Here is a 57,671-nt window from a genome sequence, read left to right as displayed (position 1 = left end):
AAATTTTTATAAATATATCATAGCTTATTACTCAGTTAAAAACAATAGTATTGCTCGTGTAAAGTCTATAATAATGAATTTTGACAACAAGTATTATTGTATTAATTAGCAAAACGGATACGCTAAAAGTGCGTACCCGTTTTATATACTCTATATACTGTAAGTTTTTAGTCTGGTTTAGGTAGTGTGATGATAAATGTTGTTCCTTGACCGACTTTACTTTTAACATCGATATGTCCGCCGTGTTCATCTATAATCATTCGGCAGATGAATAGACCTAATCCTGTGCCCTGTTTACCTCTTTTTCGTGAAGCATCTACTTTATAAAAGCGATCAAAGACTTGTTGAAGATGCTCAGGAGCAATACCAGAACCTGTATCGGTGATATAAAGTATTTGCTCAGATGGTGTCTCGTCAAAATGTATTGTAATTGCATCACCAGGTTCAGTATAACGTGATGCATTATCAATTAAGTTAGTTAATACTTGTTCCATTCTATCGGAATCATATTGCCATAGTTGTTGATGGGTATCAGGATTCAAGTGGATATTTAGTCCTAAATCCTTAGCTTGCTTTTGATATTTTAGTTGCATTTTATCTAATAATGGTGCAATAGGTTGTATTATTTTTTCAACAGTCAATCCTTCTGCATCCATCCGTGCTACATTTAAAAGCTCGTTCACTAATCGATTTAATCGTTTCGTTTCATCTAAAACGATAGAAAGTGATTCATGAATTTCGTCTGGTTCTGTTACGACACCGTCAACAATAGATTCGGTATAACCTTGTAGTAAGGAAATCGGAGTGCGCAACTCATGTGATACATTGGCAATAAAATCTTTCTTCATTTGATCCATATTATGTTCATTGGTCATGTCACGTATAATGGCTACGATACCACTACGGCCATCTGGTTGTATTTGATCAATATAACTTGTGATTATAACGAAATAACGTGTATTTATTTCATAAACTTCAAATTGTGTTTTCTTATTTTTAAATGTAAGTTCATTTTGTGAATCTAACTTGTCCAATGCATGGTGATCTAACATTTGTAATGTTGTATTAGCCACTTTATTCGAAATAATAATCTCTTTTTTATCATTAAATCCAAGTACACCCTCAACCATAGAATTGATTAAACTATCACGTATATTTTTAGAGGAAGATAACGCATCAATATGTTGTTGAATTTCAGAGCTCATTGTATTAAAGGCACGTGACAATTCACCAATTTCATCTCGGGAATTAACAGGTACAACTTGTGCATAGTCTCCTTTTGATACTTTCAGAACTTGTGTTCGCAAATTTCGTAAAGGCTTTGTTATACGAGATGATAAGAAGAAAGCAAAAACTGTTGTAATTGCTAAGAAAATAATAGCGATAATCAAAATTATAACGGTAATTACATTATTGGTATCTTCAATTGTTTTTAAGTCTTGATAGATAAATACGCCACTATAATTATTAGTTTCTCCATTATTTGCGGCTACGGCTTTGGTGGGGTAACCAATAAGTACATATGTACGTTCGGTACCATCAATATTTACAGTGACATGTTCCGATATTTGTTTGCCTTTATCAAATACGCGATTATAATCTTTATTTCTCTTGATTTCATTGAACATTTGATTTTTCGTCTTATCACTGTTTTCATTATCCATATGTTTATGATTCATAATAATTAGCCCAACCGGTCCCTCAATGAGTTGGCGGCTATGTTCAATTGCAGTATCACGATTGTTAGAACTTTCAACAAGTTGGCTGATACGTTTGGCATCTTTAAGTAATGATTCTTCAGTTTCTTGCGTAAAATAGGACTGGATAAACGTTATAAGTGCTGCACTTAATAAAATTAAAACTGTAGTTACTATAAATATAATAGTTAACCACAGTTTTATAACGACGCTATTGAGCTGGTTCATGATTTGATTTGACCTCAAATTTATAACCTACTCCCCATACAGTTTGTATCATATGAGCAGCATCTTCTGATACACGATTTAACTTTTCTCTTAAACGTTTTACATGTGTGTCTACGGTACGCAAGTCTCCATAGAATTCATAATGCCATACTTCTTTTAATAAATGTTCACGGTCAAAGACTTTGTTAGGTGTTTTAGCTAAAAAGATTAACAACTCATATTCTTTTGGCGTTAAATTTACCTGACTACCATCAGCCAATACTCTATGTGCATCATTATCAATAACTAAGTGATCAAACTCAATTAAATCTCTTGCATGTGGCTCACTTTGTTCCGTTGTTGCAACTTGTGTACGTCGTAATAAAGCTTTGATACGGAGCACAACTTCACGAGGAGAAAATGGTTTCACAATATAATCATCTGCACCAGATTCAAACCCTTCTACTCGATTGGTCTCTTCACCTTTAGCTGTTAACATAATAATTGGTGTTTCTTTATGTTCTCGTAGTTTAGAAGCGACAGTGATACCATCCATCTCTGGTAACATTAAATCTAATAAGATGCAGGCATAATCATGTTCCATCGCCATCTTAAAAGCTTCATTGCCGTCACTGGCTTCGTGTATTTCAAAAGATTCTCTTTCAAGATATAACTTTAATAATCTTCTGATACGATCTTCGTCATCTACAATTAGTATTTCGTTTGACATACGTGTATACCTCCCACACTACTAGCTTTCTAACTCATCCACATTATATCATAGGTTTAGCTTGAAAAGTGTTGATGAGATAAAAGTTTGTGAAAAAATTATCATACGTACAAATTATTCTGGATATGATTAGTTACCATGCTCAGCTAATTGACGAATCACCTTGACTTCATGAGGTGTTAATACGCGACCTTCACCAGCATTTAGTCCTTTTAAGTTTAGTGGTCCGAATTCAATACGTTGTAATTTCGTAACTTGATGGCCGAAATGTTCAAACATACGACGGACTTGACGATTGCGACCTTCTGTAATTGTTATTTCTACTAGTGTAGTGTTTTTATCTTTATCTTGATTTTTAACTTTTACAGTTGCTGGTTGGGTCATCCCATCTTCTAACTGGATACCACGCTCTAATCCTTTGACCTCTTCACGCATTAAATAGCCTTTTAATTTAACTACGTATTTTTTCTTAATTTTATAACGTGGATGCGTCATAAGATTTGTAAACTCACCATCATTCGTTAGTAGCAACAAACCTGAAGTATCATAGTCTAATCGACCTACTGGATAAATTCTTGTTTTAATTTGTTTGAAATAATCAGTGACAACTTTACGACCTCTGTCATCAGAAACACTAGTAATGACTTGGGCTGGCTTATAAAAAAGAATATATAATTTATCTTCTTGTTCAAGTTTAATGCCTTCAACTTCAATCGTATCAGAAGGTTTAACTTTAGTACCTAGTTCTGTTTCAACTGTTCCATTCACTTTCACCTTACCTTCAGTAATCAATGTTTCGGCTTTTCTGCGTGAAGTGTAGCCACTATTAGCAATACGTTTTTGTAATCTTTCTGTCTCGTTATTCATTATTATCTCCTTTTTGGTTAACTAAATTACTGAAAAATGCTTCTATTTCTTCCTCTTCTTCATCCGTAGTTGGTAATTCATCTAAATGTTCTATTCCAAATACATTTAAAAATAATTCTGTTGTATATAATTGATGACTTCTTGAATCCGCTTCATCTTTGGCTTCAACTAATCCACGTGCGATGAGTGTTTTGACAGCGCCATCTGAATTAATACCTCTAATCATTTCAATATCGCTACGTGATAATGGTTGATTATAGGCAATTATCGATAATGATTCCATAGCGGCTTGTGATAATTTCATTTTTGATTTTTGTTCAATTAGTTTCTCAATATAATCTGCTGCATCTTTTTTGGTAGTCAGAACGTAGGTTTGACCATAATGTTGAATTAATAAACCTTCTGATTCATATTCATCAATTAATTTAGTTAGTGCGGCTTTATCGATTTCTAAAATTTCTAGTAATTGTTTTTCTTCTAATCCTTCATCACCGGCTGTGTATAGCAGTGCTTCTAAGATTCCTTTATCTTGCAACGCCATAGTTTACCCCTCTTAAAATATTAATATCATCGAAACTTTGCGGTTGTTCAATATTGACAATGCCAGATTTTGACATTTCCAAAATCGCTAGAAAATGTGTAACAACCATCTCAATCGGCTCAGTAAAATTAAATAAGCTAAAGAAATTAAATGATTCATGCTTCTTCAAACGATCTGTAACTTGTGTCGTTGCTTGTTGAATCGTAAAAGTTTCTTTACGAATTTCAACAGTTTTAGGTGTTTGAAACTCGACACGATTTTTAACTTTTTGATAAGCAATGATTAGTTCAGTTAAATCAATAGTATTGTTAGAATCCCAAGTTTCCGTTGTTTCTAAATGCGTTAAATCTGTTGGATGTTTCGAAAAATAGTATGCGCGTTCAGCTTTACGTTCATTTAAAATTTCTGTATATGCTTTGTAGTTTTGATATTCGATTAAACGACCTACTAAATCATCACGTGGATCATCTTCTATAGTATCGGCTTCATCTGTTTGAGGTAATAGCATTTTACTTTTTATCATCAGTAACTCTGATGCCATTACTAAATATTCACTTGCAACATTTATCTCCAATTGATTCATTGTATGTATATATTGCATATATTGTTCAGTGAGTGCTTTCATAGGAATATCATATATATCGATTTCAATTTTTTGTATCAGATGTAATAATAAATCTAAAGGACCATTAAAGGCATCTAATTTTACTTCATACATTTTATCAACCTCATATCGCAAGTTAAGTGCGTAATTCACTAAAGTATTATAGCATGTTTAACGTAAACATTTAAATTTGGAGAGAATTTTTTATGGAAAAAGCATTACAGGATTTTTATTATCAATTTCATACTAAGCAACATTATTTTTTATGCCATGATATTTTAGAAGAGTCATGGAAATCAAACACCTCATTTAGCAAAGATGATGCAGTCGTTAGCTTAATTCTTATGGCTACTGGTTGCTATCACTTTCGCAGAGGAAATCATCGTGGTGCAATAAAGTCTTTTAACAAAGCACTGAAAGTCATTGAATTACATGATAATTTCACAACTTTAGGTATGGATATCGCGGCCTATAAAAGCATGCTTAAAACATTAATCGAGCATGTCGATAATGGAAAGCCCTTTGCCCCGATACAATTACCTTTAACAGATACAATGATAGACAGTATTTTGAGTGAATATCCAAATTTTAAAATGACTACAGATATGGTGACAGAGAGTTATATAGTAAATCACCATTTGGAAAGAGATCGTTCGGAAGTTAATGAAGCTCGACAAGCTGCATTACAACAAAAACATCAGCATCGCTTATAGTTAAAGTTTGATTTAACATACTAAAAAACACAGGCAAGTTATTCAACGAATAAACGAGTCTGTGTTTATGCACGTGGATGAAATTCATTATACATTTTTCTAATTTGCGACTTAGAGACATGTGTATATAATTGTGTAGTCGAAATATCTGAATGACCTAACATTTCCTGTACGGCACGTAAGTCTGCTCCATTTTCCAATAAATGCGTTGCAAAGGAATGTCTCAATGTGTGAGGTGTCAAAGTCTTATTAATATTCGCTTTGATACCGTTCTGTTTAATCATCTTCCAAATTGCTTGCCTTGATAATGGCTTACCATGCATATTCAAAAATAAAGCATTTGTAACCGTTTGTTTTAGTAATTGTGGTCGAACGGTCTCTATATATGTACTTAAATAATCTATGACTGTATCACCAAGAGGCACGATACGTTCTTTATTTCCCTTACCAAATACTTTAACAAAGCCCATAATCAAATTGACATCTTCCATTTCAATTTGTATAAGTTCAGAAACGCGCATACCAGTAGCATAAAGCAATTCAAGCATTGTTCGATCTCTATAGCCGTTATTTTTCGATAAGTCTGGTGTTTCTAATAAAGCTATCACTTCATTAACTTCTAACACATCGGGTAACTTACGATCATATTTAGGTGTTTCAATTAATACCGTAGGGTCTTTCGCAGCATATTTTTCTCTTAAAGCAAATTGATGAAAACTGCGTACAGTAGAAATAAAACGTGCAAGTGATTTAGCCGACGCACCTAGATCATGTAAATGGCCAAGACATAATTGGATAGATGCACGGTCAATAAAATCAATATGACTAATTTTTTGTGTTTCTAAATATTCATGGTATTTCTTTAAATCTCTACGATAAGCACCAATCGTATTTTTACTTAAACCCTTTTCCAATTGGATGAATTTTAAATATTCTTCAATTATTGTTTCCAAGATATCACCTCAAATTTATGCAGTTTTAAGCATTGAATCAGTTTATTTACCTTGGGCTTGGCAATCAGAACATACACCATGGAATGTTAAACGGTGATCTGAAATTCTAAAGTTGAAATCACTTTCTACGCGTTCTTCAACTTGTGGTAGTAAATCCTCTTCGATTTCTTCCACTTTGCCGCATTCCATACAAACAAGATGATGGTGAAAATGCTTGGCCCCTTCTTTTCTTAAATCAAAGCGAGCAACACCATCACCGAAATTTATTTTATCAACAACTTTTAATTCTGATAATAGTTCTAATGTTCTATATACTGTAGCTAATCCAATTTCAGGCGCTCTATCTTTTACTTTTAAATAGACATCTTCAGCGCTAAGATGGTCTTTCTCATTTTCAATTAATACACGTAGCGTAGCTTCACGCTGTGGTGTTAGTTTATATGAAGATTGTTGTAATTGTTGCTTCACGCGATTTAAACGTTCTTCCACGGAAGCCTCACTCCCCTACTAATAATTATAATCATTTTAATTTACACAATGATTTATATATAAAATACCAATAATTGATAAAATACGCAAGTGCATGCGTTCCTTATTTATAATCATTATAATTAAGGAGTAAATGTTGTAAAGCGATGATTGTTTTTGCATCTTCTAATTCATGATTACGAATCATAGTCTCAATTTCACTTAGAGAATAAAGAGAAACTTCTAAGAATTCATCATCATCTAATTGCATTTGTCCTTCTTTTAAATCTTTCGCTAAATAAATAGTTATTTTCTCATTTGAAAATCCAGGAGATCCATACATTTCTGTAATCAATTCTAAGTTTTCAGCAATATAACCTGTTTCTTCTTCTAATTCACGTTTCGCTGCTGATTCACGGGCTTCACCTTTCTCTAATTTTCCTGCTGGAATTTCAAGTAATGGTTTTTCTGCTGGTTTACGAAATTGTTTAACGAGGATTACTTTTTGTTCTGGTGTCAGCGCACATACTGCAACAGCGCCATTATGATATACGAGTTCGCGTTTAGATGTTTTGCCATCGGGTAACTCTACATCATGTACTTCTAAATCAATGATAGCGCCTTGATAAATGGATGATTTATGTATTGTTTTTTCATATAAGTTCATAATAATCACGTTCCTTTAATTTGATTTAAGTTATTGTTAAGATAAATACGTTAGTATATAGGGTGTAATAGATGCGTTGATAGTAATTAAATTGTAAGAAACGCTATCATATTTTTATCTGTTCCCTACTAAATTAAGTGTATCGGAAGGAGAAAAGACATGCAAAAAAATGTTTTAAGAAGCGGAATTGAACTTTCAGAATTAGGATTGGGCTGTATGAGTTTAGGTACAGACCAACAACATGCACAACCAATTATAGAGCGTGCAATCGAACACGGTATCACTTATTTTGATACAGCAGATATTTATGATAAAGGTGTAAATGAAAGTATTGTTGGCCAATCATTAAAAAAATATCAAAATCGTGACGAAATCGTTATTGGTACTAAAGTGGGCAATCATTTAGCAGATGATGGTTCTACATTTTGGGATCCTTCTAAAAAATATATTAAAGAAGCGGTTAAAGGTTCATTACAACGTTTAGGTTTAGACCATTTAGACTTATACCAACTACATGGTGGTACAATTGATGATCCTTTAGATGAAACAATTAGTGCATTTGACGAATTGAAGCAAGAAGGTCTTGTACGTGCATATGGAATTTCATCTATACGTCCTAACGTTATAGATTATTATTTAAAACATAGTGATATTGAAACATTGATGTCACAGTTCAATATTATTGATAATAGACCGGAAATGTTGCTTGACGATGTACACGCTAAGAAAGTAAAAATGTTGGCGCGTGGTCCAGTGTTTAAAGGATTGTTGACGTCACAAAGTAATCAAGCGTTGGATAATAAATTTTCAGAAGGAATATTTGATTATAATTATCAAACACTTGGCGAAACAATTGCATCAATTAAAGAAATCGAAAATAATCTAACTGCACTTACATTTAATTATTTAACATCACATGATGCTTTAGGTGCAATTATCGTTGGTGCGAGCGATGTGTCACAATTAGATGAAAATGTTAAAAATTATGAACTTTCTAAATCAATTAGTTTAGAAAAGTTAAAATCTGCAAGAGAACGTGTTAAAGATCTACAATATACTCAACATTTAAATTAAATATAATTAAGCGTGTTTATTGAATGACATAAGGATACAGCCACTATGTACCCTAGTCTATTCAGTAGACACGCTTTTTGTGTTGTTGTGCTGAATATTAAAAATTTAAGCTTTATTCTTAAATAAAAATGTGAAATGTCTTTCAATAAATCGAGGAGAAATTTGATAAATACGTAATAATATATGCATCCATTTAGGCGCATTAATTTCAGTTTTACCAGTAATCATGGCATCAATGATTTGTGTTGCTAAATGATTAGGGTCTAGCATTAAATGTTTATATTTTTTGGCGAATGACAACGTTGGATCAGCTTTTTCATGAAATGGTGTCGCTATTGGACCAGTATTTACAGTTAATACATGATAATTTGGACGTTCGATGCGTAAAGCGTTTAAAACTTGATTAAAAGCAGCCTTGCTTGCGCCATAATGGGCAGCATATGCTTGAGTTAAAAACGCCGATTGACTACCGATTCCTACAATTTTAGGTTTCTGTGTTAAATATGGCTGTAGGATATTCAGTAACAAATTAAAGTTAATAATATTTAAGGCATAGGTTTCGAGCATTTCAGCATTAGTATGTTGATCAATGGCTTTGAAATAACCTAACCCAGCACTATAAATGATGCCATCTATAGTTTGACCTTGGAACGTGTCTTTGAGATTTAGTATTTGAGATTGAGATTGTAAATCGCATGATATGATTGTTAATTGTGTTTTGCCAAATTTTTGTTGAAGTGATGCTAATTTCTTTGGATTTCGTACAAGTACTGTGACGTGTACTTGTTTGTCTAATAGTAATGTTAGTATGGATTTCCCTAGTCCACTAGTTGCACCTGTTAGGATGTAATGTTTTCCTATCATTCGTAATCCCTACCCTTCAATTGATTATCTATAGTATAAATGAAGCAAGTATCTGATGCCATATCGAGCGAGTAACATACTAAGATTTATTAAGTATATGATGAAACTATGTTACTATAGTTACAGATTAAGAAACATAAAAACTAAGAGGAAGTGAAATGTTCACATGAAGTTAGTATTTTATGGTGCTGGAAACATGGCACATGCAATATTTACCGGAATTATAAACTCAAATATCATGGATTCGAACGACATTTATTTAACGAACCGTTCAAATGAAACAGCGCTTAAAGCATATGCTGATGAGTTAGGGGTTAATTATAGTTACGATGATGAAGCATTGCTTAAAGGTGCGGACTATGTATTTTTAGGTACGAAACCATATGATTTTGAATCATTAGCTGAGAGAATCAAACCATATGTATCGGATAATAATAAATTTATCTCAATCATGGCGGGATTACCGATTAGCTATATTAGAGAAAAATTAAAAGCGGATAATCCTATTGCACGTATTATGCCTAATACAAATGCCCACGTAGGTCATTCAGTTACAGGAATAAGCTTTTCAAGTAACTTTGGACCGAAGTCTAAAGATGAAGTTGACGACTTGATCAATGCTTTTGGTTCTGCAATAGAAGTATCGGAAGACAACTTACATCAAGTGACTGCCATCACTGGAAGCGGCCCAGCATTTTTATATCATGTATTTGAACAATATGTGACTGCGGGTACACGTTTAGGTTTGGAAAAAGCACAGGTAGAAGAATCAATACGTAATTTAATTATTGGTACGAGTAAAATGATTGAACGTTCAGAATTAAGCATGGAGCAATTGAGAAAGAATATAACGTCTAAAGGTGGAACGACACAAGCTGGACTTAATGCGTTATCAAAACATGATTTAGAAAGTGTATTTGAAGATTGCCTGAGAGCAGCGGTTAATCGAAGTGTAGAACTATCTAGTCAAGATGATGACTAATAGATAAATTAATAAGCTGAAATCTACTTTATTGTGTATTTAGTAGATTTCAGCTTTTTTTAATTTAAAACGACCACGTATCAAAATCTTTAACAAATTTGAATGGTGGCGTAGTAGTCTGTGATTTTAACTGTTTACTAATCTCTTCTATTTCTTCTAAAGTATAACGGTTACTCATGTGCGTGATTAAACTATATTCTACTTCAGCAGTTTCAATTAGTTCGAATACATCTTCTATATGACTGTGATGGTAATTATTTGCTAACGACTTATCGCCTTCAATATAAGTACTTTCGTGAACCATGACGGTTGCGTGTTGTGCAATCTTCAGTTCGTTTGCGCAAGGCATCGTATCACCAAATATTGCTACAATTGGACCTTTGACCGCTTCACCCTTGAAATCTTTAGAATTATAAATAATCCCGTTATATTCAAAGGTTTCATTATTTTTGACGTCTTGATATTTTGGACCAGGTTCTAAACCGATTTGTCTTAGTGCAGAAACATCAATTTTTCCAGAAGTATACGGTGCTTCTACTCTGTATCCAAAAGATGGTATGCCGTGATTTAACATGTGTGCTTCTACACTAAAGCCATTATTTTGATATGATAAGTGATCTTCTATTTCTATATATGTAATTGGATAGTTTAATCTTGATTCAGATAAACGTAGTACGGTTTCTATAAATGCTTTAATACCTTTTGGACCAACTACGGTTAAAGGTTTGCCTTCTCCACCTTGAAACGAGCGACTCGTTAGCAAACCAGGCAAACCAAATATGTGATCACCGTGCATATGCGTTATAAAGATATGATCTACTTTACCCAATTTTATAGAGTGATGTAATATTTGGTGTTGTGTACCTTCTCCAACATCAAAGAGCCAAATGCTATTTGAGTACGGCTCAAGGTTCAATGCGATTGCTTGCGTGTTTCGTTCTTTGGTTGGTAGACCAGCACTCGTACCAAAAAATGTGATTTCCATGCATATGCCTCCTCTTCTTGTACACATTTTATCATAGAAAAGAATAAAAAATATATTAAAATTTGATGCTTTCAAGCAAAAATGTATGAACTATGTGTATGATTGTTCTATAATAATATAGAGATTTATAAAAAGAATTGAGGTTTTGATCTTGAATACTAAAAACAAAGACATTCCATGCTTAATAACAATTTTTGGAGCAACAGGTGATTTAAGTCACAGAAAATTATTCCCATCATTATTCCATTTATATCAACAAGAAAACTTAAACGAACAAGTTGCGATTATTGGTATTGGAAGAAGAGATTTAACGAATGATGATTTTCGTAATCAAGTGAAATCATCAATTCAAGAACATGTTAAAGATACAAAGCATCTTGATAAATTTATGACACATGTCTTCTATCATAAACATGATGTTAGTGACGAAGCGAGCTATCAATCTCTCTTAGAAGTGAGTAACCAGCTAGATACTGAGTTTAAACTCCAAGGTAATCGATTATTCTACTTGGCTATGGCGCCAAAATTCTTTGGTGTAATTTCAGATTATCTAAAATCTTCTGGCTTAACAGATACAACTGGTTTCAAACGCTTAGTTATTGAAAAACCATTTGGTTCAGATTTAGAATCTGCTGAAAGCTTAAATGAGCAATTACGTCGATCATTTAAAGAAGAAGAAATTTATCGTATCGATCATTATTTAGGTAAGGACATGGTCCAAAACATAGAAGTGTTACGCTTTGCTAACGCGATGTTTGAGCCATTATGGAATAATAAATATATTTCTAATATTCAAGTTACATCTTCAGAAGTATTAGGTGTTGAAGATAGAGGTGGCTATTATGAGTCAAGTGGCGCATTGAAAGACATGGTACAAAATCACATGTTACAAATGGTTGCCCTACTTGCAATGGAGGCACCGATTAGTTTGAACAGTGAAGATATTAGAGCTGAAAAAGTTAAAGCACTAAAATCTTTACGTAAATTAGAGCCTGAAGAAGTAAGTCAGAACTTTGTGCGTGGTCAGTATGATGAAGGTATCATCAACGGCCAACAAGTTCCTAAATATCGAGATGAAGATCGTGTAGCAGAAGATTCAACGACGCCGACCTTTGTTGCTGGTAAATTGACTATTGATAACTTTAGATGGGCTGGTGTTCCGTTCTATATTAGAACAGGTAAACGTATGAAGAGCAAAACTATTCAAGTTGTAGTTGAATTTAAAGAAGTTCCAATGAATTTATATTACCAAACGGATAAAAAATTAGATTCAAATTTACTTGTCATCAACATACAACCAAATGAAGGTGTTTCATTACATTTGAATGCTAAGAAAAATGTACAGGGTATTGAAACTGAACCAGTACAACTCTCTTATGCGATGAGTGCTCAAGATAAGATGAATACTGTTGATGCTTATGAAAACCTATTGTTTGACTGTTTAAATGGTGATGCTACAAACTTCACACATTGGGAAGAATTAAAATCTACTTGGAAATTTGTAGATGCAATTCAAGATGAATGGAATCAAAGTGAACCTGAGTTCCCTAACTATGAATCTGGTTCCAATGGCCCACTCGAAAGTGATTTATTATTAAGTCGAGATGGTTTCCATTGGTGGGATGATATTCACTAAATAAATGAATTGTATATATAAGTAGAGTCTAGGATATATAAATCTTAGACTCTATGACAATGAGATAGTAGATAACTGAATTGAAAATATAAAGTCTCACTGCTTAATTCATTAAGTTAGTGAGACTTTTGCATGTACTTCAGCTCAGGTAATTTTCTCAATTCAACCTTGCCGGGGTGAGACAATGAAACCTTTTTAGAAAAATTAGGTTTCTGTCTCGCTCTCTTTTTTATTTGTATGATTTTTGTGTTATTATTTTATCTATTGAACACATTTTAAAAGTACAACGTATCTTCTTTACATTTTACCCTATTTAATATTTTAAAGATGTAACCTAGCGCAAAATGATGTAGAATATACTTAATTAGTTATCGAACTAAAATATTAGTTGCTTGTATTCATTATCGCAATGATGGAATGATATGTTGAACAACTTTAAATATACCTTTATGCGTAAGTGATAATTTAAATTATTAAGTAATTGTATATTTTAGTGGTTTAAATTAAAAAAATGAGTATTTAGTGAATTGAAAATTAGGAGTGGAAGTTTTGGACGTTATCAAGCAAATACAACAGGCAATCGTATATATTGAAGATCATTTGCTAGAGCCTTTTCATTTGCAAGCACTTAGTGATTACGTTGGTCTTTCACCTTACCATTTAGATCAATCATTTAAAATGATTGTTGGTCAATCCCCTACTGAATATGCGCGATCACGCAAAATGACACTAGCAGCAAAAGAAATTATTAGTGGATCAAGTCGTTTAGTAGATGTTGCTAAAAAGTATAATTATAATGATGCAAATGCATTTGCAAATGACTTTAGCGACTTTCATGGAGTCTCACCAATACAAGTGAATACCAAACGTGAGGATTTAAAGATGCAGCCTCGCCTTTATATCAAATTAACGACGACCGAAAAGCCGCCGAATCAGTATCGTTTAGAGGATACTGAGGGTATTTCTTTGGTAGGTTATGCAAAATTTGTCGATGCTGATCATTTAGAAAATCCATTTAAAGTGCCAGATTTTCTCGAAGATTTAATCATAGATGGAAAAATAAAAGAACTGCAACGCTATAATGATATTAGTCCACATGAACTATTTGTCGTAAATTGTCCACTAGATGAAGGTGTAGAAATCTTTGTCGGGGTTCCGAGCGAACGGTATCCAGCGCATTTGGAAAGTCGTTTCCTACCAGAAAGACAATATGCAAAATTTAATTTGCAAGGTGAATTAGATTATGTGGTTAACGAGGCTTGGTATTATATTGAAACAAGCTTGCAGATGACATTACCATATGAACACAATAGTCTTTATGTCGAGGTTTATCCATTTGATATTTCATTTGATGATCCATTTACAAAAGTACAGTTGTGGATGCCAGTCGACCAAGAACAATATTTAGATTTTTAAATTAAACACCACGAGTTACATTTGACATTACTGTTCAAATAGTGACTCGTGGTGTTTTTATTTATTATATGATTAAAAAACTATAGTTTTACAACATACGCTTCGAATGGACGCAAAATTGAAAGTTCATTATCTTTATTTTGTGATTGATAGTTATGAAGTAATATATTTTCTGGGTGTATATTACTTGTATCGATATTTAACGTTGCTGTTTGAGCTGTTAAATTACTTACAATAAGAACTTGTTGATTATTGTAAGTTCTAGTGTATGCGAAGATTTGTGCATTATCTTCATCTACTAAATCGAAAGTACCATAGGTGAAAATATCATCAGATTTTTTTAAATCAATCATTTTTTTATAATAATTTAGAATAGAAGTCGGGTCATTTTCTTGGTTAGCTACATTAATTGTATTATAATTTGGATTTACTGGGAACCACGGTTCATGATCAGAGAAACCAGCATTTTTTTCATTATTCCATTGCATAGGTGTGCGCGAATTATCTCTATTTTCCATTTTATGCTTTTCTAATAAAGCAGATACGTCTCCATTTTGTGATTTCACAATATTATATTCATTCACAACAGCTACATCATTGAATGTTTCAACACTTTCAAATGGATAATTCGTCATACCAATTTCTTGCCCTTGGTATATAAATGGTGTCCCCTGTTGTAAAAAATAAACAGTTGCATGACTAGTAGCTGATTCGTACCAATATTGTTCATCATCACCCCACGTTGATACACGTCTAGGTTGATCATGATTTTCTATAAATAAAGCATTCCAACCAACATTTTCTAATTTTTTCTGCCAGCGATTTAACACATTTTTATATGATAAGACATCGAATTTTACATCGCCAGTATTCCATAGACCAAGATGTTCAAATTGGAAAATCATATTAAATTTTCCATTCTTTTCTCCTACCCAGTCTTCCGCATTGTCGGGATTTACACCATTTGCTTCGCCAACTGTCATAATGTCATAGTGTTTTAGCGACTCATCTTTCATTTCTTGCAACCAATTTTGAATACCAGGTTGATTCATATCAACATCAAATGCGGGAGCATAACTTTTTCCTTCAGGTACAGGTAAATCACCGGCGTCAAATGATTTTTTGATATGTGTTATGGCATCAACTCTGAATCCATCGATGCCTTTTTCAAACCACCAATTCATCATTTTAAAAATAGCAGTTCTAACTTCATCATTTTCCCAATTTAAATCTGGTTGCTTTTTGCTAAATAAATGGAAATAATATTCCTGTGTATGTTCGTCATATTCCCATGTAGATCCATTGAAGATACTTTCCCAATTGTTTGGTTCAGATCCGTCAGCTTTAGGCTGTTCCCAAATATACCAATCACGTTTTGGATTATCTTTGCTAGATTTTGATTCTATAAACCAAGGATGTTCGTCGGATGTATGATTGACCACTAAATCAAGAATAAGTTTCATGCCACGTTCGTGTACACTATCTAGCAATTGATTGAAATCTTCCATTGTTCCAAATTCATCCATGATATCAGTATAGTCACTGATATCATAGCCATTATCATCGTTTGGTGATTTATACATAGGGCTTAGCCATATCACATCTATACCGAGAGACTTTAGGTAATCTAACTTTTCTATTACACCTTGTAAATCACCTATACCATCATTATTTGAATCATTGAAACTTCTTGGATAAACTTGATATGCTACTGCTTCTTTCCACCATTGTTTATGCATAATATTGCCTCCTTATAATTGTTGAGTTGAACTACGTGTAATAATATCTGTTTGAATAATATGATTAAATTGTGTAACTTGTTCTTTATTTATTAACTGTAGTAATGCTTTCCCTGCTGTTTCGCCAAGCGATTGTGGATGTATGTCTACAGTTGTTTGTGGCGGTGAGGCAAATGCATTGATATAAGAATCATTGAATGTTGCAGTTTGTATATCCATTGGAATATTTAATGCTAATTCATACAAGGCACTAAGTACTATATGATTGATCATAGTATCAGAAGTTAAAATAACAGAGGGCAATTTGTGTTGAAATTGTAATTTTTTAAGGTGTGCCAAAATATCAGCTTGATTCATTTCAAAATGAATAACCTGTGGCTCTAAGTGTGCGTCGTACAGAGCATCTATGTGCCCTTTCACACGGTCCTTGACTACTTCATAATTCCCCGTTTCTGCAATAAACATAAAATCAGTGTGGCCAAGATCAATTAAATAGTGTGTCAAATTAGCTGAAGCTTCAATATTATTATTATCTACAGATATAGTCTTTTGGGCATGAATAGGTTTACCAATTACAACATATGGAATCGACTGCTTTTCTAAAATCTTGATGACGTCATCATTTTCTTTTGAATAAAGCAATATAAAACCATCAACAGCATGATAAAAAATCATCTCTTTTACTTCTTCAATGATGTCACTTGGATCTGTTGCTGTAGTAGCAATAGTAGCGTAACTTTTTGTCTTACAAACATGAAAAATTCCGGAAAGTACATCGATAATAAATGGATTTTGTAGTGTTGTGAAATGACCATCTTTATGAATGATACCAATAGTATTGGATTTTTGAGTAACCAAAGTGCGTGCTGCTTTGTTTGGTTGATAGTCCAGTTCAGCCATGATCTTTCGGATTTTACTTTGTGTATGACTACTAATTCGAGAATTCCCACTGATTACACGTGACACAGTGGATGGTGATACATTTGCTAATTTTGCAATATCTTTAATTGTTGTCAATATGATAACTCCCTAAAACATGTTAATAAAGCGATTACTTTAACTAATATCAATGATATCGAATAAAAATTTTAAAGTCAAAAGATTTGTGCAATCGTTTGCGCAAAGAAGTATATAAAAAAAGATTCCAAGGTACATAAGCATATGCACTGGAATCTTCTTTTTGTTTTACTTTTAAAATATTAATCTTCAATCCATTGAGTATGGAATACGCCATCACGATCTTTACGTTCATAAGTATGAGCACCAAAGTAATCGCGTTGTGCTTGAATTAAATTGGCAGGAAGATTTTCTGAACGATAACTATCATAGTAATTTATACTTGCTGAGAATCCTGGTGTAGGTACACCATTTTGTACACCTGTTGCTACAACATCACGTAACGCATCTTGATAATTAGTTACGATATCCTTGAAGTATGGATCTAATAAAAGATTTTGGAGTTCTTTATCATTGTCATACGCTTCTTTAATTTTTTGTAAGAATTGCGCACGGATGATACAGCCTTCACGCCAAATCATTGCAAGTTCACCTAATTTTAAGTTCCATTCGTTGTCTTCACTTGCTTTTCTCATTTGAGCAAAACCTTGTGCATATGAACAAATTTTACTCATATAAAGTGCTTTGCGAATTTTTTCTAGAAATTCATCTTTATTACCTTCAAATTTAGCATTAGGGCCGTTCAATTGTTTAGATGCATTTACACGCTCTTCTTTGATTGAAGAAATGAAACGGGCAAATACAGATTCTGTGATAATTGTTAATGGAATACCTAATTCTAAAGCATTAATTGATGTCCATTTTCCAGTACCTTTTTGACCAGCAGTATCTAAGATTTTTTCTACTAATGCATCATCAGTATCTTCATCTAGTTTAGTAAAGATATCTCCTGTGATTTCAATAAGGTAACTTGATAATTCTCCTGCATTCCAATCTTTGAATGTTTGAGAAATTTCTTCGTGTGACATACCTAATAAATCTTTCATCATTGCATAACTTTCAGCAATTAATTGCATGTCAGCGTATTCGATACCATTATGAACCATTTTTACATAATGTCCTGCACCATTTGGACCGATATAAGCAACGCAAGCAGCACCATCGTCAGCTTTTGCAGAAATAGATTCTAGGATATGGCTTACTTTGTCAAATGCTTCTTTTTGACCACCAGGCATTAGAGATGGTCCAGTTAAGGCACCTACTTCACCGCCAGATACACCCATACCGATAAAGTTTACACCACTTTCGGCAAGAGCTTTGTTACGTCTGATTGTATCTTGATAATTTGTGTTACCACCGTCGATTAAAATATCGTCATTATCTAATAATGGTAATAAGCTATCAATTGTTGCATCCGTTGCAGGTCCTGCTTTAACCATTAACAAGATTTTGCGGGGTTTTTCAAGAGAATTAACAAATTCCTCTATAGAGTACGTCGGATGTATGTTCTTTCCTTTAGACTCTTCAACCATTTCGTCAGTTTTCGCAGATGAACGGTTAAAAACGGAAACGCTATATCCACGTGATTCAATATTCCAAGCAAGGTTTTTACCCATTACGGCTAAACCTACTACACCAATTTGTTGTGTCATTTAACTAACCTCTCTTATATAAAGTTTTCTAGTATATTGTATCACAAAGACGTAATAATATTCACTTAATCAGTTTTCAGATTGCTGAGTAATTATTTCAACAATTTTAATAAGTTGTTCAGCTAATTTATTTAACGATTCAATTGGCATACGTTCTTCAGTTGTATGAATATTTTCATATCCTACTCCAAGGATGACTGTTGGAATACCTAATTGATTAATTATATTACCGTCAGAACCACCGCCGGCCATAACAGTATTGGGTTTTAACCCTAATGCGACTGCACTTGCTTTTGCAATTTTTGTAACAGGTGCATCATCTGGAATCTTGAAACCAGGGTAACTTTTAATAATTTCAACAGAAGCTGTACAACCATATTTACTTGCTGTTTGTTCAAACACTGATTTCATATGTTCAACCTGAGCTTTAATACTGTCATCAGAATGTGATCGTGCTTCAGCTAATAATGTGACCTCATCTGCAACAATATTGGTTGCAGATCCGCCTTCAAAGCGACCGATATTTGCAGTTGTATATTGATCAATTTGACCTAACTTCATTTCACTCACTGCTTTCGCAGCAATGTTAATCGCACTAACACCTTTATTTGGCGTACTTGCATGAGCTTTTTTACCATAAATTGTTGCATTGACTTTCATTTGTGTTGGTGCGTGAGTAACCGTAGTACCAACATCGACACTTGCATCAATGGCATAACCAAATTGTGCATCTAATAAATTAGAATCCAAAGCTTTTGCACCTTCAAGTCCGATTTCTTCTCCGACTGTAATAACAAATTGAATTTGTCCATGTGGCACATTTTGCTCATTTAATGTGTGTATCAATTCAAATATAGATGCTAAACCTGCTTTATCGTCTGCACCTAAAATTGTTGTTCCATCTGAATATATATAACCATCATTGTTGATTTGTGGTTTAACATCAATGCCAGGTACTACAGTATCCATGTGGCTCGTAAAATATATTTTATCGACATTCTCATAATTTGCAGAAGCAGGTAATGTACATACTAAATTATTTGCACCTAATCCCTCTTGTTCACTAGCAAAATCTTCTTCAACAATTAATCCTAAATTTTGAAATTGCTGTTTAAGATGTGCTTGAATGTTTTGTTCATTGCCACTTTCTGAATTAATTTGAACTAATTCCAAAAATGTATTTATAAGCCGTTGTTTATTAATCATTTTTATGTCTCCATTCTAATTAGTAACGTTATGACAAGTGTAACGAAATACGGGACTTAGTAAAAATAATATGACTCTATGCTTTTATTATTCATATGCTATAATAATGCTATAAATATATTTTATGAATGAATGTCATGAGTAAAATAATATAGAAACAATTGTAAAATTTGGAGGAGTTATTTTGAATAATAATAAAGTATTACGAGTGATTATTGTAGTAATGTTAGTAGCAGTTGTACTTGCTTTGATTTTAACTAGCATCGTACCATTAGTGAACTAAACCTGAGATTAAATATACAGTATAATAATTAAAGTTATAGATTAAAAAAATGAAAAGGTCACAGCCATAATTTATTATGGTTGTGACCTTTTCATTTATTTGCAAGTTTAAGATGAAGCAATTACGTCAAATTGTAATTGTATTATTCACTATGCAATCTTAATGAACCAAATTGTGATTTTACAACTAAATACGCTTCTAATTCATTTAACAATTGCAATAAGCTTGCACGAGTTCGAAATGAAGCATGCGAAGTTGGTAAATCAAGTTGATTGAGCTCCAGTCTGATTTCATATAATGCGTGTAATCTCAATGCAGTATAATCGTTACTATTCACATTCGTAGCAACTTCTGCAAGTAAGTTTGATATTTTTGATAATAAATCATCTTTAGTTTCTATGTTTTCAATTATTAAAGCCATTCTTTGCAATAATTCTAATTGTTCCTCACGCATATCAAAATAGTGATAATAAGAGTTTTCATTTCTAACAAAGTGATTTTTAACATCTCTGAAAGCAATAGATTTAGCTTTATTTATTGTGAGTTTTAGTTTTTTAAATGAAATATCAATTTCAGGGTTAGGTGTTTGGCACATTTTGCTAAATGTTTCGAAAATGAATGTGAATTGTTGCTCAATTTGTTGTTTATAGTGCTTTAAGTTACTGTCTAAACTAGGCATAATCATATTCATTAAAAAGGCAATACCTAGTCCCACAATTAATAAGAGTATTTCATTAATAAATAAGTCAATATCAATTGTCTTTGCATTAAATACATGTAACAAGATAACACAGCTTGTTACAACACCTTCTTGTACTTTAAAAACAACAGTTAAAGGAATGAAAAACAATACAATTAGACCTAAGACAATTGCATTCTGACCAAGTAAATTAAAAGCTATAGAACCGAGTATGAGAATCATAAGACATGATACAAAACGAGATACAATTGCTTGTAGTGAATGTACTTTAGTGTGTTTGATACATAAAACCACTAAAATGGCACTTGATGCAAAATTATCGAGTCCAATTAATTTTGCAATAATAATAGCAAGTGCCATTCCAACTGCAGTCTTAATTGTTCTAAATCCTATTTTATATGGATTTAACTGCGTCATTTTTCAAAACCTCTATTACTCGTCACAGTATTTGTCGAAGAGATCTTGTAATTGAGTGATCACATTCATTACATCATGACCTTCAATTTGATGTCTCTCAATCATTTCTGTAATTTTGCCATCTTTGATTAAAGCAAATGATGGACTTGATGGTGCATACCCTTCAAAATACGTTCTTGCTTGTTGTGTTGCCTCTTTGTCTTGTCCTGCAAATACAGTTACAAGTCGGCTTGGTAATTTATCATAGTGCAATGCATGTGTTGCTGCTGGTCTTGCAATACCACCTGCGCATCCACAAACAGAATTTACCATTACGAGTGTAGTTCCATCTTGTTTTAATACATTATCTACTTCATTTGCAGTAGTTAATTGTTCATAGCCTGCTTCTTCTATTTCATTTCGTGCTTGATTAACTACATCTGTCATATATAAATCAAAATTTAAGTCCATAATAAACTTCACCCTTCATAACTAATTAATACTTTTATTCTACTAATATATAGTCAATACTTCAACAGCTCTGATTACAGAAGTAGTAACTTTTATTGATTGTGTGATTATTTTTAGACAATTAATAAAAATGATAATTCTCTAATGTAGAACATAGTAATGATAATCAACAATTCGATATTAGAAGACTTGAACACACAGCACATGTCGAATACATGTAAGGTGGTTGCCAACTGTTATCCGATTTATGATTCAATGTTACTAATCAAACAATATTAAAAGTCGAAACACTATATGTTCCGACCTTTAATAAAAAATGATTCAATTTAGTATATGCTTGTATGTTCAATTGAATATTGTTCGATGCGTGTTTTTACGAAATTCATAAAACGACCTGCTTGCAAACCGTCTAAAATACGGTGGTCTATCGATATACAAAGGTTGACCATATTACGAATCGCAATCATATCATCAATGACAACTGGCTTTTTGACGACTGATTCAATTTGTAAAATACCAGCTTGCGGATGATTAATGATTCCCATTGATGATACAGAACCGAAAGTCCCAGTATTATTAACTGTGAATGTACCACCTTGCATATCTTCAGTACGTAATTTTTTATTACGTGCTTTATGCGCAAGTTCATTAATTTCACGAGCGATACCCTTAATAGATTTTTCATCAGCATTTTTAATTACAGGTACATAAAGTTTGTCTTCATCAGCTACAGCAATAGAGATATTTACATCTTTATGCATCACTATTTCAGAATCTTGCCAACTACTATTGAGTAATGGATAAGCTTTTAACCCTTCGGCAACGGCTTTAACAAAGAATGCGAAGAAAGTTAAATTATAACCTTCACTTTCTTTAAAGCTTTGTTTGTGATAATTACGTGTTTTTACCAAGTTAGTAGCATCAGCTTCAACCATCATCCATGCATGAGGAATTTCATTGACACTATTCACCATATTTTGCGCAATTTGCTTACGCACACCATTTACTGGAATGGCTGATCCTGGCGAAGGTTCATTATAAGTGACTTGTTTAGATACTTTAGGTGTATCTTTAGGCGCTACAATCGTAGATGGCGTTTTATTTGTACCTTCTTTAATTACCTTTTCGATATCTTTTTTAGTAACACGACCTTCGAAACCAGTTCCGGTAACTTGTGACAAGTCAATTTGGTGTTCAGATGCTAACTTAAACACAACAGGTGAATAGCGACCATTATTTTTAGGTGTATCATTTGTTGTTTTAGGTTGTTCAGAAATCGTTGCTTGTGACTGTTCAACTTGTTCTGTATCATTCTGCTCATTGCTTTCAGAATGCGATGATTCGGTTGTTTCTAGTGAAGCATCATCCGCTTCGAGTATACAGATCACCTCATCTATAGCAACTGTAGTACCTTCTTCAACAATAATTTCACGTATAGTACCTGCGTATGATGATGGCACCTCTGCTGTTACTTTATCTGTAATGACTTCACATAGTGGGTCGTATTCTTCAACTTTATCTCCTACTGAGACAAGCCATTGTTCGATTGTTCCTTCGTGTACACTTTCACCCAGTTTAGGCATTTTGATTTCCATTTTACTGCCTCCTTAAAATTCTGCGAGTTCACGCATTTTAATTTTTATCTTATCTGGATTGATCATAAATTCATCTTCAAGTGTCGGTGCAAATGGCATAGATGGAACATCAGGTCCAGCTAATCTCATAATAGGTGCATCTAAATCAAATAAACAATTTTCAGCTATAATGGCAGCCACTTCTGATATAACACTACCTTCTAAATTGTCTTCAGTGACTAATAAGACTTTACCAGTTAATTTCGCTCTTTCAATGATTGTTTCTTTATCAAGCGGATAGACAGTTCGTAAATCAACTACTTCTACATTTATACCATCTTCAGATAACATATCCGCTGCTTGGATACAGTAATTCACACAAAGTCCGTATGTAAACACAGTTATGTCATCACCTTCACGTTTTACATCTGCTTTGTCAATTGGCACTGTGTAATACTCTTCTGGAACTTCTTCTTTAAGTAAACGATATGCTTTTTTATGTTCGAAATATAAAATCGGGTCATTAGATTCTATTGATGCAAGTAACAATCCTTTAGCATCATAAGGTGTCGATGGAATAACAATTCTTAATCCAGGTGTTGAAGCGAATATAGATTCAACACTTTGAGAGTGATAAAGGGCACCATGAATACCGCCACCAAACGGTGAACGAATTGTAATAGGACAATGCCAATCATTATTAGAACGATATCTCATCTTCGCTGCTTCGCTCATGATTTGATTTGTAGCAGGTAAAATATACTCAGCAAATTGAATCTCAGCCACAGGTCGTTTACCAAGCATTGCAGCTCCAATACTCGTACCGACAATATTAGATTCAGCTAAAGGTGTATCTAAGACACGTGCCTCACCATACTTTTGTTGTAAACCTAAAGTAACGCCAAACACGCCACCTTTTTTACCAACATCTTCGCCTAATACGAATACATCATCATCTTTCGCCATGGCTTGGTCTAGCCCTTGTTTAATTGCATCTAAATAGCTTAATTTAGGCATTGTTTAAGCTCCCTTCTTCATAAACGTGTGTATATGTTTCTTCTGGTGATGGATAAGGTGCTTTTTCAGCTTCTTTAGTGGCTTGATTCACAAGTTCTTTATGTTCATTTTCAATTTCTTCTAACCATTGCTTATCAATGATGCCTTCTTCAAGGAGAAATGTTTTGAATTTAAGATTACAGTCTAAAGATTTTAATGCATCACGTTCATCTTGAGTACGATACTTATCATCATCATCTGAAGAATGTGCTGTCATTCTAGTACACATTGCTTCAATGAGTGTTGCGCCTTCTCCATTTAACGCGCGTTCTCTCGCTTCTTTCATTACTTTATACATTGCGATTGGATCATTACCATCAACATGTTCGCCGTGCATTCCATAACCAATAGCACGATCTGATAATTTTTCTGCACCATATTGCAATTCATTTGGTACTGAAATTGCGTATTTATTATTTTCTATTACACAGATAAAAGGAAGATCATGTACACCAGCAAAGTTAAGGCCTTCATGGAAATCACCTTGGTTCGAACTACCTTCGCCTACGGTTGCCATTGCAATATTTGGTTTTTTATCCATTTTTAATGCAAGTGCAGCGCCGACCGCATGCAAAATTTGAGTGCCTACAGGTGAGCTTTGTGATAATATCCCTTTTTCACGTTTACTAAAATGAGATGGCATTTGTTTTCCGCCAGAATTAATGTCATCGCGCTTACCGAAAGCTGCTAACATAGAATCTAATGGTGTCATGCCCATGTATGTTACAAATGCTAAATCTCTATAATAAGGTGATGAAATATCGCCTTCCGCCATAGCATAAGCCATACCTATTTGTGTTGCTTCTTGTCCCTGACAGCTAATGACAAACGGAATTTTACCTGCACGGTTTAGTAGCCACATACGCTCATCTATTTTACGGCCTAAATCCATCCACTTGTACATTGTTTTTAAGTCAGACGCTTCTAGTCCAACTGATTTATAATCAAACATCTTATTTCCTCCTTAATTAAACGTGAATCGCTCGATTTTCAACTTTTAAGCCCAATTCCATCAATACTTCGGATAACGATGGGTGTGCGTGTGTTGTTAATCCAAGTTCTAAACTTGAACCATTCATAAATTGTAGTAGAGATACTTCATTGATTAATTCTGTGACATGGGGGCCTATCATATTGAATCCGAGTATCTCATCATTATCTTGATCGATGACGACTTCACAAAAGCCATTTTGGTTTGTAACGTTTTCAATTACAGCTTTACCAATAGCTTTAAATGGTACTTTAAATGTTTTCGCATTTTTGTTTTCAGCTTTTGCTTGTTCTTGATTTTGTCCAATACTGGCAACTTCAGGATGTGTATATACACACTTAGGCATTTTTAAATAATCAACAGGTAAAGGCGATTGGTCAAACATGTGCTCAATTGCATTGATGCCTTCTTTTGAGCCAACATGTGCAAGCTGTAATTGACCAATACAATCACCAGCTGCGTATATGTGCTTATCATCGGTTTGTTGATATTCATTTACAATAATATGATTTGATGATGTGCATTTAATTTTTGTGTTGTTTAGACCAATATCATCAGTATTTGGTTTTCGACCTATTGCTATTAAAGCTTTATCAAATTGTAATTGCTCATCATTTAACGCAATGGTTATTTTATCATTTTCAATAGTGATTTGGTCTTCTGAAAGTTGTGTGTTCTCATGAAATTTTGTACCACGTTGTGTCAATTCTTTTTTTAATTGTGTAGCAATTGATTTACTTTCAGTTGGTAAAATACGTGGACCTGCTTCTACAACCGTTACTTCTACTCCTAAATCTGTCATTAAAGATGCAAATTCTAAACCAATAACACCGCCACCTATGATAACTAAAGACTGTGGCAATTGCTCTAATTTCAATATATCATCACTAGAAAGTACAACTTCATGATCAAATGGTAAGAATGGGAGTGACATTGGTTTTGAGCCAGTAGCGATAAGTACATTATTATTTGGAATAAGCTCTGATTCACCATTTTCAAACTCCACAGAAATTGTGCCACTTTGAGGTGAGAATATGGACGGCCCTAAAATGCGTCCGGTACCATTATATACGTCTATTTTATTGTGTTCCATGAGATGAGAAACACCACTGTACATTTGATTAACAATGTCATTTTTGCGCTCTTGAATGCGTGAAAAATTTAATTTAAAAGCATCTATATCTACACCGTAATCTTTCGCATTCAATACAGTACGCGTGACTTCAGCAGATTTTAATAAAGCTTTGGTAGGTATACAACCTTTATGTAAACACGTTCCTCCTAAGAGTGATTTTTCAACAAGTGCTACTTTCTTACCTAATTGTGATGCTCTAATTGCAGATACATAACCTGCAGTTCCGCCACCTAAAATTACTAAATCATATTTTTCTTCTGCCATGTTTTTGCTCCTAACTATAAGCCTTAGCCAATTCATTTCCATTTAATACTGCGATCGTTCTAAGGGCCAATGCATCCATTTCTTTTTCTCCGGGGTATACAGTTACAGGTGCAATCCAATCCACGTATGATTGAATGTGCTCATTAATAAACTTATTATGACTTAAACCACCAGTTAATAATATTTGATTGATTTTCCCTTGTAAAATAGTGGCTCTTTCGCCAATTGCTTTTGCAACTTGATACGCAAGTCCATCTATTGCTAATTTCACTTTAGAATTTGTATGATACATTGTTGATAATTGTTGAATGTCATTTGTGTTAAACATGCTAATGAAACCACCTTCTTTGCTCAAAAAGTGATTCATTTCTGTTGGTGTAAAGTTGTGTTTATATCCAAATTGGTATAGCTGATCATTTGGAATTGAGCCAGCACGTTCAGGACTATATGGCCCTTCGCCAAGCAAACCATCATTAACATCGACAACATTCCCTTTTTTATGCGCACCAACCGTAATACCGCCACCCATGTGAGCGACGATGACATTGATATCCGAATAACGTTTGTTAATAGAATTCGCATACATACGAGCTACTGCTTTTTGGTTTAACGCATGAAATACACTGCGACGTTCAATGCCTTCGATTCCAGTTAATTTTGCTATTGGAATCAATTCATCGACAACGACAGGATCTACTGTAAACACAGGGATTCCATATAACTTCGCAATTTCATATCCAATAATACCACTCAGATTGGAAGCATGTACACCGTATTTGCAAATTTTGAGTTCTTCATACATTTTGTCGTTAACATTATATACGCCACCAAGTATGGGTTTGAGTAGCCCTCCTCTGCATGCTATGGCATCTATTTGGTCAAACTGCATGTTCATTGCATGATTAATAAAATACTCAATCTCTTTTTTTCGTGGTGTTTTTTGATCAACTAATGACAACGATGTGACTTCAAGGGGATGTCTTATTGTTTCACTTTTCACACATAAACTGTCGTCATATATTGCGATTTTTGATGATGTACTACCAAGGTTCAATACTAATATTCGAGCCATTACGACACCTTCTTTTTACCATAAATATTTATCTAGCGTATGACTAATCAAGATAAATGTTTTATGATTTTTAAAATAATTAAGAAACTAAGTATCTATACATAATGATAAGTAACCCTAAGCTTCAATATTTTAATAAACAATTTATAATATCCTATTTCATTTTACATCAACTAACTGGATTATAAAATTAATAACCTATTCTGCCTAAAAGGTTGTCATTGAAATATGCTTTTAGATATTAATTTAAAACCTTTAATCCAAGAAGTAATGAGTCGAGTTTATTCTGTTTTGAATCAGCTCTAGAGGTTAACACTATTGGAAATTTAGCCCCTAATACTAAGCTAGCCACACTCGCATCACCAAAATATGTGAATGATTTATACAATGCGTTTCCAACATCGATATGTGGGACTAGCAATCCATCGACATCTCCAGCAACTGATGATTTTATATTTTTCTTTATAACGCTTTCCATACTAATTGCATTATCAAAAGCAAATGGTCCATCCACATATAAAAAGTCAGAACCTTGACGACTAATACTATTTTTCAATTTTTCGGCATCTAGTGACGACTGTATTTTACGTGTTGGGTGTTCGACAGATGATAGGATACCCAATTTAAATTGTTCGTAACCTAACGATTGCGCAAAGTTAGCAAGGTTAAAGATAATTTGTTTCTTTTCTTCTATAGTTGGATTAATATTTAACGCAACATCGCTTAGCATGAGCGTTTTATGATATTTAGGGATATTAAAACAAGCAACATGATTTAAGAATCCATGTTTATCTATAAATGTTTTGTTACTTAATACAAATGACAATAAAGTCGATGACATCATGTTGCCTTTCATGAGTAAATTAACTTTACCTGTTGCTAAATCTTTTGAACATAGCTGAAATAATTCGTGTTCTGAATTGCTTAAAACGATGTGAATTCTATTTAACAATTGAGCATCTATATCAAATGATCTAATTATTTCTGTTGGATCTTCTGTATCATATAAATAGATTTCAATATTCGTAATTTTAAGTGCTGCAATAACCACGGATAACATTTTTTCGTCGTTGGCAAATAATATCGCGACACTACCATTTAAAGAATTTGAAGGTTTAATTAAATGTTGATATTGCACTAAAAATCAACACCTTTCTTATATAATTCATCCCAAATTGAATTGCTATATAGCATTTTTAGTTTGCTATTTATGTCCGTTGATTTTGCTCAATCATTTCTTTGGCGTTCTGACGTGAAAGTTCGGTAACGCTCGCTCCAGAAATCATGCGTGCAATCTCATCAACACGTTCGTCTCCTGAAAGTTCTTGAACATGCGTTGTAGTGCGGTCATCTGTTGAATTTTTGCTAATAAATAAATGATGATCGCTCATTGTTGCAACTTGTGGTAAATGAGAAATGCAAATCACTTGAATGTAGGTTGCTAAATCTTTCATTTTTTCAGCCATTTTTTGAGCAGCCTGACCAGATACACCAGAGTCTACTTCGTCAAAAAGTATGGCTGTTTGTCCTCTTGTTTTAACAAAGATTGTTTTGAGTGCTAACATTATTCGTGATAATTCTCCACCCGAAGCAATTTTGTTTAGGCTTTTGAGTGGTTCCCCTTTATTAGGACTAATTAAAAATTCTACAAATTCAATACCTTCTCGATTTGGGGCTTCTAATGGTTTAAAAGAAATTTCAAGATTAGCATCTTTCATTTGCAAGTTTTGAATTTCTTCAACGATATGGTTTCGTAATTTTTGAGCCACATTCCGTCGTTCTTTAGATAGTTTTGTACCAAGTTGCATGACTTTTTCATATAAATCATCAATTTCTTGCCTTAATTGAGAAGTGCTTTCCTCATAATTTTCAATTTTGTCTATTTCGTTCGCCAATTTACTTTGATAGACGATGAGCTCATTTATATCTTTACCATACTTGCGCTTAAGATCATTGAGTAAATTCATTCTTGATTCGAGTTCATTCAAATACTGTTCGTCAAATTCTGTATTTGTCAATTCATCATATAATTGATGTTTTGCATCTTCTAATGTGTAATAAAATTGGTCGACTTCTTCTTTTAATGTTTCATATTTTTCTGGCAAAATATGACTGATTGCTTGTAGTTGATTGCTTAATTCATACAATCTGTCTGTTATCGCATGTTCATCTGTTAATGTTAAATGTGCGTTGTTCAGCGCTAAACTGAGGTTTTCTGAGTTTTGTATTCGTTTAATATCCGATTCAAGTTGTTTAACTTCGCCTTCAACTAAGTTCGCCTCTTGCAATTCTTCATATTGGAATTTAAGTAAATCAAGTCGCTGTAGCAAAGCTTGATCTGCAGATTCTAAATCTTCCAATTCTCTTCGTTTAGATTTGTATTGATCATATGTAGAGACATAATCATTGAGTAAATTTCTATACGTATCTTCAGCATAATTATCAAGTAATTGCAGGTGGTATTTTTGTTTTAGTAATGTTTGAGTTTCATGTTGGCCATGAATATCCAATAGTTCTTGCATGATTTTACGTAAATCTTGAAGTGTAACAATTTGGTTATTCACTCTACATAAACTTTTACCTGTACTGAAAATTTCTCGTTTAACTAATAAGAAATCTTCGTCTATATCAATATCCAATGCTTCTAAAATTGACATCGCTTCTTTACTTTCGTCTATATCAAAGATACCTTCTATAATCGCTTTTTTCTCACCATGTCTCACGTAATTGGATGATGCACGCATGCCTATAAGTTGGCCAATCGCATCAATTATAATAGATTTACCTGCACCAGTTTCACCGCTTAGCACTGTTAGTCCATCACCGAAATGAACTTCAAGTTCATCAATAATTGCAAATTGTTTAATAGATAACGTTTGAAGCATTCGTTATACACTTCCTTATAATTATAATAAATTAAAGATACGTGCTTTAATTTTTTCACTCGCTGAATCATCACGACAAATGATTAAACAAGTATCATCACCGCAAATTGTTCCTAATACTTCTTCCCAATCAATTTGATCTAAAATCGCACCAATTGATTGCGCATTTCCTGGTAAAGTTTTGAGTACTAACAAATTACCTGTACCATCTATATTTACAAACGAATCCATAAGATAACGTCCTAATTTTTCTAATGGATGATACTTTCTATCATTAGGCAAGCTATAAACATATTGACCAGCTGGTGTTGGTACTTTTATTAGTTGCAATTCTTTTATGTCTCTTGAAACAGTTGCCTGTGTTACGTTTAATTCATACTCATTTAAACGTTTTACTAACTCATCTTGCGTTTCAATTTTTTCATTTGATATTATTTCACGTATTTTAATGTGTCTTACTGATTTTTTTGCCATGAATAGCACCTCTATAAACGAATATTTATACATTTATTTTAACACATGGTAATAAATAGCACTAGCGAAGTAACTATGTAATTTTACTTAACAAAACCATAGTGATGGCTTTTGTTAAGTAAATAGTAATTGATAAATAACCTACAAAGATTGATGTACTAAAGTATAAACCAGAGAATTGTAAATTATTAATGAATATTTATTTAAAAAATTTCAAACAAAAAAAGCTAAGACATAAATAATTTTGTCTTAGCCAGTATACAATTTTAGAATATCAAATATAACCACAACTAAATTCCAATAATTTAAGATTCACGATTATTGAATAATTCAATAATATAGACTAAGTTATCTGTATTATAAGAATCAGGGAGTTGCTTTAAATTTTCATATGCTGCATCAGTGTGATATTTCATTTTGTCTTCTGCACCTCGTTGTCCAAGCAATGAAACGTAAGTGCTCTTGTCATTTTCTATATCGCTACCTACTGATTTACCTAATTTTGCTTCGTCACCATAAACATCCAATAAATCATCTTTAATTTGAAACATTAGTCCTAAATGTTCGCTGTAGTTTTCTAATAATTTAGCAACATGATTTTCTGGGTTTGCAATATCTACTGCTGCCATGACAGCAAATTTCAATAGCGCACCTGTTTTGGCGTTGTGAATTTGCTCTAATGTTTGAATATCAACAGAAGTAGCTTCACCTTCACTTTGCATATCAAGGGTTTGACCACCTACCATACCCAGATGACCACTCGCAAATGATAATCGCTTAAGTAACTTGATTTTTGCAGAATCGTCTAATTTGTCATCGTTTGCTATAATGTCAAATGCTTTTGTTAAAAGCGCGTCACCTGCAAGGATTGCTTTCCATTCTCCGAAAACTTTATGGTTAGTTAGCTTACCTCGTCGATAATCATCATCATCCATTGGTGGTAAATCATCGTGAATTAAAGAATAAGTATGTATCATTTCCAATCCTAATGCAGAGGATAAACCTTTTTGATAGTCATTAGTAAGCATTTCAAGTGTTAAAAGTAATAGTACTGGTCTAATACGTTTACCACCAGCTTCTAGAGAATATCGCATACTTTCTTCTAAATTTGTATTTAGTGAAGATTCTGGGATAGATTTGCTCAATAATTGATTAATTTCGTCAGCTAGCTGAATCATTTTATTATTTGTCATCACTATTTACCTTCTCTGTATCAACATTTTGCTCAGTATTTTCTTCAGACATTAGTTCATTTACTTTCTTTTCAGCATCTTTTAAAGTTTCATCGCATGTTGCTGATAGCTTCATACCACGTTGATAAAGATTTAAAGATTCTTCTAAAGAAACATTTTCGTTATCTAATTTTTGTACAATCGTTTCTAACTCTTTCATCATCTCTTCAAAACTTTGCGTATTATCATTCGTCATCATTACACCTAACCTTCTTAACTTGTGCATCAACAAAGCCATCTTTCATTGTTAACACAATATTATCATTTTCGGATAAATCTTTTGTACTTGTAACTACAGCGTTTTCTTTATTAATAATTGTATAACCACGTAACATTGTATTAGTTGGGCTTAAATTATTAAGACTCTCTAATTTCCTAGTGAGATTCTGCTTTTGATTTGTAATAAAATTATGAATCACTTTAGTTAATTCCTCGCGTTTTTGCTGGTTAGTTAACTGATTCCTATTAATATCTTGTCTAAAGCCTTTCAAATTAAACTTGTTATTTAGTATCGTTAAATGTTGTTGTTGGTTCTTTATAATAGTACTGGCAGAAAGTTTAAGTTGTTTTTCCAAATCATCGCGTTTTTGTATTTGTTGATCATATAGCAATGTTGGCGTTTGAAATTTATAATAAGAAGCTACATGCTCTAAGTGTTTGCGTTGTTGTTGCATATGTTGTTTGATAAAACGTGTTAATGAAAGTTTAGTCTGATGTAAATATTGTCTGATTTCATATTGATCTGGTGTGGCCATCATAGCAGCCTGTGTTGGTGTAGCAGCTCGTACATCAGCAACAAAATCACTTAATGTAAAATCGGTTTCATGTCCGACAGCTGAAATTATTGGCGTATTACAATGATATATCGCCTTCACGACGTCTTCTTCATTAAAATTCCACAAATCTTCGATTGAACCACCACCGCGTCCAATGATAATCGTATCCACACCTAATTTGTCTGCCTGAGCTATTTTTTCTATAATGTCTTGTTTAGCTTGTGTACCTTGAACAAGTGTGTTGATTTGAATTTGTTCAGCTAATGGATATCTACTGTTAATCGTAGTATGAATATCTCGAATGGCTGCGCCAGTACCAGCAGTTAAAACAGCAATTTTTTTAGGAAACTTAGGAATTAGTTTTTTATGATTTTGATCAAAAAAGCCATCTTTAGTTAATTTCTTTTTTAGTTGTTCTAACTTTTGATACAAGTTTCCAACACCATCAATATGCATCTTATTAACATAAATTTGATAGTTTCCACGTCGTTCGTAAACTGATACACGTGCTTCTAAGAGTACTTCGTCACCTTCTTTTGGATCAAAATCAATCTTAGCCGCACTACCTTTAAACATCATGGCACTAATCACACTATTTTTATCTTTTACATTAAAATAAAGATGACCACTACTATGCTTTTTGAAATTTGAGAGTTCACCTTTGATTAGTACCGACTGTAAATGTGGATCCTGATCAAATTTATATTTGATGTATTTGGTTAATGTTGTAACACTTAAATATTCTGATTCTACCATAATTTATCACTCTTCTATTTCAATATTGCTCAAAACACCGTTAATGAATTTAAAATGATCGTCATCGCTGAATTGTTTTGCTAATTCAACTGCTTCATTGATAATTACTTTTTGCGGTGTCGAACTATGTAACAATTCAAAAGTAGACATTCTAAGAATAATTCTGTCAGATTTTAACAATCTTGATAAAGTCCAATCTTTTAAATGTGGTTGGATTTTTGCGTCTAATACTGATTCGTGATCTTTAACACCTGTCACTAACCAATTTATAAAATCGAATTCTAAATCGGGATTATCATCTTTTATAAAACTGATTGCTTCTTCGATTGTTAAGTCACTGTTTTTCATTTCAAGTTGAAATAGAGTTTGAAAGGCTTGTGTTCTGGATTCTTTTCGACTCATTATAAACTCCCTCAAGCATCTTTTATTTGTAAATCTTCCGCGAAAAATGAATTATGCTTTTCCGCGGTATAGATTTTAAATTTGCTTATAAATTTTTATTTTGTTGGTTCTATATGTGTTATATGGATATTAATCTGAGTAGGTTCAATAGTGGTCATTGTTGTAAGTGAATTGAAAATGGCTTGTTGAACCTTTTTCGCTGTTTCTGAAATATTGATACCATAAGCAAGTGAGCAAAATACGTCAATATAAATACCATCGTCTTTTGTATCTACTTTAACGCCTTTTGTTAACTGCTTCTTACTTATATGTTCAATGCTAACATTTCTCAACTCTTTAAAGTGACCTTCTATCCCTTTAATCTCAGATGTAGCGATGCTGGCAATGACAGTTAATACCTCAGGTGCTATTTCAATTTTGCCTAAATTGGAATGTGAGGTTTCAGTGACCTTGACCATTTCACATGCCTCCTATTTAGATTCTTCGTCCATAATGTTATATGTTTCTAGGAATTTTGTGTTGAATTCTCCACTTCTGAAAATATCATTGTTTAATAATCGTATATGGAATGGAATCGTTGTATCAATTCCGAGTACGAGAAATTCTCCGAGTGCTCTTAATCCAGTCATAACTGCTTCATCCCTAGTTGGCTCATGAACAATGAGTTTAGCTACCATAGAATCGTAATATGGTGGGATTGTATAGTTAGTATAACATGCTGATTCAATTCTTACGCCAAATCCACCTGGAGCCAGATATTGTGTGATTTGACCAGGAGAAGGCATGAAGTTTTTAAATGGATTTTCTGCATTAATTCTAAATTCCATTGCATGACCTTCAATTTTAATATCTTTTTGCTTGAATGGTAATTTTTCTCCCATAGCAATTTTAAGTTGTAATTTCACTAAATCAACGCCAGTTACCATTTCCGTTACAGGGTGTTCTACTTGAATACGCGTGTTCATTTCCATGAAGTAGAATTCATTTGAATCTAAATCATAAATAAATTCGATTGTACCAGCATTTTCATAATTTACAGCTTTAGCAGCTCTAACTGCAGCATTACCCATTTCTTGACGCTTAGCCTCAGTTAGTATTGGTGAAGGTGCTTCTTCAACAAGTTTTTGCATTCTACGTTGAATGGTACAGTCACGTTCACCTAAATGTATAACGTTGCCGTAACTGTCTCCAATGATTTGAATTTCAATGTGTCTAAAATTCTCGATGAATTTTTCTAAATATAATCCCCCGTTACCAAAAGCAGTTTCTGCCTCTTGTTGGGTCATCTTAAAGCCAGTTTCTAATTCTTTTTCATCACGTGCTACTCTAATTCCTTTACCACCGCCACCAGCAGTTGCTTTTATAATAACTGGATATCCAATTTTGTTCGCAATTTTCTTTGCGTCATTGATATCTTGAACTAAACCTTCGCTACCAGGAACTACTGGTACTTCAGCGCGTTTCATCTCTTCTTTAGCTACATCTTTTATACCCATTTTTTGAATGGATTCATAGCTCGGTCCGATGAATTTTAATTGGCATGCTTCACATAATTCTGCAAAGTCTCCATTTTCAGCTAAAAAGCCATAGCCTGGATGTATACCGTCACAACCTGTTGAAGTTGCAATTGATAGGATGTTTGGGATATTTAAATAAGAATCTTTGGATTGTGTTGGGCCAACGCAATATGCTTCATCAGCAATTTGAGTATGTAGTGCGTCTTTATCTCCTTCAGAGTATATTGCCACAGTTTGTAATCCAAGATCATGACAAGCACGGATGATTCTTACTGCAATTTCCCCTCGATTTGCTATTAAAATTTTATTCATTATTTCACCTTAAATAACGGTTGGCCATACTCTACCATTTGACCGTCTTCTACTAAAATTTCTACAATTTCTCCAGTAACTTCAGCTTGGATCTCATTAAATAATTTCATAGCTTCTAATATACAAACTGTTGAGTCATTTGTAACAGAATCGCCAACTTGGACATATGCACTTTCCTCTGGAGACGGTGATTTATAAAAAGTTCCAACCATTGGCGCATTTATAGTTTGCAGATTATCGTCTGCTGGCGCTGAAGGTGTATCTTCAACTGTATTATTAGTAGTTGGCGCTTGTGCAACACCTTGTTGAGGTGCAAATTGCTGCATTGGTTGTTGTGAAATTTGAGGTGTTATGATTTCAGTTTCTTTTTCTTTTTTTAGATTGACAACATTACCTTTATCTTCAATGTTGATTTCAGTCAAACTTGATTGGTCAAGAATCTCGATTAATTCTTTGATTTCTTTAAAATTCATAAATACTGACTCCTTCAGATTGTTTTCATTTACCTTATTTATTTTACTTTAGTGATATGCTCAATTCAAGCATATACACACTTTCTATAATAAAGTGGTTTACTTTTATCATTATCATATTTTTTCTGGGTTTTAAAAAGTTGTGTTAAAAACGAAAAACCCCTCCAATACATTACACAATTGGAAAGGTTTAATCAAATGTATTTTTAGAATTAAATACATAGTAAAATGTTACGCTCTTGAGATGTAGCTTCCATCACCTGTATTAATTACAAGCGTGTCACCCTCATTCACAAATAAAGGAACATTCAATGTGTAGCCTGTTTCAACTGTTGCAGACTTAGTTGCACCAGTAGCAGTATCACCTTTGATACCAGGTTCTGTTTCAGTAACAGTAAGCTCAACTGTTTTTGGTAATTCAACACCTAACGTTTCATTTTCGTAAGTTTGGATTTGAACTTCCATATTGGCTTTTAAGAAATTAAGTTCATACTTCAAATAATCGGCTGCTAATTCAGTTTGTTCAAATGTTTGATTATCCATAAAGACATGAACATCACCATCAGCATATAAATATTGCATACGACGATTTTCAATCATAGCAGTTTCTACTTTTTCGCCGCCTCTGAATGTTTTTTCTTGAATCGCACCCGTTCTTAAATTACGTAATTTAGAACGTACAAATGCAGATCCTTTACCTGGTTTTACGTGTTGGAAGTCTAAAACTTTCCAAATACCATTATCTACAGAAATTGTTAAACCTGTTTTAAAATCATTAACCGAAATCATTCAGTTTCCTCCTCAAATATAAGGTCTTCTATAAAATAATAAGGTTTTTAGGTGATTTAGTAAAGCGTTCACAGCTATTTTCTTTAATTAAAATGTCATCTTCTATTCGAACGCCACCTAATCCATCTAAATAAATACCGGGTTCAATTGTAACACAATTATTAACTTCTAATTCAGTATCGGAATTTTTCGAAAGATTTGGACCTTCATGTACATTTAAGCCTATACCATGACCTAAAGAATGACCAAATGCTTCTCCGTATCCTTTTTCAGTTATATATTCTCTAGCAATAGCATCTAATGCTTTACCAGTAATTCCTTTTTTCGCAGCAGCAATCGCTTTTTGGTTGGCCTCTAATACGATATTATAAATTTCTTTCAATTTAGGCTCTGGTTCTCCAATAGCAAATGTGCGTGTAATATCTGAACTATATCCTTTGTAATATGCTCCATAATCAAGTGTAATTAACTCACCAGTCTGAATGACTTTGTCACTAGCTACACCATGGGGTAATGCACCACGAACTCCAGACGCAACAATCGTATCAAATGAAGTACCCTCTGCACCAAGTTCTAGCATTTTACTTTCGAGTTTAGCTTTTAATTGTAATTCTGTCATACCTGCTTTTGCAACAGTTAAAATATATTCAAACGTTTCGTCAACAATTTCAGCTGCTTTTTGAATTAAAGCAATTTCATCTTCATCTTTAACTTCACGAATTTTTTCAATTAATCCAGAAATACTAATTAAACTAATATAAGATTTACTTAATTGAAGATATGTATCATAGCTCACTAAATTTCCTTCAAATCCAACATTTTGTACTTTTAATTGTTCTAATTCTTGTTTAACGGCTTCTATTAAGTTACCTTGTTGCTTAATGATTTTAAATTTAGGTGCTTGCGCTGTCGCTTGTTCTATATATCTAAAATCTGTGATTAATAAATTATGTGTTTTGGTAATAATTAGTGCGCCGCTTGTTCCTGTGAAACCTGATAAATATCTTCTGTTAAAGTCAGTTAACACTACAATAGCATCTAAATGTTTTGCTTTTAAGGCATCATTTAATTTTTCAATTCTAGTCATCTTTATTCCTCCCATGCGATTAATTTGTGCATTTTCAATTTATACATTAAAATGATAGCATAATTATTGTATAAATTTATAGTTTTTGAATTAGGAGAAAATAAATGAAGAAAAAATTTCTAGTTATTTTAGGTGCTTCATGTTTACTTGCTGGATGTGGAAGTCAAAATTTAGGGCCATTAGAAGAAAAGACGACGCACCTCCGAGATGAGAATCATAAATTAAAAAGTAATATACAAGATTTAAAACAGGATATTAGTAAAGAGAAAAATAATATTGCTGCTTTAGAAAAAGATAAAAAGAATATTGGGAAAGCTAAAAATAACCAAAAGAAAGTTACCAATTTAAAAGCCTCTTCAAAATATTATCAAGATATTGCCAAAGCCATAGATGCATACAATGGTATTGAAAGTACTGTCACAAAAAATAAGGGCGATAAAAAAACGCAAGAGAAATTAACTAACATCACAAACGATGTTGACACTGCATTTACAACTTATAAAAACGATATCGATAAGTCTAAAATGACTGGTGATGATAAAGAAAAAAATAAAAATATTACTAAGTTAAATAAAGACTTAAGTTCAGCAATGCGTGATATTCGAGAAGGATATACTTCTAAAGACAAGAAAAAAATACAAAAAGGTCAAAAATCATTGTCGACAATTAGTATAAGCAATAATCAAAGTAAGTAATCACATGGGAGTGTTTTTAAGTGAAGCAAGTTTTATTTTATTTCGTCATTTTGATAGCAATCATTGGGTTAGTACTTAACCTAGATGCATTTATATTTAGTTTTGTCAGAATGGCAATAAGTTTTGCTATTTTCGCTGGTATCATTTATGCAATCTATTATTTCTTTTTCCTTACAGAGGATCAACGTAAATATAAACGCGCGCAACGTAAATACAAAAAGCAAAATAGAAAGCGTAAATAATATAAAAAAGGTGCAGACAATTATTTTAAACAGTGTCTGCACCTTTTTGTATTGTGGAAATTTATAATTTTATTATTTTCGATAGTTCCACTCATGTGATTTATATTTTTCAATTAACTCATCAACTTCTTGTTGTTGTTGGTCAGTCAATTCTAATGGCTTAAAGTTAATATTTAATCCTTTTTTGAAGCCAATTTCAAAAGCTTCTTCCATTTCTTCAATAGTAATATGACGGTCAGAAATATCGTTTATTGCAACTGCCTTTTCAACAAATGCTTGCTTCATTTTATCTTTTAATCTTTCATTTTTAAAAATAAACATATCGAATAAATCATCAATATCTACATCTTGTAACAATGAACCGTGTTGTAGAATAACCCCTTTTTGGCGCACTTGAGCACTACCAGCAATCTTCCGCCCTTCTACTACTAATTCATACCAACTTGGTGCGTCAAAGCAGACTGCGCTTCTTGGTTGTTTAAGTTTCTCTCTTTCTTCTTTAGAACGAGGTATAGCAAATGATGCATCAAATCCTAAATGTTTAAACCCTTCTAATAGTCCTTCTGAAATTACTCTGTAGGCTTCAGTAACCGTTGACGGCATGTTTGGATGAGATTCAGGTACAATGACACTATAAGTAAGTTCTTTGTCATGTAACACGCCTCTGCCACCAGTTTGACGACGTACTAAACCATATCCCTTTTCTTCCACTTTGGCAATATCTATTTCTTTAGTTAATCTTTGAAAGTACCCTATAGACAAAGTTGCGGGGTCCCAAGTATAGAATCTAATGACAGGATCTATTTCTCCTCTAGCAACAAAATTAAGTAAAGCTTCATCAAATGCCATATTATAAAATGGATCTTTGCTACCCGTATTGATAAAATTCCATGTTTCTGTCACTTTCAAAACTCCAATCGCTAAATTAAATTGTGATAACAGCGAAACTGTGTTATCGTTTTCAATAATTGTATTAGTTTGTCAGCGCAATGTTATTTAAAGAAAAATATTTTGATAAATTGAGCTAACAGTCTTATAATATATAATATCGGTTAATTAGGGAGGATGCAAGATGAGTAACTTTTGGTTTTTAGCATTAGCAGTTTTAATAATTATCATCGCTTATATGCTAATTAATTATCTTCTTAATAAAAGAGCAGTCACAGAATTAAACCAAAATGAATTTCATAATGGTTTACGCAAAGCTCAAGTTATTGATGTAAGAGAAAAAGTGGATTACGATTATGGACATATCAATGGTGCGCGTAATATACCTATTACAATGTTCAAACAAAGATATCAAGGGTTACGAACTGACCAGCCAATTTATCTTTGTGATGCAAATGGCATTGCTAGCTATCGTGCTGCTAGAACATTGAAGAAAAATGGTTATACAGACGTTTACATGCTAAAAGGCGGTTATAAAAAATGGACTGGAAAAATCAAGTCTAAGAAATAAAACGTCGTACTAGCTAAATATGTATGATTTAAAATTAGAATCATATAAAGGTTCTATGAAACTGGATATTTTATGAAAAGTCTGGGATATAAATCCTAGAAAAAAGCACTCAGATGATTTTATTCAATTCATCTGGGTGCTTTTTCATTTAATTCTTTTGTCACCTTCCTTTCCTAGAAATAGCTTTACTATGTCGACTTCATTATCTTGCCTCATTTACTCAAGCGTCTTGGCAAAACACATCAATATTTTATTAGCAAAATGCTTTTTCGTATAATTTTATAAATGCCACTAAACTAATAAGCGATATCACTTATTAAATCCGTGAAAGTTTGATTAGCATAAAAAGCATACACCCCCCATAAGTTATAAAAAAGAGAGACTAGGACATTAAATATGTCCTAGTCTCTCCCTTGATATGCAAAGTTGTACTATTATTGTTTTTCAGAACGTAAGTCTTCAAACTTTAAAATAGGTTGTCTTGCTGCTTTTGTTTCATCTAGTCGATCAATAATTGTAGTATGTGGTGCTTCTAACACTTTATCTGGATTTTCTTTTGCTTCTTTAGCAATGTCTATCATCATATCACAAAAATAATCTAACGTTTCTTTAGATTCTGTCTCAGTTGGCTCAATCATCATACCCTCTTCCACATTTAATGGGAAGTAAATTGTAGGTGGATGAACGCCGAAATCTAACAAACGTTTAGCCATATCAAGTGTTCGTACGCCATGTTCTTTTTGTTTTGAACCACTTAAGACAAATTCATGTTTACAGTACTGTGGATATGGAATTTCAAAATGATCTTTTAAGCGTGCTTTAATATAGTTAGCATTTAAAACTGCAGCTTCAGATACTTCTTCTAATCCCTTATTGCCCATTGTACGGATATAAGTATAGGCTCTTAAATATATACCAAAGTTTCCATAAAATGGCTTAACACGACCAATTGAATTTTCAATATCATTATCGTATTTAAATACATCATTTTCTTTAATAACCATTGGTTTCGGTAAGAAACTAGCTAATTCTTTTTTAACTCCAACTGGACCTGATCCTGGCCCACCACCACCATGTGGACCTGTAAATGTTTTGTGGAGGTTAAGATGCACTGCATCAAATCCCATGTCTCCAGGTCTTACTTTATCCATAATTGCATTTAAATTGGCACCATCATAATACAATAAGCCGCCAGCGTCATGCACTATATTACGTATTTCCATTATATTTTTTTCGAAAATACCTAATGTATTTGGATTAGTAAGCATAATTGCAGCTGTATTTTCGTTTACTACACGTTTTAAGTCATCTATATCAACTTCGCCACGTTCATTCGACTTAACAGTAACCGACTTAAAGCCAGCAAATGCTGCTGATGCAGGATTGGTACCATGAGCAGAGTCTGGCACAATTACTTCATCTCTATGTCCTTCACCATTCTTTTGGTGGTATGCTTTGAAAATCATCAATGCAGTCCACTCACCATGTGCACCTGCTGCTGGTTGAAGTGTAACCTCATCCATACCTGTAATTTCTTTTAATTCTTCTTGAAGACTGTGAATAATTTCTAAAGAACCTTGAACTTGTGATTCATCTTGAAGTGGGTGTGATTCAGCAAAACCAGGTATTCTGGCAATTTTTTCATTAATCTTTGGATTATATTTCATAGTACAAGAACCTAATGGATAAAATCCTGAATCAACGCCAAAGTTTTTATTTGAAAGTTCAGTATAATGACGTACTAAATCTAATTCTGCAACTTCTGGCAATTCTGCTTTATTCTTTCTAATAAATTTATCATCTAATAATTTATTGATTGCACCATTATCAATTTCTTTTTTTGGTAGTGAATATGCATATCTACCTTTTTTTGAACGTTCGAATATTAATGGACTAGATTTACTTACTGCCATTTATTTCACCCGCTTTCTTAACAAATGTATCAATTTCATCTTTAGTTCTTAATTCAGTTACGGCAACTAGCATTTGATTTTCAAGGTCATCTGAAACTTCTTTAAGGTCGAAACCACCTATAATACCTTCTTGGATAAGTGCATCATTAACATCTTTTACAGGTTTATCGAATTTAACAACAAACTCATTAAATGATGTTCCATTTGAAACTTCTAAACCTGCTGACTTAAACTGTTCTTTTGCATAGTTTGCATTTTCAAAATTTTGTACAGAAATATCATAAATACCTTGTTTACCTAAGGCTGACATACAAATTGATGATGCTAATGCATTTAATGCTTGGTTAGAACAAATATTAGATGTTGCTTTGTCACGACGGATATGTTGTTCACGTGCTTGTAAAGTTAATACAAATCCACGATTTCCGTCACTGTCTTCCGTCTGGCCAACTAATCGACCAGGTGTTTTTCTCATTAGTTTCTTGGTTGTTGCAAAGAAACCACAATGTGGTCCTCCAAACTGAGCTGGTATACCAAATGGTTGTGTATCCCCAACAACTATGTCAGCACCGAAAGTACCTGGTGGTGTTAATAAACCTAACGCTAATGGATTTGCATATACAATAAACAATGCTTTTTTATCTTCAATAAACGAATGGATTTTTTCTAAATCTTCAATTGAGCCATAGAAATTAGGATATTGAACTGCCACAGCTGCCGTATTATCGTCAATTGCATTTTCTAATTTTTCTAAATCTGTAATAGTACCATCTAAATCTACTTCTACAACTTCAAATTCTTCGCGTGTTTTCACATAAGTATTTAAGACTTGTAAAGCTTGATAGTGCATACCCTTAGATACTACAATTTTATTTTTGCGTGTTTGATTAAATGCTAAAATACATGCTTCTGCAAAACTTGTAATACCATCGTACATTGAAGAGTTAGCAATATCCATATCTGTTAATTCACAAATTAAAGTTTGGAATTCGAAAATTGCTTGTAATTCACCTTGTGAAATTTCTGGTTGGTACGGTGTGTATGCTGTATAGAACTCTGAACGTGAAATCATAGCATCAACAACTGCTGGTGCGTAATGATCATAAACCCCAGCACCTAAAAACGAACTGTGTGTTTCCTTTGTAATATTCTTACTAGCAATTCGATTAAGTCGCTTAGTTAATGTTGTTTCTGATTCGCCTTCTGGAATAGCTAGTTCTCTATTTAATAATATATCTTTTGGAACATCTCCGAATAATTCACTAATTGAATTAGCTCCAATTGTTTCTAACATTTCTTTTTTGTCTTGATCAGTTAATGGAATATAACGATGACTCACAGTAACACCCCTTTAAGTTATTTTGTAATTTGATTTTTTTTAACAATTTTAGCTTTAACTTGTCTTTTTCTTACTTGAACAATAACTTCTTTGCCCATTTCAAAGGCATCACGATCAATCAATGCTAAACCAATTGATTTGCCTGATAATGGTGATTGTGTACCTGAAGTTATTTCACCAATTTGTTTTCCATCTAAATCATATACTTCGTAACCAGTTCTTGGAATTCCTTTATCAATCATTTCTAAACCAACTGTTCTACGAGGTGAACCATTTTCTTTTTGATCTTTCAAAACAGCTTTACCAATGAAATCTGCTTCGATTAAAGGTTTAGCTGCAAATGCAATTCCTGCTTCATATGGAGTGATTGTTTCACTTAAATCTTGACCATGTAAAGGTAAACCAGCTTCTAATCTTAACGTGTCTCTTGCTCCTAGTCCGCATGGCTCAACATTATTTTTAAGTATCTCATTCCAAAGATATTCTGCATCGTCTGCTTTACAATAAATTTCAAAGCCATCTTCACCCGTATAACCAGATTGAGATAAAATCACATTTTTCCCGAAACAAGTTACATTTTGTTTGAATTCAAAAGGCTTCATTTCCGATACATCTATATCAACATTTTGTTGTACTAAGTCACGCGCATTTGGTCCTTGAATCGCTAATTGACCGTATTCACTAGATACGTTTATTACTTCAACATTAAAATCTTTTGATTGTGAATTCATCCATTCAAAATCTTTTTCAGTATTTCCTGCATTCACCACTAAAAGATAAACGTTTTCATCTAATTTATAAGTTATTAAATCGTCAATAATACCACCATTTTCATTACAAAGTGCAGTATATTGCGCTTTAGTAGAAGTTAAATTTTCAGTATCATTTGAAAGTAAGTATTGTACATACTTAGCCGCCTCAGGACCTTGAATAATAATTTCTCCCATATGGCTCACATCAAATAAACCAATATTAGTTCTAACCGCATTGTGCTCTTCTTTAATACTTGAAAATTGAACAGGCATTGCCCATCCACCAAATTCTACAATTTTAGCACCGCTATCTACAAAAGTTTGATAGAGGGGTGTTTTTTTAAGTTCACTTGACATAAAGAAACCTCCTATTGTTTATATATTAAAAAAAACAGAGTAGACTATGCTACCCTGTTTAATATTCCAGGAATGCGTCACAGTATTATCCTTTTGCCTGAGAGTTTCGTATTAACTTGCACCTTCGGCGATGGACTTAAGTCATATTCAATATAACTAACCATTCTCTCTAACACTGATCATTCGCAAACAACCTCTTCCATAATTTTATTTTCTAAAAAAGGCAGAGATTCATTACTATTTACTTTTATGAATGCGATTTCATTATATCTTGAAATCCTAGATGAATACAAGTTTTTTAATTCCATATATGTTTTATTATTTGCATTTGGTCTATTTTCATCATTTTTGATTCTGTTGTAAATAATATCTAATTCACAATCAAGCCAAATGACATTTTGTTGTGTTTTTAAAAACTGGAATGCACTGTCTCCCTCAATAATTCCACCACCAGTTGATACGATGTCATAATTAGCGAGACAAGATTTAAGATATTTAAATTCTAACTTTCTAAATCCTTCTTCCCCAATACATTCAAATATCTGAGGAATTGTTTTATTCTCATTAATGACTATATGTTCATCCAAATCGACATAAGAAAGATTATTGTTTTTTGATATGAAGCTAGCCAGAGTAGTCTTTCCTGTTCCCATAAAGCCTATAAATATTAATGGCTCTATATTATTATTTTTCATAAAAAACGTCCTTTTTCAAAATATGAGATATTTGTGTATCATAATATGTTTCTATATTAGTCAATGTTCTTAATTCTAAAACGATTTGCATCGAATAAAGAGTAATTAATGATAAATATAGCATAAATAAAAACATGACAAAAGGTGAGATATAGGCAGTATAATTAGAAAATAAGTTTTTTAACATAATAATGTCCTTTTCCCCCTTTTTTTAAATTAATTACAATAGACTTGTTATTTAGTATTTTAAATTGTATATCCTTAACATCATTAAGCATTGTGATATTCCCTTTACCATTAACAGTTTTAATGATTTTATTGTTTTTATATTCATAGGATATAATTTTATGTGCAGTTTTAATTGAGATTTTGTGATTGCTACTCTCTTTTAATATAATCGTAGCGTCATCTTCTATTAAATCTTGAGTGAAATCTCGTGAGAAAAATACCAATTCAATATCATAATTATTTAATACTTGATTATTTATGATGCTAGCTGTTTTTATTAAAATAGGTAAAATTGAAAATATGATTATAATTATAAATAAAGTAAAAAGCGTTTCTATATATGTAAAGGCATGACATTTATTTTTGATAACAGCGTTCATGTTTTTCACCCAATTTATTTATGCAAATTTTGTTATTGTTGAGTTTTACAAAATAATCATCAATTCTGATTCCTTTTTTTAATTGTAAATTTGAATAATGGTGCAAGGTATTTACAATGATTTTTTTCTGTTCGATTTCTTGTAATTTATCTTGTTTTGAAGTATTTAATTGCATAAGCATTGGCAAGTATAATATGCATATTGTAATAATCATCGAAAATGAGAATAATGCATCAAGTAGTAATGATGCATTAAAATTAAATTTTTTCATAACGAATACGACCTTTTTCAATATGGAAAATAATCCTATATGTAGATTCGTTAAACTTTATATATAAACTACCAAATCTGTTTATATTACCGCTTTTATCGAAAGTTATAAATTTAATATTTGTTTGTGGGAGGATATAACTTTTTTGAGGTAACGTGAGTGGATTATTTTTGAGATATTGTTCGTTAACGATGATTTTGCTGGAAAAATCATTAAATACTAAGGCAATGGATTGGTTGTCTTTGATTGCTTTTGATTTTAAATATTCAAATTGCATGATTAGATGTCTAATTTGATGTTGTTCTGAATTATTTGTGATTATATTAACTGGATTTAAATTAAGTTGAATGTACAAAATAATCGTAATAATAGATAAAACTAACAACATTTCTAGATATGTGAATGCAGGTTTAATTAGCAACTGCTTCACCATTATTTATTGTAATAGTTGCACCTGATTTACATTGTTTTTGGTTTTCTTTTATATAGCCTTCAGTTATAAGATCATCAATAGTATTAGGTTTTTTATTGAATTTTAATGCGTATGCTTCAATTTGACTATCAATCATTTTAAGTTGCGCATCACATCCTGTATTTTGTATGTGTGAAGATTGTTTAGCGATATTTGGAATGATTAAAATTAATAAAAGGCTAATAATTAATAGTACTAATAACATCTCAATTAATGTAAATGCATCTTTATTTAATTTTCTTTTAAAATAGTTCATTGTTTTGATCCTTTCTAGGTTATTTGATGGTTTGCATTAAATCAAACATTGGTAGCATAATAACTAAATATAGCGATACAATTAAAATTGCAATGAGAAAAAAGACCAATGGTTGTATAAATTTTATAATTAATTGTAATAATTGCTCAATTTTTTCTATTATTATTTCGCTATATAGCTTCATTTCTATTTCTAATCTGCCCTTTTTCTCACCCTCTTCTATGAAAATTGATAGACTCTTATCAAAACAGGGCACTTTACTTAAAGTTTCACTTAATTTAAGACCATTGTGACTACCAACTGCTATTTTTCTAGCTAGGTAGACTAAATATTCATCGTCTGTTTGACTTCCATATATTTCTACGATTTGTTGCAAATTAATTCCATTTTTATAGAACAAACTCAATTCTGAGGAAATTTGAAAAGTTTTATAAAGCCTAAAAAATTTTGAAACTATTGGAATGTGCAAAATGAAATGAAGTTTATTTTCTATTGATAGCTTTTTATATCCCAAGAAGAAAATAAGAAAAATAAGAAATATACATATCAGGATGTAAAATAACATTTGGGGAAGTTGCAAAATGAATGAGGATAAATAGAATTGTATTGGTGAGATATTAACATCTAAATTTTGATATAAATTTTGAAATTCTGGAATAATAGTATGATTGATAACTACTAACATTCCAATAAAAATAATGAGTAGTAATGAAGGATATTGAGTTGTTTTAAAAAACTGACGTTTAGCACTATAATTTTTAAATAGATATTCATGTGCATGTGGTAAGGTAATCGATAAATCGCTAAATAATTCTGCAAAATAAATTAAAGTAACAATTGCCTTGGGAAATTTTAATAGTTTAAGTATGTGTGCACAATTAGCACCATTTTGTAAATCTTCTTTAATACGCATTTTAACATTTTGATCGTTTAGTTGTGTGTGTTGTAGTAAAAAACCAAATGACTCAGATAATGTATATCCATGGTCTAATAGATCTTTTAACTTAGCGATTAGTGCTATTTTATTCTTATCACTTATTATAGAATGACCTTTAAGTCTAAAGATATTTATCCATTGTTTCTTCACAAATTACCCCCTCTTTTGTCATTTTATTTAACTTATAATTTAAAGTATGAAAAGATTCTGGAAGCATCAAATCATTTTCAAAAAAGAAATTTATCTGTTTGCGTGAAAGTTGTTCGTAAATTAATTTTCTTTCTTTTTTATAAGTAGTTATTAGTCTTTGGTTCAAAACACTTAGTAATGATTGATTTAATTCCTGATAAGTCACTCCCATTTCGATAAGTCTTAATAATGCACCTTTACAGTTATTAGCGTGGATTGTAGTCAATACAAGATGTCCACTTAAACTTGCTTGAACTACATATTTTGCGATTACTGCATCTCTAATCTCACCAATAAGTATGATATCTGGATCACACCTTAAAATCGCTTTGAATGAATTAGCATAAGTGATGCCTGCTTTTTCATTGATAGTTACTTGAGTTATACCTGAAACAAGCTGTTCCACTGGGTCTTCTACCGTTATAATATTTAAATCCAAATGTTCTTTCGCATACATTACCATTTGATACATTAATGTGCTTTTTCCAGAACCAGTAGGGCCACTAAACAATATGAGACCTTGTTTTTTATGCATAAGTTTAAATAAGTGATTAATGTTGTTTGAAGGTTTGGGTTTTTGAAAGTATTGGGGGATGATTCTAATCACACAACTTTCAATACCTAATGATAATGGTAATGTAGATATTCTCAAAAAATAAATATGTTTCAATTTGTGAATGTATCTACCACTTTGAGCAGCATTATGTTTGGATACATCTAAACCAGCTTGATATTTCATATATGTTAGCAATTTAACATAAATATGCTGCTGCAATGTTTCGAAGGGACATAAAGTATCTTGTATCCTAAATTTAATAAAAATAGTTTCTTCTGATGGAATAAAATGAATATCTGTCGCATTCTTTTCAATTGCTTTACTTAGTAGATTATTAAACAATAACTTCAAAAAAATCCACCTCCTACAAATATACACGTAAGAGATAAATAAATTACTTTATTATTTATTGAGTTGATTGCAGTTTTAACAAAAGAAAGGATTTAGCAGTGTAAATATGGGTTTAGTTGCTCATCCTCAACGGTTGTATAAGGACCATGCCCTGGGAATAAAGGTAAGTCATCGTCTAATTGGAATAATTTATCTAATATAGAATCAACGAGTGTTTCATAGTCACCTTTATATAAATCTGTTCTACCAATACCTTGATTAAACAGAGTATCTCCGACTACTGCAAATTCATCAAAAACGAAGCTAAGGCTACCTGGTGAATGACCAGGAGTATGAAGTACTTTGAAATTAAAATCCCCTATATTAGCTTCCCCTTCATCCATAGCTAATGGTGTAATTTGACTAGTAATTTGAGGCATACCGTATTGTTTGAATTTCTCTGAGCCATTTTTCTCAGTATTAGTTAAGAAATCAAACTCTGATTTATGCATATATACTGGGACATTATACTTCGCAACTATCTCGTCTAGTGCTCCAATATGATCGAAATGTGCATGTGTCAGCAATATTGCTGTTAAAGATTTATTAATTTGATTTAGCTTTTTTATAATTAAGTCACTATCACTTGCTGGGTCTACTAATATGACATGTTTATCACTTTCAATAAAATATGCATTCGTATCGACGAGCCCTAAAGTTAAACTAGAGATTTTCATGAATTGCTGCCTCCATTATCCAAATGCTTTTGAACAGAATCTAGCTTTTCATTCATTTTACGTGATTTATCACGTCTATCGTCAATTCTGATATTTGTGCACACACGATCTAGGCCTTTGTTGAATGGCAGTTCGTGAATTTCTTGAATGACTTCAAATAAGTCTTTTAAATCACCTTCTATAAGGGTATTCATCGGTGTTAATTGATAATCAATTTTACCTTGTGCTTTGAATTCATTTAATTTTGTTTGTATTTCAGCAATATATTTACTTACACTTGGTCCTTCAGTACCTACTGGAATAATCACTACATCTACAATAGCCATTACTTCACACCTTCCTTTTCAATTATATAAGTATAGATTAGACCTGCCGCACCAGTAATACCAGCATCGTTGCCTAATTGCGCTTGTACAATTTCAGTATCTTGTTGTGCAGGTGAAAAAGTTAAATTGTGATATTCAGTTTTAATGTTTTCGATTAATATTAAACCTGCTGTTGACATACCTCCACCCAGCACAATGTATTTCGGGTTGCTGGTAACACTTATAATGCTACATAAGTAAGCAATGTAGTTCGCAACACGTTCAGTTATAAAAATACAAAATTGATCTCCAGCTTTTGCCGCATCAAAAACTGCTTTTGCTGTAACTTTATTTTCTTTTATTAATTGTAGTATAGATGATTTAAATGTTAATTTTGGGTAATAAAAGTTAACTAAATTTACTACACCTGTTGCAGATGCAACCGTCTCTATACATCCTGATTTCCCACAGTTACATTTAAATCTCTGGTCATGATCGACTCTAAAATGGCCGATTTCTGCACCCGATCCATTATGTCCATGGACAATTTCGCCATTAGAGATAATGCCTCCACCAAGTCCTGTACCTAAAGTAATTGCAACAACGTCATCCGCACCATTACCTGCACCTTTATGTTTTTCACCTAATGCTGCTACGTTTGCATCATTATCAACGTATACCGGACAATCCACAAATTGTTGGAAAATATTTCTTACGTTCACAGTTTCTGTCCAATATAGATTAACGGCACCATTAACTTCACCAGTCTCAAAATTAACAGGACCTGGTACACCTATACCAATTCCTACTACATCTGAAAATGTGTAGGAAGATTGTTCTATAAACTCAACAAACGCATCATAAATGTTTTTCAATAATACGTAACCAGTTGAATCTGAAGTATCTGTGTCAATTGACCATTTTGAAATTTGATTTAATGATTCGTCAAAACAACCTAATTTACAAGTAGTACCACCAATATCTGCAGCTAATATGATTCTATTCATTAATTATCCGTCCTTCTTTGATTAATAATAAGTCGACATTTTATATATTCATCTTTTGAAATAAGTCCAAAATTAAATAATGATTTAATTTCTTGTTCCATCATTTCATACATATCATTTTTCTCTTTAAAATATACAATAAAACCAAATTTTTTTAAAAGTTGTTGCACATCATAAAAACTATTAATCTGTTGAATCACTATTATCGCTCAATTCTTCATATAAATTCTTATAATCTTTATTAGTTGGATCTGATTTCAAAGCATTTTTTATGTACTTTTTAGCTTTATCATTATTATCCAGTGATCTGTTAGCAACTGCTAATTGATAGTTTAAAAGCGAAGAATTAGGATAATACCTTAATCCTCTTTCCCACGAAGCAATGCCTTCAGCTTTTGAATCTTGTGTTGAATTGATTAGCCCTTTCAAATAATACGTTTCATCATCTGCATATTGCTTCTCAATCGTATGTTCTACCATACTTTTAGCTTCACTATAATCACCTTGTTTCATCTCATTAGCAATGATTGTGTTATAAATATTATCTTCTTTGATAGTATATATTCGAATTTGGGCTGCAATAAATAGTACGAGCATCAAAATAATTAATACCCAAAACCAAGTTTTGTTTCGCTTAAAATAGTAACCAATTAATGTGATTAAAAGACCACCAATGAAACCACCAATATGAGCAATAATATTAACATTATCCATTAACAATGATAATCCTATCATAACGATTAAAACAATTAGCAATTGCCCAATTAGTTTACGATTAAACTGTTTTCCAATATACATAAATGTAAAAATAGCGCCTATTAATCCAAAAATGGCCCCACTTGCACCTACTGATACTGTATCGATGTTAAAAGATAACGAAGCGAAATTTCCAAATAATCCAGCAACAATGTATATAACAAACATGCGCCAATGACCTACAATTGATTCAACAATTTTGCCGAAAATAAACAGGCTGAGCATATTCATTAAAATATGTTCAAAATTATAATGTAAAAATATTGAACTTATTAAGCGATACCATTCTCCATGTACCACGTTAAAATGAACTAAACCACCTACATCCAACAATTTTAAATCTGAAAAACGATTTAAGAACAATACCATCAATAACCAAATAACAACATTTGTAAATATTAATCCATATGTAACAGGTGCAAATTTAAGCATATGCTTTTCAATTGGATTCGTATTTAATGCGCGTTGTTTATAATATGATTTCGTGTGTTTTGTGTCACGTATAAAAATTTGTTTAATAAACATATTTGGTAATATACTTGCAAGTTGCTCTTCGTCTCTAATTATTTTGACTTTAAACTTAGCTGGATGTGATTCATTTAAATTTTCATCTGTGAACATTTTTTCAGTAAAAATAAATAAATCATAATTACTTGGTTTGAAATTCAAAAAATCATTTATATTTTCATTATTATCTTGAATTCTACTTTTAACAAATCTGACATCTTGAGTTGAATTTGCTCCAAACTTAAAAATAGCAACTTGCTGTTTTCTTGAATTTGCGAGCCATATTTCACTATTATCTTGATTACGATGAACAACATGATAATTTAGATATTTAATCCAAGTATAGATGCACTTCCAATAATGTTTTTCTGTAATCATTTTTCCCTCCATTAACTTGTTGTAGCTATGATTAAATTTTCTACGGGTTGATCATGCGCTTCAGGTTCAAAATCATTCAGCTGAAAATCATATAACAGACTAATTGTCATTTGTTGATTACAACTTAGAAACTTATCAAAGTATCCACCACCATATCCAATTCGGTATCCACTTTGGTTAAATACGACACCTGGTACAACTATTAAATCTAAATCACTAGAAATTTCAGCATTTTGAACAACATGATTAATTCCTTTCTCATCGGGACCAATGTATTCAAGATGCGTTAAAGATTTAAATGTCATTTGTCGAGTATCATAATTAGTTTCAGGTACAAACACTTTTTTTTCATCTGAAAGCATGTGTCGAATAATTGAATATGTATCCACTTCATGTGCCATAGACAAAACTATCCCAATTCGAGTGGCCTTTTGATATTCTTCGGTTCTGAAAAATTGCTTAGCTAGAAAACCGTCAGCTACTTTTTTACCAGATTGTTGAGAGAACAATTTCATTTTTTCCAGTTTCTGTTGTCGCAATGTTTTTTTAGTCATTAAAGCACCTTCCCGTAAAGCATACTTACATTATTATAACGTTTATAAATTATAATGTCATTTAACTATATTTCAATAATGAATGCGTTTATATGTATTTTTACATAAAAATAGAGGCTAGACATCTTTATTGTCTCAGCCTCTATTTTAGAGTAGATTCTACAAAATATTATAGACTTTAGATTTTGTAGTCTTCTCTTAAAGATTAATTATTTTGTTTCACGGTGCAATGTGTGTTTATTATCACGTGCACAGTGCTTTTTCATTTCTATACGTTCAGGATTAGTACGTTTATTTTTTGTAGTAATGTAGTTTCTTTCTCCACATTCTGTACAAGCTAGAGTTACGTTTACGCGCATGCTAATTCCTCCTTACCTTTTCAAAATACGACCTACTAATCATACCATTTAGTTATAAAATTGAAAAGTATTATTTTTACTAAAGTCGATTATATCACTATTGTTTATCAATATAACTGACGAGAGTTTAGTCTTTAGATTTTTCTTTGAAGTAATAATTAATAACATCTCGTCCCAAATCCCCACCATTTAACCATGGCTCAGGGACTGGTTGATTCGTATATACGATTGAAAATGCTAATTTTGGATTTTTAATTGGAGCATATCCTATATAAGTTGAGTTTACCCTTGGTTTACCATCTTGGAATACCTCGGCAGTACCCGTTTTACCAGCAGATGGGACTTCAGTATCGTTGAAGCTCTGATAGCCAGTACCATCTTTGTCATTAAATGCCATCTTGAAGCCTTCTTGAACTTCTTTCACTTGATCTGGTGTATTATTTACTTTGTTTAAAACATTACCTTTTACTTTTTCTTTAACTGGACCTAAAGTATCTTTATTTGTTGCTTTTCTTACTTCTAAACCTATGTGTGGTTGTACTCTATAACCATTATTCCCGATTGTTGAAACATATTGAGATAATTGCATTGGAGTATAAGTATCATATTGACCAATAGATAAGTCCAAATAGTTACCTGGATTATCTGTTAATGGTTCAATTTGTCCATTAGTTTCATTTGGTAAATCAATACCTGTTTTGACACCAAGCCCCACTTGATTTAAACCTTTACGTAATTTTTGTCCAGCGTCAGAAATATCAGTTGGTAATGACATGTTTGGCGTATATGGCGAACCAGCTAATTTTAATGCAGTTTTAAACATATAAACGTTTGAAGAATGCATTAATGCCTCTTTGTCATTAATTCTTACTTTACCATCTTGGTTAAAGTAAGAGCGTTTAGTTAAACCACCAGCGAATTTCAATGGTTCATCAACCATTTCTTCCCCTACATTAATCGCATTATTTTGGTAACCGGCTAATAAAGTACCGCCTTTTACAGAAGACCCAACTGCAAATTGTGCAGTGAATGTACCGATATCATAATCAGTTAAATCACCATTCTTGTCTATTTGTTTCCCTGCCATGGCTAATATATCACCATTATTAGGATTTTGAACTACAATTAATGCATTGTCCATATCTTTAGCGCCTTCACTACGCAATTTTGAAATTTGCTTCTCTAAATACTCTTCAGTCTTTTTCTGTAAGTCAACGTCAATACTTAAGACAAGATCATCACCACGAGAACCTGGGCTAATCACTTTAGAATCAATGACATCTCCCGATTTGTCTGTGGTATATTTCATTTCTTTCTTCTTACCTTTAAGAATATCGTCATACTGATACTCTAAATATGATTTACCAACGCGGTCATTTCGAGAATATCCTTTAGCTAAATACTTTTCGGTAAGTTCTTTTGGAATACCTTCTTCAGTTGTTGAAACGTCTCCAAAGATACCACGCAACGTATCACCATAAGGGTATTTTCTATCCCAATCCATTGTTGTATTTACACCAGGTAATTCCGATAATTTTTGAGAAACAGCAGCATATTCTTCGTCAGTCACATCTTCATTTTTAATTGTCTGAGGGTCCAACGCAGAACCTGACATCATCTCACGATAAATTGAGAGTACTTGTAAATCTTTTGAAGTTAATGTATCCAATTGTTTTTTACCAATTTTTTTATACAGTGTCTCATCATAATCTTCTTGAGAAATACTACCGTCATCTAAAAGCGATTGTTCTTTTTTCATTAAACTTTTTGCTTGATTAGGATGAAGTTGTATCCAATAATCTTGCTTATCGCGCTCTGTAATTTTTTTGGTATCCATTTTTATGAGTTTAGATAAATCATTTGCAATGTCTAACACTTCGGAAGGTGTTGTTTTTCTACCACGTGCATATGTAATTGCTTTTTTAGAAGCATTATCAACTAATACTTTGCCATTTCTATCTAAAATGCGTCCTCTTGGAACAGCTTCATTTACCGTTAAATTTTCACTATTTTTAATCATTTGTTTATAGTGAGAACCTTGAGCAATTTGTAAGTATCCTAACCGTAAAACTATAATTGCGAAAATAAATACGATGATACCAAATATAAAGCTTATCCTTTTATTCATTGTATTTCTGATTTTTTCATCATTTGATTTTTCTTTTAATCTTTTTAACAAAACAGCATACCTCTATTCAAAAGTTCTCACTCTAAATGATATATGAAATCAGCCAATATTTCTATTATTTTAATTAAAAAAATGACGACCTATGAATAGGCCGTCATGTAAATCTCTGCAATTATTTTGCAGCGTTGTATAATTCGTCAACTTTTTCCCAATTAACAACGTTCCAAAATGCACTGATGTAGTCTGGACGTTTATTTTGGTATTTAAGGTAGTATGCATGTTCCCAAACATCTAATCCTAAGATAGGTGTTTTACCTTCTGTTAATGGGTTATCTTGGTTTGGAGTTGTAACGATTTCTAAATTACCGTTATTAACTACTAACCATGCCCAACCAGAACCGAAACGAGCTGCAGCTTTGTCAGCAAATTCTTCTTTAAATGCATCTAAAGAGCCCCATTGTTCTTTGATTTTATCAACAACAGTACCTTTTTCTTCTGAGTTTGGAGATAATAATTCCCAGAATAATGAGTGGTTTAAGTGTCCACCGCCATTATTTCGAACAGCTGTTTGAATGTTTTCTGGAACACTGTCTAAGTTAGCTACAATTTCTTCGATAGATTTAGATTCTAAATCAGTACCTTCAACTGCTGCATTTAATTTAGTTACATAAGTGTTATGGTGTTTGTCATGGTGAATTTCCATTGTTTGTTTGTCAATGTGTGGTTCCAATGCATCAAAACCATAAGGTAAATTTGGTAATTCAAAAGCCATAAATAATCATCCTCCTAATTAATCTTTAAGTTAAGGATAACAAGTAATAATTATGACAACAATTAATATGCTTAGTTATTAATTGTAAAGTCATAAGATTGTCTTTGTCATCTTTAATTACTTTATTAGTATATCTCAAAATGTGCTTATTTAAACATATTTAGAGCATAAATTTAATGAAATAGATTAATTCATACTAATGACCTATGCTTAAAAGTGCCATGACAAAAGTTAACTATAATTAATTCGTGATTTTAATATGTCGAAATTCAATCTATGAACAGGTTATGCATTTTGACAAACTTCACAAATGCCATAAACTTCTAATTTATGTGTATGAATGTCAACATTGGGTAAAAATGATTTTATTTGTTCAATTGGGCAAAAGTCTATTACTTTTGTATCACCACAAGACTCACAAATAAAATGATGATGATGGTGATCTGTACAAGCAATTCTAAATTTCATTTCCCCATCTAGTTCTGTGCCTTCCA

At 32.4% G+C, this 57,671-nt stretch carries 62 protein-coding genes, 1 pseudogene and 1 riboswitch (1 of these 64 running past the window's edge); of the genes and pseudogenes, 9 read left to right on the top strand and 54 right to left on the bottom strand.

What is annotated here, in order from left to right:
* Nucleotides 1-167: 167 nt before the first annotated feature.
* From ACSULM_RS01405 to ACSULM_RS01385, 5 genes are all read right to left on the bottom strand, one after another.
* Nucleotides 168-1,925 carry an ATP-binding protein gene (locus tag ACSULM_RS01405; protein WP_436860001.1) on the bottom strand — a complete coding sequence of 586 codons (1,758 nt, stop codon included), beginning with the start codon at nt 1,923-1,925 and terminating at the stop codon, nt 168-170.
* A complete protein-coding gene (locus tag ACSULM_RS01400) occupies nt 1,909-2,634 on the bottom strand; it encodes a response regulator transcription factor (RefSeq protein ID WP_436859962.1) in 726 nt (241 codons plus the stop codon). Before ACSULM_RS01400 ends, ACSULM_RS01405 begins: the two co-directional genes overlap by 17 nt.
* A 129-nt stretch (nt 2,635-2,763) precedes the next feature.
* Nucleotides 2,764-3,501, bottom strand: a complete 738-nt coding sequence (locus tag ACSULM_RS01395) for a pseudouridine synthase (protein ID WP_436859961.1) — start codon at nt 3,499-3,501, stop codon at nt 2,764-2,766.
* Nucleotides 3,494-4,042 (bottom strand): SMC-Scp complex subunit ScpB, encoded by a 549-nt coding sequence (gene scpB, locus ACSULM_RS01390; protein WP_436859960.1) that lies wholly within the window; start codon nt 4,040-4,042, stop codon nt 3,494-3,496. Before scpB ends, ACSULM_RS01395 begins: the two co-directional genes overlap by 8 nt.
* Nucleotides 4,026-4,760 (bottom strand): segregation and condensation protein A, encoded by a 735-nt coding sequence (locus ACSULM_RS01385; protein WP_436859959.1) that lies wholly within the window; start codon nt 4,758-4,760, stop codon nt 4,026-4,028. The genes scpB and ACSULM_RS01385 overlap by 17 nt, the downstream gene beginning before the upstream one ends.
* Nucleotides 4,761-4,852: 92 nt before the next feature.
* Between ACSULM_RS01385 and ACSULM_RS01380 the strand changes: the two genes are divergently transcribed.
* The gene (locus ACSULM_RS01380; protein WP_436859958.1) at nt 4,853-5,359 is read left to right on the top strand and encodes a DUF309 domain-containing protein; all 507 of its coding nucleotides are present in this window, start codon (nt 4,853-4,855) and stop codon (nt 5,357-5,359) included.
* Nucleotides 5,360-5,424: 65 nt separating this feature from the next.
* Here the strand turns inward: ACSULM_RS01380 and xerD are convergent, their stop codons facing one another.
* The 3 genes from xerD to ACSULM_RS01365 form a co-directional block, all read right to left on the bottom strand.
* Complete coding sequence (gene xerD, locus ACSULM_RS01375) at nt 5,425-6,312, bottom strand: site-specific tyrosine recombinase XerD (protein ID WP_436859957.1); 888 nt, start codon at nt 6,310-6,312, stop codon at nt 5,425-5,427.
* 42 nt (nt 6,313-6,354) lie between these two features.
* Nucleotides 6,355-6,801: a Fur family transcriptional regulator gene (locus tag ACSULM_RS01370; protein ID WP_436853924.1), complete on the bottom strand. Its 447-nt coding sequence runs from the start codon at nt 6,799-6,801 to the stop codon at nt 6,355-6,357.
* A gap of 103 nt (nt 6,802-6,904) precedes the next feature.
* Complete coding sequence (locus ACSULM_RS01365; RefSeq protein ID WP_436859956.1) at nt 6,905-7,447, bottom strand: NUDIX hydrolase; 543 nt, start codon at nt 7,445-7,447, stop codon at nt 6,905-6,907.
* 159 nt (nt 7,448-7,606) lie between these two features.
* On the opposite strand from ACSULM_RS01365, the gene ACSULM_RS01360 reads away from it, so the two are divergent.
* Nucleotides 7,607-8,521: an aldo/keto reductase gene (locus tag ACSULM_RS01360; RefSeq protein ID WP_436859955.1), complete on the top strand. Its 915-nt coding sequence runs from the start codon at nt 7,607-7,609 to the stop codon at nt 8,519-8,521.
* Nucleotides 8,522-8,626: 105 nt separating this feature from the next.
* On the opposite strand, the gene ACSULM_RS01355 is transcribed toward ACSULM_RS01360, so the two are convergent.
* Nucleotides 8,627-9,385 (bottom strand): SDR family NAD(P)-dependent oxidoreductase, encoded by a 759-nt coding sequence (locus ACSULM_RS01355; protein ID WP_436859954.1) that lies wholly within the window; start codon nt 9,383-9,385, stop codon nt 8,627-8,629.
* A 166-nt stretch (nt 9,386-9,551) separates the two neighbouring features.
* Between ACSULM_RS01355 and proC the strand changes: the two genes are divergently transcribed.
* Nucleotides 9,552-10,367 carry a pyrroline-5-carboxylate reductase gene (gene proC, locus ACSULM_RS01350; RefSeq protein WP_436859952.1) on the top strand — a complete coding sequence of 272 codons (816 nt, stop codon included), beginning with the start codon at nt 9,552-9,554 and terminating at the stop codon, nt 10,365-10,367.
* Between the two features lie 64 nt (nt 10,368-10,431).
* On the opposite strand, the gene rnz is transcribed toward proC, so the two are convergent.
* Nucleotides 10,432-11,352, bottom strand: coding sequence for a ribonuclease Z (rnz, locus tag ACSULM_RS01345; protein ID WP_436859951.1), 921 nt, complete (start codon nt 11,350-11,352; stop codon nt 10,432-10,434).
* Nucleotides 11,353-11,503: 151 nt separating this feature from the next.
* Here rnz and zwf point away from each other — a divergent pair, with 151 nt between their 5' ends.
* Together zwf and ACSULM_RS01335 are read left to right on the top strand one after the other, a co-directional pair.
* A complete protein-coding gene (gene zwf / locus ACSULM_RS01340) occupies nt 11,504-12,988 on the top strand; it encodes a glucose-6-phosphate dehydrogenase (protein ID WP_436859949.1) in 1,485 nt (494 codons plus the stop codon).
* Between the two features lie 549 nt (nt 12,989-13,537).
* Nucleotides 13,538-14,404, top strand: a complete 867-nt coding sequence (locus ACSULM_RS01335) for an effector binding domain-containing protein (protein ID WP_436859948.1) — start codon at nt 13,538-13,540, stop codon at nt 14,402-14,404.
* Nucleotides 14,405-14,484: 80 nt separating this feature from the next.
* Here the strand turns inward: ACSULM_RS01335 and ACSULM_RS01330 are convergent, their stop codons facing one another.
* The 4 genes from ACSULM_RS01330 to ACSULM_RS01315 all read right to left on the bottom strand — a co-directional run bounded on the left by ACSULM_RS01330 (nt 14,485) and on the right by ACSULM_RS01315 (nt 19,958).
* On the bottom strand, nt 14,485-16,143 hold the full coding sequence (locus tag ACSULM_RS01330) for a glycoside hydrolase family 13 protein (RefSeq protein ID WP_436859946.1): 1,659 nt from the start codon (nt 16,141-16,143) through the stop codon (nt 14,485-14,487).
* 12 nt (nt 16,144-16,155) lie between these two features.
* Nucleotides 16,156-17,160 (bottom strand): LacI family DNA-binding transcriptional regulator, encoded by a 1,005-nt coding sequence (locus ACSULM_RS01325; RefSeq protein WP_436859945.1) that lies wholly within the window; start codon nt 17,158-17,160, stop codon nt 16,156-16,158.
* A 182-nt stretch (nt 17,161-17,342) separates the two neighbouring features.
* Nucleotides 17,343-18,752 carry an NADP-dependent phosphogluconate dehydrogenase gene (gene gndA, locus ACSULM_RS01320; protein WP_436859943.1) on the bottom strand — a complete coding sequence of 470 codons (1,410 nt, stop codon included), beginning with the start codon at nt 18,750-18,752 and terminating at the stop codon, nt 17,343-17,345.
* A gap of 69 nt (nt 18,753-18,821) precedes the next feature.
* Nucleotides 18,822-19,958 carry a M20/M25/M40 family metallo-hydrolase gene (locus ACSULM_RS01315; RefSeq protein ID WP_436859942.1) on the bottom strand — a complete coding sequence of 379 codons (1,137 nt, stop codon included), beginning with the start codon at nt 19,956-19,958 and terminating at the stop codon, nt 18,822-18,824.
* A 193-nt stretch (nt 19,959-20,151) separates the two neighbouring features.
* On the opposite strand from ACSULM_RS01315, the pseudogene ACSULM_RS01310 reads away from it, so the two are divergent.
* Nucleotides 20,152-20,241 (top strand): annotated as a pseudogene (locus ACSULM_RS01310) (hypothetical protein); the annotation flags it as partial.
* Nucleotides 20,242-20,383: 142 nt separating this feature from the next.
* On the opposite strand, the gene ACSULM_RS01305 reads toward ACSULM_RS01310, so the two are convergent.
* From ACSULM_RS01305 to ACSULM_RS01215, 19 genes are all read right to left on the bottom strand, one after another.
* The gene (locus ACSULM_RS01305) at nt 20,384-21,358 is read right to left on the bottom strand and encodes an aromatic acid exporter family protein (protein WP_436859940.1); all 975 of its coding nucleotides are present in this window, start codon (nt 21,356-21,358) and stop codon (nt 20,384-20,386) included.
* A gap of 15 nt (nt 21,359-21,373) precedes the next feature.
* Nucleotides 21,374-21,808, bottom strand: coding sequence for a bacilliredoxin BrxB (gene brxB / locus ACSULM_RS01300; RefSeq protein WP_436859939.1), 435 nt, complete (start codon nt 21,806-21,808; stop codon nt 21,374-21,376).
* 326 nt (nt 21,809-22,134) lie between these two features.
* The gene (locus tag ACSULM_RS01295; protein ID WP_436859937.1) at nt 22,135-23,403 is read right to left on the bottom strand and encodes a dihydrolipoamide acetyltransferase family protein; all 1,269 of its coding nucleotides are present in this window, start codon (nt 23,401-23,403) and stop codon (nt 22,135-22,137) included.
* 12 nt (nt 23,404-23,415) lie between these two features.
* Entirely contained in the window at nt 23,416-24,399 is a 984-nt protein-coding gene (locus ACSULM_RS01290; protein ID WP_436859936.1) for an alpha-ketoacid dehydrogenase subunit beta, read from the bottom strand.
* Nucleotides 24,392-25,390: a thiamine pyrophosphate-dependent dehydrogenase E1 component subunit alpha gene (locus tag ACSULM_RS01285; RefSeq protein ID WP_436859935.1), complete on the bottom strand. Its 999-nt coding sequence runs from the start codon at nt 25,388-25,390 to the stop codon at nt 24,392-24,394. Before ACSULM_RS01285 ends, ACSULM_RS01290 begins: the two co-directional genes overlap by 8 nt.
* Before the next feature lie 16 nt (nt 25,391-25,406).
* Nucleotides 25,407-26,828, bottom strand: coding sequence for a dihydrolipoyl dehydrogenase (lpdA, locus tag ACSULM_RS01280; RefSeq protein ID WP_436859934.1), 1,422 nt, complete (start codon nt 26,826-26,828; stop codon nt 25,407-25,409).
* Nucleotides 26,829-26,838: 10 nt separating this feature from the next.
* Entirely contained in the window at nt 26,839-27,900 is a 1,062-nt protein-coding gene (gene buk / locus ACSULM_RS01275) for a butyrate kinase (protein ID WP_436859933.1), read from the bottom strand.
* Nucleotides 27,901-28,141: 241 nt separating this feature from the next.
* Nucleotides 28,142-29,038, bottom strand: coding sequence for a phosphate acyltransferase (locus ACSULM_RS01270; protein WP_436859932.1), 897 nt, complete (start codon nt 29,036-29,038; stop codon nt 28,142-28,144).
* Nucleotides 29,039-29,108: 70 nt separating this feature from the next.
* Entirely contained in the window at nt 29,109-30,785 is a 1,677-nt protein-coding gene (recN, locus tag ACSULM_RS01265; protein WP_436859930.1) for a DNA repair protein RecN, read from the bottom strand.
* A 21-nt stretch (nt 30,786-30,806) separates the two neighbouring features.
* Nucleotides 30,807-31,259, bottom strand: coding sequence for a transcriptional regulator AhrC/ArgR (gene ahrC, locus ACSULM_RS01260; protein ID WP_436853947.1), 453 nt, complete (start codon nt 31,257-31,259; stop codon nt 30,807-30,809).
* A gap of 305 nt (nt 31,260-31,564) precedes the next feature.
* Nucleotides 31,565-32,452, bottom strand: coding sequence for a polyprenyl synthetase family protein (locus ACSULM_RS01255; protein WP_436859928.1), 888 nt, complete (start codon nt 32,450-32,452; stop codon nt 31,565-31,567).
* Nucleotides 32,442-32,687 (bottom strand): exodeoxyribonuclease VII small subunit, encoded by a 246-nt coding sequence (locus tag ACSULM_RS01250; protein ID WP_436854243.1) that lies wholly within the window; start codon nt 32,685-32,687, stop codon nt 32,442-32,444. Before ACSULM_RS01250 ends, ACSULM_RS01255 begins: the two co-directional genes overlap by 11 nt.
* On the bottom strand, nt 32,677-34,023 hold the full coding sequence (gene xseA, locus ACSULM_RS01245; RefSeq protein WP_436859926.1) for an exodeoxyribonuclease VII large subunit: 1,347 nt from the start codon (nt 34,021-34,023) through the stop codon (nt 32,677-32,679). Before xseA ends, ACSULM_RS01250 begins: the two co-directional genes overlap by 11 nt.
* Nucleotides 34,024-34,029: 6 nt before the next feature.
* Nucleotides 34,030-34,425, bottom strand: a complete 396-nt coding sequence (nusB, locus tag ACSULM_RS01240) for a transcription antitermination factor NusB (RefSeq protein WP_436853950.1) — start codon at nt 34,423-34,425, stop codon at nt 34,030-34,032.
* Between the two features lie 95 nt (nt 34,426-34,520).
* Nucleotides 34,521-34,883, bottom strand: a complete 363-nt coding sequence (locus tag ACSULM_RS01235) for an Asp23/Gls24 family envelope stress response protein (RefSeq protein ID WP_436859924.1) — start codon at nt 34,881-34,883, stop codon at nt 34,521-34,523.
* A 12-nt stretch (nt 34,884-34,895) separates the two neighbouring features.
* Complete coding sequence (accC, locus tag ACSULM_RS01230; RefSeq protein WP_436853952.1) at nt 34,896-36,254, bottom strand: acetyl-CoA carboxylase biotin carboxylase subunit; 1,359 nt, start codon at nt 36,252-36,254, stop codon at nt 34,896-34,898.
* Nucleotides 36,254-36,727 (bottom strand): acetyl-CoA carboxylase biotin carboxyl carrier protein, encoded by a 474-nt coding sequence (accB, locus tag ACSULM_RS01225; RefSeq protein ID WP_436859922.1) that lies wholly within the window; start codon nt 36,725-36,727, stop codon nt 36,254-36,256. Before accB ends, accC begins: the two co-directional genes overlap by 1 nt.
* Nucleotides 36,728-36,958: 231 nt before the next feature.
* Entirely contained in the window at nt 36,959-37,516 is a 558-nt protein-coding gene (gene efp, locus ACSULM_RS01220; protein ID WP_069996002.1) for an elongation factor P, read from the bottom strand.
* 28 nt (nt 37,517-37,544) lie between these two features.
* Nucleotides 37,545-38,603, bottom strand: coding sequence for a M24 family metallopeptidase (locus ACSULM_RS01215; protein WP_436859920.1), 1,059 nt, complete (start codon nt 38,601-38,603; stop codon nt 37,545-37,547).
* A gap of 104 nt (nt 38,604-38,707) precedes the next feature.
* On the opposite strand from ACSULM_RS01215, the gene ACSULM_RS01210 reads away from it, so the two are divergent.
* Nucleotides 38,708-39,298 (top strand): hypothetical protein, encoded by a 591-nt coding sequence (locus ACSULM_RS01210; protein WP_436859918.1) that lies wholly within the window; start codon nt 38,708-38,710, stop codon nt 39,296-39,298.
* Between the two features lie 20 nt (nt 39,299-39,318).
* Nucleotides 39,319-39,540, top strand: a complete 222-nt coding sequence (locus tag ACSULM_RS01205) for an SA1362 family protein (protein ID WP_436859916.1) — start codon at nt 39,319-39,321, stop codon at nt 39,538-39,540.
* Nucleotides 39,541-39,612: 72 nt separating this feature from the next.
* Here ACSULM_RS01205 and ACSULM_RS01200 read toward each other — a convergent pair whose 3' ends face one another.
* Nucleotides 39,613-40,443: a lipoate--protein ligase family protein gene (locus ACSULM_RS01200; protein WP_436853957.1), complete on the bottom strand. Its 831-nt coding sequence runs from the start codon at nt 40,441-40,443 to the stop codon at nt 39,613-39,615.
* Between the two features lie 169 nt (nt 40,444-40,612).
* Here ACSULM_RS01200 and ACSULM_RS01195 point away from each other — a divergent pair, with 169 nt between their 5' ends.
* Complete coding sequence (locus ACSULM_RS01195; protein ID WP_436853958.1) at nt 40,613-40,999, top strand: rhodanese-like domain-containing protein; 387 nt, start codon at nt 40,613-40,615, stop codon at nt 40,997-40,999.
* A gap of 434 nt (nt 41,000-41,433) precedes the next feature.
* On the opposite strand, the gene gcvPB is transcribed toward ACSULM_RS01195, so the two are convergent.
* From gcvPB to ACSULM_RS01095, 20 genes are all read right to left on the bottom strand, one after another.
* Nucleotides 41,434-42,912 (bottom strand): aminomethyl-transferring glycine dehydrogenase subunit GcvPB, encoded by a 1,479-nt coding sequence (gene gcvPB / locus ACSULM_RS01190; RefSeq protein WP_436859914.1) that lies wholly within the window; start codon nt 42,910-42,912, stop codon nt 41,434-41,436.
* Nucleotides 42,899-44,251: an aminomethyl-transferring glycine dehydrogenase subunit GcvPA gene (gene gcvPA / locus ACSULM_RS01185; RefSeq protein ID WP_436859912.1), complete on the bottom strand. Its 1,353-nt coding sequence runs from the start codon at nt 44,249-44,251 to the stop codon at nt 42,899-42,901. Before gcvPA ends, gcvPB begins: the two co-directional genes overlap by 14 nt.
* 17 nt (nt 44,252-44,268) lie before the next feature.
* Nucleotides 44,269-45,360, bottom strand: a complete 1,092-nt coding sequence (gcvT, locus tag ACSULM_RS01180; RefSeq protein WP_436859911.1) for a glycine cleavage system aminomethyltransferase GcvT — start codon at nt 45,358-45,360, stop codon at nt 44,269-44,271.
* A 75-nt stretch (nt 45,361-45,435) separates the two neighbouring features.
* Nucleotides 45,436-45,543: riboswitch (glycine riboswitch) on the bottom strand.
* Nucleotides 45,540-46,055 (bottom strand): shikimate kinase, encoded by a 516-nt coding sequence (locus ACSULM_RS01175; protein WP_436859910.1) that lies wholly within the window; start codon nt 46,053-46,055, stop codon nt 45,540-45,542. Its footprint overlaps the riboswitch before it by 4 nt.
* 164 nt (nt 46,056-46,219) lie before the next feature.
* On the bottom strand, nt 46,220-46,663 hold the full coding sequence (gene comGF / locus ACSULM_RS01170; RefSeq protein ID WP_436859908.1) for a competence type IV pilus minor pilin ComGF: 444 nt from the start codon (nt 46,661-46,663) through the stop codon (nt 46,220-46,222).
* Entirely contained in the window at nt 46,641-46,934 is a 294-nt protein-coding gene (locus tag ACSULM_RS01165; RefSeq protein ID WP_436859907.1) for a hypothetical protein, read from the bottom strand. The genes comGF and ACSULM_RS01165 overlap by 23 nt, the downstream gene beginning before the upstream one ends.
* Nucleotides 46,921-47,355 (bottom strand): competence type IV pilus minor pilin ComGD, encoded by a 435-nt coding sequence (comGD, locus tag ACSULM_RS01160; protein ID WP_436859905.1) that lies wholly within the window; start codon nt 47,353-47,355, stop codon nt 46,921-46,923. Before comGD ends, ACSULM_RS01165 begins: the two co-directional genes overlap by 14 nt.
* Entirely contained in the window at nt 47,345-47,662 is a 318-nt protein-coding gene (gene comGC, locus ACSULM_RS01155) for a competence type IV pilus major pilin ComGC (protein WP_436859903.1), read from the bottom strand. The genes comGD and comGC overlap by 11 nt, the downstream gene beginning before the upstream one ends.
* Before the next feature lie 19 nt (nt 47,663-47,681).
* The gene (gene comGB, locus ACSULM_RS01150; RefSeq protein ID WP_436859901.1) at nt 47,682-48,749 is read right to left on the bottom strand and encodes a competence type IV pilus assembly protein ComGB; all 1,068 of its coding nucleotides are present in this window, start codon (nt 48,747-48,749) and stop codon (nt 47,682-47,684) included.
* A complete protein-coding gene (comGA, locus tag ACSULM_RS01145) occupies nt 48,721-49,695 on the bottom strand; it encodes a competence type IV pilus ATPase ComGA (RefSeq protein ID WP_436859900.1) in 975 nt (324 codons plus the stop codon). Before comGA ends, comGB begins: the two co-directional genes overlap by 29 nt.
* A 92-nt stretch (nt 49,696-49,787) precedes the next feature.
* Nucleotides 49,788-50,411, bottom strand: coding sequence for an MBL fold metallo-hydrolase (locus ACSULM_RS01140; protein ID WP_436859899.1), 624 nt, complete (start codon nt 50,409-50,411; stop codon nt 49,788-49,790).
* Nucleotides 50,408-50,737: an MTH1187 family thiamine-binding protein gene (locus tag ACSULM_RS01135; protein ID WP_436859898.1), complete on the bottom strand. Its 330-nt coding sequence runs from the start codon at nt 50,735-50,737 to the stop codon at nt 50,408-50,410. Before ACSULM_RS01135 ends, ACSULM_RS01140 begins: the two co-directional genes overlap by 4 nt.
* A complete protein-coding gene (locus ACSULM_RS01130) occupies nt 50,737-51,723 on the bottom strand; it encodes a glucokinase (protein WP_436859897.1) in 987 nt (328 codons plus the stop codon). Before ACSULM_RS01130 ends, ACSULM_RS01135 begins: the two co-directional genes overlap by 1 nt.
* Complete coding sequence (locus ACSULM_RS01125) at nt 51,723-51,923, bottom strand: YqgQ family protein (protein ID WP_436853974.1); 201 nt, start codon at nt 51,921-51,923, stop codon at nt 51,723-51,725. The genes ACSULM_RS01130 and ACSULM_RS01125 overlap by 1 nt, the downstream gene beginning before the upstream one ends.
* Nucleotides 51,907-53,364 (bottom strand): rhomboid family intramembrane serine protease, encoded by a 1,458-nt coding sequence (locus ACSULM_RS01120; protein ID WP_436859895.1) that lies wholly within the window; start codon nt 53,362-53,364, stop codon nt 51,907-51,909. The genes ACSULM_RS01125 and ACSULM_RS01120 overlap by 17 nt, the downstream gene beginning before the upstream one ends.
* An 11-nt stretch (nt 53,365-53,375) precedes the next feature.
* Nucleotides 53,376-53,918, bottom strand: a complete 543-nt coding sequence (locus ACSULM_RS01115; RefSeq protein WP_436859893.1) for a 5-formyltetrahydrofolate cyclo-ligase — start codon at nt 53,916-53,918, stop codon at nt 53,376-53,378.
* 209 nt (nt 53,919-54,127) lie between these two features.
* Nucleotides 54,128-54,277: a 50S ribosomal protein L33 gene (gene rpmG / locus ACSULM_RS01110; protein ID WP_019469354.1), complete on the bottom strand. Its 150-nt coding sequence runs from the start codon at nt 54,275-54,277 to the stop codon at nt 54,128-54,130.
* A gap of 127 nt (nt 54,278-54,404) precedes the next feature.
* Nucleotides 54,405-56,456, bottom strand: coding sequence for a peptidoglycan D,D-transpeptidase FtsI family protein (locus ACSULM_RS01105; RefSeq protein WP_436859892.1), 2,052 nt, complete (start codon nt 56,454-56,456; stop codon nt 54,405-54,407).
* A gap of 121 nt (nt 56,457-56,577) precedes the next feature.
* The gene (locus ACSULM_RS01100) at nt 56,578-57,177 is read right to left on the bottom strand and encodes a superoxide dismutase (RefSeq protein ID WP_069995979.1); all 600 of its coding nucleotides are present in this window, start codon (nt 57,175-57,177) and stop codon (nt 56,578-56,580) included.
* A 285-nt stretch (nt 57,178-57,462) separates the two neighbouring features.
* A protein-coding gene (locus ACSULM_RS01095) for a Fur family transcriptional regulator (RefSeq protein ID WP_436853978.1) crosses the window boundary here: on the bottom strand, nt 57,463-57,671 show its 3' portion. The gene runs 205 nt beyond the window's last position; only the last 209 of its 414 coding nucleotides appear in the window; the start codon falls outside the window, past its right edge; its stop codon occupies nt 57,463-57,465.

It is taken from the genome of Staphylococcus caeli, from assembly GCF_051413795.1.
Classification (GTDB): Bacteria; Bacillota; Bacilli; order Staphylococcales; family Staphylococcaceae; genus Staphylococcus; species Staphylococcus caeli_A.
This window is presented reverse-complemented; position numbering and strand designations above follow the sequence as displayed.

Bases quoted from the DNA above. Each gene is read 5' to 3' on its own strand.
- ACSULM_RS01395 (WP_436859961.1), bottom strand. From the start codon at position 3,501: ATGAATAACGAGACAGAAAGATTACAAAAACGTATTGCTAATAGTGGC.
- ACSULM_RS01365 (WP_436859956.1), bottom strand. From the start codon at position 7,447: ATGAACTTATATGAAAAAACAATACATAAATCATCCATTTATCAAGGC.
- ACSULM_RS01385 (WP_436859959.1), bottom strand. From the start codon at position 4,760: ATGTATGAAGTAAAATTAGATGCCTTTAATGGTCCTTTAGATTTATTA.
- ACSULM_RS01315 (WP_436859942.1), bottom strand. From the start codon at position 19,958: ATGATTAATAAACAACGGCTTATAAATACATTTTTGGAATTAGTTCAA.
- recN (WP_436859930.1), bottom strand. From the start codon at position 30,785: ATGCTTCAAACGTTATCTATTAAACAATTTGCAATTATTGATGAACTT.
- rpmG (WP_019469354.1), bottom strand. From the start codon at position 54,277: ATGCGCGTAAACGTAACTCTAGCTTGTACAGAATGTGGAGAAAGAAAC.
- ACSULM_RS01250 (WP_436854243.1), bottom strand. From the start codon at position 32,687: ATGACGAATGATAATACGCAAAGTTTTGAAGAGATGATGAAAGAGTTA.
- comGC (WP_436859903.1), bottom strand. From the start codon at position 47,662: ATGAACTATTTTAAAAGAAAATTAAATAAAGATGCATTTACATTAATT.
- ACSULM_RS01285 (WP_436859935.1), bottom strand. From the start codon at position 25,390: ATGTTTGATTATAAATCAGTTGGACTAGAAGCGTCTGACTTAAAAACA.
- ACSULM_RS01380 (WP_436859958.1), top strand. From the start codon at position 4,853: ATGGAAAAAGCATTACAGGATTTTTATTATCAATTTCATACTAAGCAA.
- accC (WP_436853952.1), bottom strand. From the start codon at position 36,254: ATGAATAAAATTTTAATAGCAAATCGAGGGGAAATTGCAGTAAGAATC.
- ACSULM_RS01130 (WP_436859897.1), bottom strand. From the start codon at position 51,723: ATGAATAGAATCATATTAGCTGCAGATATTGGTGGTACTACTTGTAAA.
- ACSULM_RS01140 (WP_436859899.1), bottom strand. From the start codon at position 50,411: ATGAAAATCTCTAGTTTAACTTTAGGGCTCGTCGATACGAATGCATAT.
- xseA (WP_436859926.1), bottom strand. From the start codon at position 34,023: ATGGTAGAATCAGAATATTTAAGTGTTACAACATTAACCAAATACATC.
- rnz (WP_436859951.1), bottom strand. From the start codon at position 11,352: ATGGAAATCACATTTTTTGGTACGAGTGCTGGTCTACCAACCAAAGAA.
- ACSULM_RS01330 (WP_436859946.1), bottom strand. From the start codon at position 16,143: ATGCATAAACAATGGTGGAAAGAAGCAGTAGCATATCAAGTTTATCCA.
- ACSULM_RS01290 (WP_436859936.1), bottom strand. From the start codon at position 24,399: ATGCCTAAATTAAGCTATTTAGATGCAATTAAACAAGGGCTAGACCAA.
- ACSULM_RS01355 (WP_436859954.1), bottom strand. From the start codon at position 9,385: ATGATAGGAAAACATTACATCCTAACAGGTGCAACTAGTGGACTAGGG.
- ACSULM_RS01255 (WP_436859928.1), bottom strand. From the start codon at position 32,452: ATGACAAATAATAAAATGATTCAGCTAGCTGACGAAATTAATCAATTA.
- ACSULM_RS01360 (WP_436859955.1), top strand. From the start codon at position 7,607: ATGCAAAAAAATGTTTTAAGAAGCGGAATTGAACTTTCAGAATTAGGA.
- proC (WP_436859952.1), top strand. From the start codon at position 9,552: ATGAAGTTAGTATTTTATGGTGCTGGAAACATGGCACATGCAATATTT.
- ACSULM_RS01405 (WP_436860001.1), bottom strand. From the start codon at position 1,925: ATGAACCAGCTCAATAGCGTCGTTATAAAACTGTGGTTAACTATTATA.
- scpB (WP_436859960.1), bottom strand. From the start codon at position 4,042: ATGGCGTTGCAAGATAAAGGAATCTTAGAAGCACTGCTATACACAGCC.
- gcvT (WP_436859911.1), bottom strand. From the start codon at position 45,360: ATGTCAAGTGAACTTAAAAAAACACCCCTCTATCAAACTTTTGTAGAT.
- gcvPB (WP_436859914.1), bottom strand. From the start codon at position 42,912: ATGGCAGTAAGTAAATCTAGTCCATTAATATTCGAACGTTCAAAAAAA.
- ACSULM_RS01120 (WP_436859895.1), bottom strand. From the start codon at position 53,364: ATGATTACAGAAAAACATTATTGGAAGTGCATCTATACTTGGATTAAA.
- gndA (WP_436859943.1), bottom strand. From the start codon at position 18,752: ATGACACAACAAATTGGTGTAGTAGGTTTAGCCGTAATGGGTAAAAAC.
- comGF (WP_436859908.1), bottom strand. From the start codon at position 46,663: ATGAACGCTGTTATCAAAAATAAATGTCATGCCTTTACATATATAGAA.
- ACSULM_RS01400 (WP_436859962.1), bottom strand. From the start codon at position 2,634: ATGTCAAACGAAATACTAATTGTAGATGACGAAGATCGTATCAGAAGA.
- ACSULM_RS01175 (WP_436859910.1), bottom strand. From the start codon at position 46,055: ATGAAAAATAATAATATAGAGCCATTAATATTTATAGGCTTTATGGGA.
- ACSULM_RS01295 (WP_436859937.1), bottom strand. From the start codon at position 23,403: ATGGAAATCAAAATGCCTAAACTGGGTGAAAGTGTACACGAAGGAACA.
- ACSULM_RS01210 (WP_436859918.1), top strand. From the start codon at position 38,708: ATGAAGAAAAAATTTCTAGTTATTTTAGGTGCTTCATGTTTACTTGCT.
- brxB (WP_436859939.1), bottom strand. From the start codon at position 21,808: ATGGACTTAAATTTTGATTTATATATGACAGATGTAGTTAATCAAGCA.
- ACSULM_RS01305 (WP_436859940.1), bottom strand. From the start codon at position 21,358: ATGACGCAGTTAAATCCATATAAAATAGGATTTAGAACAATTAAGACT.
- ACSULM_RS01100 (WP_069995979.1), bottom strand. From the start codon at position 57,177: ATGGCTTTTGAATTACCAAATTTACCTTATGGTTTTGATGCATTGGAA.
- ahrC (WP_436853947.1), bottom strand. From the start codon at position 31,259: ATGGCAAAAAAATCAGTAAGACACATTAAAATACGTGAAATAATATCA.
- ACSULM_RS01135 (WP_436859898.1), bottom strand. From the start codon at position 50,737: ATGGCTATTGTAGATGTAGTGATTATTCCAGTAGGTACTGAAGGACCA.
- buk (WP_436859933.1), bottom strand. From the start codon at position 27,900: ATGGCTCGAATATTAGTATTGAACCTTGGTAGTACATCATCAAAAATC.
- accB (WP_436859922.1), bottom strand. From the start codon at position 36,727: ATGAATTTTAAAGAAATCAAAGAATTAATCGAGATTCTTGACCAATCA.
- efp (WP_069996002.1), bottom strand. From the start codon at position 37,516: ATGATTTCGGTTAATGATTTTAAAACAGGTTTAACAATTTCTGTAGAT.
- nusB (WP_436853950.1), bottom strand. From the start codon at position 34,425: ATGAGTCGAAAAGAATCCAGAACACAAGCCTTTCAAACTCTATTTCAA.
- ACSULM_RS01115 (WP_436859893.1), bottom strand. From the start codon at position 53,918: ATGACTAAAAAAACATTGCGACAACAGAAACTGGAAAAAATGAAATTG.
- lpdA (WP_436859934.1), bottom strand. From the start codon at position 26,828: ATGGCAGAAGAAAAATATGATTTAGTAATTTTAGGTGGCGGAACTGCA.
- ACSULM_RS01165 (WP_436859907.1), bottom strand. From the start codon at position 46,934: ATGAAAAAATTTAATTTTAATGCATCATTACTACTTGATGCATTATTC.
- ACSULM_RS01235 (WP_436859924.1), bottom strand. From the start codon at position 34,883: ATGGTCAAGGTCACTGAAACCTCACATTCCAATTTAGGCAAAATTGAA.
- ACSULM_RS01215 (WP_436859920.1), bottom strand. From the start codon at position 38,603: ATGACTAGAATTGAAAAATTAAATGATGCCTTAAAAGCAAAACATTTA.
- ACSULM_RS01195 (WP_436853958.1), top strand. From the start codon at position 40,613: ATGAGTAACTTTTGGTTTTTAGCATTAGCAGTTTTAATAATTATCATC.